Annotated in this window: 52 protein-coding genes and 1 riboswitch (2 of these 53 only partly in view); of the genes, 18 read left to right on the forward strand and 34 right to left on the reverse strand. The window is 71.1% G+C overall.

What is annotated here, in order from left to right; genetic code table 11:
- The 5 genes from ACIBN2_RS36165 to ACIBN2_RS36185 all read right to left on the reverse strand — a co-directional run.
- On the reverse strand, nt 1-1371 hold the 5' portion of the coding sequence (locus ACIBN2_RS36165) for a Na+/H+ antiporter (protein WP_399140905.1). The gene continues 216 nt to the left of window position 1, outside the view; only the first 1371 of its 1587 coding nucleotides appear in the window; the start codon lies at nt 1369-1371; its stop codon lies off the left edge, out of view.
- Between the two features lie 74 nt (nt 1372-1445).
- Complete coding sequence (locus ACIBN2_RS36170) at nt 1446-1928, reverse strand: GNAT family N-acetyltransferase (RefSeq protein WP_399140907.1); 483 nt, start codon at nt 1926-1928, stop codon at nt 1446-1448.
- Entirely contained in the window at nt 1925-2869 is a 945-nt protein-coding gene (locus tag ACIBN2_RS36175) for an RluA family pseudouridine synthase (protein ID WP_399140909.1), read from the reverse strand. The genes ACIBN2_RS36170 and ACIBN2_RS36175 overlap by 4 nt, the downstream gene beginning before the upstream one ends.
- 78 nt (nt 2870-2947) lie before the next feature.
- Entirely contained in the window at nt 2948-3523 is a 576-nt protein-coding gene (lspA, locus tag ACIBN2_RS36180; RefSeq protein WP_399140910.1) for a signal peptidase II, read from the reverse strand.
- Nucleotides 3524-3584: 61 nt separating this feature from the next.
- Nucleotides 3585-5132 (reverse strand): TraR/DksA family transcriptional regulator, encoded by a 1548-nt coding sequence (locus ACIBN2_RS36185; protein ID WP_399140911.1) that lies wholly within the window; start codon nt 5130-5132, stop codon nt 3585-3587.
- Nucleotides 5133-5736: 604 nt separating this feature from the next.
- On the opposite strand from ACIBN2_RS36185, the gene ileS reads away from it, so the two are divergent.
- The gene (gene ileS, locus ACIBN2_RS36190) at nt 5737-8892 is read left to right on the forward strand and encodes an isoleucine--tRNA ligase (protein ID WP_399140913.1); all 3156 of its coding nucleotides are present in this window, start codon (nt 5737-5739) and stop codon (nt 8890-8892) included.
- 190 nt (nt 8893-9082) lie between these two features.
- On the opposite strand, the gene ACIBN2_RS36195 is transcribed toward ileS, so the two are convergent.
- The 16 genes from ACIBN2_RS36195 to rsmH form a co-directional block, all read right to left on the reverse strand.
- Entirely contained in the window at nt 9083-10303 is a 1221-nt protein-coding gene (locus ACIBN2_RS36195) for a DivIVA domain-containing protein (protein ID WP_399140915.1), read from the reverse strand.
- 53 nt (nt 10304-10356) lie between these two features.
- Entirely contained in the window at nt 10357-10641 is a 285-nt protein-coding gene (locus ACIBN2_RS36200) for a YggT family protein (RefSeq protein ID WP_030596379.1), read from the reverse strand.
- A 73-nt stretch (nt 10642-10714) separates the two neighbouring features.
- Entirely contained in the window at nt 10715-11356 is a 642-nt protein-coding gene (locus ACIBN2_RS36205) for a cell division protein SepF (RefSeq protein WP_399140917.1), read from the reverse strand.
- Between the two features lie 128 nt (nt 11357-11484).
- Nucleotides 11485-12204, reverse strand: a complete 720-nt coding sequence (locus ACIBN2_RS36210) for a YggS family pyridoxal phosphate-dependent enzyme (RefSeq protein ID WP_399140919.1) — start codon at nt 12202-12204, stop codon at nt 11485-11487.
- Nucleotides 12205-12209: 5 nt separating this feature from the next.
- Entirely contained in the window at nt 12210-12917 is a 708-nt protein-coding gene (gene pgeF, locus ACIBN2_RS36215) for a peptidoglycan editing factor PgeF (RefSeq protein ID WP_399140921.1), read from the reverse strand.
- 26 nt (nt 12918-12943) lie between these two features.
- Nucleotides 12944-14140 carry a cell division protein FtsZ gene (gene ftsZ, locus ACIBN2_RS36220; RefSeq protein WP_399140923.1) on the reverse strand — a complete coding sequence of 399 codons (1197 nt, stop codon included), beginning with the start codon at nt 14138-14140 and terminating at the stop codon, nt 12944-12946.
- 280 nt (nt 14141-14420) lie between these two features.
- Nucleotides 14421-15215, reverse strand: a complete 795-nt coding sequence (locus ACIBN2_RS36225) for a cell division protein FtsQ/DivIB (RefSeq protein ID WP_399140924.1) — start codon at nt 15213-15215, stop codon at nt 14421-14423.
- A gap of 35 nt (nt 15216-15250) precedes the next feature.
- The gene (gene murG, locus ACIBN2_RS36230; RefSeq protein WP_399140925.1) at nt 15251-16348 is read right to left on the reverse strand and encodes an undecaprenyldiphospho-muramoylpentapeptide beta-N-acetylglucosaminyltransferase; all 1098 of its coding nucleotides are present in this window, start codon (nt 16346-16348) and stop codon (nt 15251-15253) included.
- Nucleotides 16349-16381: 33 nt separating this feature from the next.
- Nucleotides 16382-17716 carry a putative lipid II flippase FtsW gene (gene ftsW, locus ACIBN2_RS36235; RefSeq protein WP_399140926.1) on the reverse strand — a complete coding sequence of 445 codons (1335 nt, stop codon included), beginning with the start codon at nt 17714-17716 and terminating at the stop codon, nt 16382-16384.
- A 20-nt stretch (nt 17717-17736) separates the two neighbouring features.
- Nucleotides 17737-19155 (reverse strand): UDP-N-acetylmuramoyl-L-alanine--D-glutamate ligase, encoded by a 1419-nt coding sequence (murD, locus tag ACIBN2_RS36240; RefSeq protein WP_399140928.1) that lies wholly within the window; start codon nt 19153-19155, stop codon nt 17737-17739.
- Nucleotides 19137-20207: a phospho-N-acetylmuramoyl-pentapeptide-transferase gene (mraY, locus tag ACIBN2_RS36245; protein WP_399141042.1), complete on the reverse strand. Its 1071-nt coding sequence runs from the start codon at nt 20205-20207 to the stop codon at nt 19137-19139. Before mraY ends, murD begins: the two co-directional genes overlap by 19 nt.
- Nucleotides 20207-21622, reverse strand: coding sequence for a UDP-N-acetylmuramoyl-tripeptide--D-alanyl-D-alanine ligase (gene murF, locus ACIBN2_RS36250; RefSeq protein WP_399140929.1), 1416 nt, complete (start codon nt 21620-21622; stop codon nt 20207-20209). The genes mraY and murF overlap by 1 nt, the downstream gene beginning before the upstream one ends.
- Nucleotides 21623-21626: 4 nt before the next feature.
- Nucleotides 21627-23147 (reverse strand): UDP-N-acetylmuramoyl-L-alanyl-D-glutamate--2,6-diaminopimelate ligase, encoded by a 1521-nt coding sequence (locus ACIBN2_RS36255; protein ID WP_399140930.1) that lies wholly within the window; start codon nt 23145-23147, stop codon nt 21627-21629.
- Nucleotides 23148-23362: 215 nt separating this feature from the next.
- Complete coding sequence (locus tag ACIBN2_RS36260) at nt 23363-25327, reverse strand: peptidoglycan D,D-transpeptidase FtsI family protein (protein WP_399140932.1); 1965 nt, start codon at nt 25325-25327, stop codon at nt 23363-23365.
- Between the two features lie 5 nt (nt 25328-25332).
- On the reverse strand, nt 25333-25920 hold the full coding sequence (locus ACIBN2_RS36265; RefSeq protein ID WP_399140934.1) for a septum formation initiator family protein: 588 nt from the start codon (nt 25918-25920) through the stop codon (nt 25333-25335).
- Nucleotides 25921-25982: 62 nt separating this feature from the next.
- Nucleotides 25983-26939: a 16S rRNA (cytosine(1402)-N(4))-methyltransferase RsmH gene (gene rsmH, locus ACIBN2_RS36270; RefSeq protein WP_399140935.1), complete on the reverse strand. Its 957-nt coding sequence runs from the start codon at nt 26937-26939 to the stop codon at nt 25983-25985.
- A 410-nt stretch (nt 26940-27349) separates the two neighbouring features.
- Here rsmH and ACIBN2_RS36275 point away from each other — a divergent pair, with 410 nt between their 5' ends.
- The 4 genes from ACIBN2_RS36275 (at nt 27350) to ACIBN2_RS36290 (ending at nt 33048) form a co-directional block, all read left to right on the forward strand.
- The gene (locus ACIBN2_RS36275; protein WP_399140937.1) at nt 27350-27895 is read left to right on the forward strand and encodes a beta-class carbonic anhydrase; all 546 of its coding nucleotides are present in this window, start codon (nt 27350-27352) and stop codon (nt 27893-27895) included.
- Nucleotides 27896-28136: 241 nt separating this feature from the next.
- On the forward strand, nt 28137-29177 hold the full coding sequence (locus ACIBN2_RS36280; protein ID WP_399140939.1) for an AAA family ATPase: 1041 nt from the start codon (nt 28137-28139) through the stop codon (nt 29175-29177).
- Nucleotides 29177-30550, forward strand: coding sequence for a DUF58 domain-containing protein (locus ACIBN2_RS36285; protein ID WP_399140940.1), 1374 nt, complete (start codon nt 29177-29179; stop codon nt 30548-30550). Before ACIBN2_RS36280 ends, ACIBN2_RS36285 begins: the two co-directional genes overlap by 1 nt.
- Nucleotides 30547-33048 (forward strand): DUF3488 and DUF4129 domain-containing transglutaminase family protein, encoded by a 2502-nt coding sequence (locus ACIBN2_RS36290; RefSeq protein ID WP_399140942.1) that lies wholly within the window; start codon nt 30547-30549, stop codon nt 33046-33048. Before ACIBN2_RS36285 ends, ACIBN2_RS36290 begins: the two co-directional genes overlap by 4 nt.
- A gap of 118 nt (nt 33049-33166) precedes the next feature.
- Here ACIBN2_RS36290 and ACIBN2_RS36295 read toward each other — a convergent pair whose 3' ends face one another.
- From ACIBN2_RS36295 to ACIBN2_RS36305, 3 genes are all read right to left on the reverse strand, one after another.
- Nucleotides 33167-33559, reverse strand: a complete 393-nt coding sequence (locus ACIBN2_RS36295) for a DUF3040 domain-containing protein (RefSeq protein ID WP_232648209.1) — start codon at nt 33557-33559, stop codon at nt 33167-33169.
- A gap of 277 nt (nt 33560-33836) precedes the next feature.
- Entirely contained in the window at nt 33837-34607 is a 771-nt protein-coding gene (locus ACIBN2_RS36300) for a methyltransferase (protein WP_399140945.1), read from the reverse strand.
- A 174-nt stretch (nt 34608-34781) separates the two neighbouring features.
- Entirely contained in the window at nt 34782-35348 is a 567-nt protein-coding gene (locus ACIBN2_RS36305; RefSeq protein WP_399140947.1) for an SAV_6107 family HEPN domain-containing protein, read from the reverse strand.
- A gap of 172 nt (nt 35349-35520) precedes the next feature.
- Here ACIBN2_RS36305 and ACIBN2_RS36310 point away from each other — a divergent pair, with 172 nt between their 5' ends.
- The 4 genes from ACIBN2_RS36310 (at nt 35521) to ACIBN2_RS36325 (ending at nt 40963) form a co-directional block, all read left to right on the forward strand.
- Nucleotides 35521-36243, forward strand: coding sequence for an ATP-binding cassette domain-containing protein (locus ACIBN2_RS36310; protein WP_399140948.1), 723 nt, complete (start codon nt 35521-35523; stop codon nt 36241-36243).
- Entirely contained in the window at nt 36215-38299 is a 2085-nt protein-coding gene (locus ACIBN2_RS36315; protein ID WP_399140950.1) for a YhgE/Pip family protein, read from the forward strand. Before ACIBN2_RS36310 ends, ACIBN2_RS36315 begins: the two co-directional genes overlap by 29 nt.
- Nucleotides 38300-38346: 47 nt before the next feature.
- Nucleotides 38347-38982: a TetR/AcrR family transcriptional regulator gene (locus ACIBN2_RS36320; RefSeq protein ID WP_399140952.1), complete on the forward strand. Its 636-nt coding sequence runs from the start codon at nt 38347-38349 to the stop codon at nt 38980-38982.
- A gap of 493 nt (nt 38983-39475) precedes the next feature.
- Entirely contained in the window at nt 39476-40963 is a 1488-nt protein-coding gene (locus ACIBN2_RS36325) for a phytoene desaturase family protein (RefSeq protein WP_399140954.1), read from the forward strand.
- A 35-nt stretch (nt 40964-40998) separates the two neighbouring features.
- Here the strand turns inward: ACIBN2_RS36325 and ACIBN2_RS36330 are convergent, their stop codons facing one another.
- The 6 genes from ACIBN2_RS36330 to ACIBN2_RS36355 form a co-directional block, all read right to left on the reverse strand.
- On the reverse strand, nt 40999-41946 hold the full coding sequence (locus ACIBN2_RS36330) for a hypothetical protein (protein ID WP_399140955.1): 948 nt from the start codon (nt 41944-41946) through the stop codon (nt 40999-41001).
- Nucleotides 41947-42002: 56 nt separating this feature from the next.
- Nucleotides 42003-42926 (reverse strand): methylenetetrahydrofolate reductase [NAD(P)H], encoded by a 924-nt coding sequence (gene metF, locus ACIBN2_RS36335; protein WP_399140956.1) that lies wholly within the window; start codon nt 42924-42926, stop codon nt 42003-42005.
- 98 nt (nt 42927-43024) lie between these two features.
- Nucleotides 43025-43681 carry a thiamine phosphate synthase gene (thiE, locus tag ACIBN2_RS36340; protein WP_399140957.1) on the reverse strand — a complete coding sequence of 219 codons (657 nt, stop codon included), beginning with the start codon at nt 43679-43681 and terminating at the stop codon, nt 43025-43027.
- 143 nt (nt 43682-43824) lie between these two features.
- Nucleotides 43825-44190, reverse strand: coding sequence for an Rv2175c family DNA-binding protein (locus ACIBN2_RS36345; protein ID WP_399140959.1), 366 nt, complete (start codon nt 44188-44190; stop codon nt 43825-43827).
- A gap of 66 nt (nt 44191-44256) precedes the next feature.
- Nucleotides 44257-45498 (reverse strand): NAD(P)/FAD-dependent oxidoreductase, encoded by a 1242-nt coding sequence (locus ACIBN2_RS36350; RefSeq protein ID WP_399140961.1) that lies wholly within the window; start codon nt 45496-45498, stop codon nt 44257-44259.
- A 45-nt stretch (nt 45499-45543) separates the two neighbouring features.
- Nucleotides 45544-45885, reverse strand: a complete 342-nt coding sequence (locus ACIBN2_RS36355; protein ID WP_399140963.1) for a hypothetical protein — start codon at nt 45883-45885, stop codon at nt 45544-45546.
- 53 nt (nt 45886-45938) lie between these two features.
- Nucleotides 45939-46050, forward strand: a riboswitch (TPP riboswitch).
- Between ACIBN2_RS36355 and thiO the strand changes: the two genes are divergently transcribed.
- The 6 genes from thiO (at nt 46048) to ACIBN2_RS36385 (ending at nt 51711) form a co-directional block, all read left to right on the forward strand.
- Nucleotides 46048-47202, forward strand: a complete 1155-nt coding sequence (thiO, locus tag ACIBN2_RS36360) for a glycine oxidase ThiO (RefSeq protein WP_399140964.1) — start codon at nt 46048-46050, stop codon at nt 47200-47202. (Overlaps the previous riboswitch by 3 nt.)
- Complete coding sequence (thiS, locus tag ACIBN2_RS36365; protein WP_399140966.1) at nt 47199-47399, forward strand: sulfur carrier protein ThiS; 201 nt, start codon at nt 47199-47201, stop codon at nt 47397-47399. Before thiO ends, thiS begins: the two co-directional genes overlap by 4 nt.
- 3 nt (nt 47400-47402) lie before the next feature.
- The gene (locus ACIBN2_RS36370; protein ID WP_399140968.1) at nt 47403-48197 is read left to right on the forward strand and encodes a thiazole synthase; all 795 of its coding nucleotides are present in this window, start codon (nt 47403-47405) and stop codon (nt 48195-48197) included.
- Nucleotides 48198-48316: 119 nt separating this feature from the next.
- The gene (pknB, locus tag ACIBN2_RS36375) at nt 48317-50236 is read left to right on the forward strand and encodes a Stk1 family PASTA domain-containing Ser/Thr kinase (RefSeq protein WP_399140970.1); all 1920 of its coding nucleotides are present in this window, start codon (nt 48317-48319) and stop codon (nt 50234-50236) included.
- 34 nt (nt 50237-50270) lie between these two features.
- Nucleotides 50271-51140 carry a deoxyribonuclease IV gene (locus ACIBN2_RS36380; RefSeq protein WP_399140972.1) on the forward strand — a complete coding sequence of 290 codons (870 nt, stop codon included), beginning with the start codon at nt 50271-50273 and terminating at the stop codon, nt 51138-51140.
- Between the two features lie 76 nt (nt 51141-51216).
- Nucleotides 51217-51711: a DUF4396 domain-containing protein gene (locus ACIBN2_RS36385; protein ID WP_399140973.1), complete on the forward strand. Its 495-nt coding sequence runs from the start codon at nt 51217-51219 to the stop codon at nt 51709-51711.
- A 16-nt stretch (nt 51712-51727) separates the two neighbouring features.
- Here ACIBN2_RS36385 and ACIBN2_RS36390 read toward each other — a convergent pair whose 3' ends face one another.
- Entirely contained in the window at nt 51728-52375 is a 648-nt protein-coding gene (locus ACIBN2_RS36390; RefSeq protein ID WP_399140975.1) for a sulfite oxidase-like oxidoreductase, read from the reverse strand.
- A 174-nt stretch (nt 52376-52549) separates the two neighbouring features.
- Here ACIBN2_RS36390 and bfr point away from each other — a divergent pair, with 174 nt between their 5' ends.
- Complete coding sequence (gene bfr / locus ACIBN2_RS36395) at nt 52550-53029, forward strand: bacterioferritin (protein ID WP_046590908.1); 480 nt, start codon at nt 52550-52552, stop codon at nt 53027-53029.
- On the opposite strand, the gene ACIBN2_RS36400 is transcribed toward bfr, so the two are convergent.
- Nucleotides 53026-53259, reverse strand: a complete 234-nt coding sequence (locus tag ACIBN2_RS36400; protein ID WP_399140977.1) for a bacterioferritin-associated ferredoxin — start codon at nt 53257-53259, stop codon at nt 53026-53028. The two genes, bfr and ACIBN2_RS36400, sit on opposite strands and share 4 nt — an antisense overlap.
- Nucleotides 53260-53404: 145 nt before the next feature.
- A complete protein-coding gene (locus ACIBN2_RS36405; RefSeq protein ID WP_399140979.1) occupies nt 53405-54757 on the reverse strand; it encodes a class II 3-deoxy-7-phosphoheptulonate synthase in 1353 nt (450 codons plus the stop codon).
- Nucleotides 54758-54853: 96 nt separating this feature from the next.
- Between ACIBN2_RS36405 and ACIBN2_RS36410 the strand changes: the two genes are divergently transcribed.
- On the forward strand, nt 54854-54910 hold the full coding sequence (locus ACIBN2_RS36410; protein ID WP_071528813.1) for a trp operon leader peptide: 57 nt from the start codon (nt 54854-54856) through the stop codon (nt 54908-54910).
- A 113-nt stretch (nt 54911-55023) separates the two neighbouring features.
- Nucleotides 55024-56904 carry an anthranilate synthase family protein gene (locus tag ACIBN2_RS36415; protein ID WP_399140981.1) on the forward strand — a complete coding sequence of 627 codons (1881 nt, stop codon included), beginning with the start codon at nt 55024-55026 and terminating at the stop codon, nt 56902-56904.
- On the opposite strand, the gene ACIBN2_RS36420 is transcribed toward ACIBN2_RS36415, so the two are convergent.
- Nucleotides 56856-57671, reverse strand: the 3' portion of a protein-coding gene (locus tag ACIBN2_RS36420; protein ID WP_399140983.1) for a 2-hydroxyacid dehydrogenase. 180 nt of this gene lie beyond the right edge of the window; 816 of the gene's 996 nt are visible here — the last part of the coding sequence; its start codon lies off the right edge, out of view — the gene reads right to left on this strand; it ends in the stop codon at nt 56856-56858. The two genes, ACIBN2_RS36415 and ACIBN2_RS36420, sit on opposite strands and share 49 nt — an antisense overlap.

Consider the following 57671-nt stretch of genomic DNA (forward strand, 5'->3'; position numbering starts at 1 on the left):
GAAGGCCCGCCGCAGCATCTGCTCGGACAGCTCCTCCGGCAGGTCCTCGACCTCCTCGATCTCCCGCAGCCTCTTCTTGGCCGCTTTGGCCGCCCGGACCGCGAGTTCCCTCTCGAACTCCTTCTCCCGCTCCGTGTCGGACTGCACCCCCAGCCGCTTCACCAGCCACGGCAGGGTCAGTCCCTGGAGCACCAGCGTCGCCATGATGACGCCGAAGGCGATGAACACGATCTCGTTCCGGTCCGGGAAGGCCGAGCCGTCGTCGGTCTCCAGCGGGATCGCCAGGGCCAGCGCCACCGAGGCCACCCCGCGCATCCCCGACCACCACATGATGACGGTCTCCCGCCAGGTCATCGGGATGTCCTCGTCGTGGTCCCGCTTGGCGTGCAGCCGTTTGGTGAGCCAGGTCGCCGGCAGGAGGTACACCAGCCGTACGACGACCACCACGGCCACGATCACACCGGCCCACCCGAGCATGTCGCCCCAGCGCCCGGACGCCGTACGGATCGCGTTGTGCAGTTCGAGGCCGATCAGTCCGAAGGCGACGCCCGTGACGAGCGTGTCGACGATGTCCCAGAACGTGTGCCCGGCGAGCCGCGTCATCACGTCGTCGGGGTCGGTGCCGTACTCGGAGAGGAACAGCGCGGTGGTGAGAACGGCGAGTACACCGGACCCGTGCAGCTCCTCCGCGAGGACGTAGGACGCGTACGGCACGAGCAGCGTCAGGCCGACCTGCAGGGTCGCGTCGCCCAGCAGGTCGAGGAGCCGGTTGGCGCTCCAGCCCAGGGCCACGCCCACAGCGACGGCGACGACGGCTGACAGCACCAGGTCGAGCGCGGCCCGCCCCGGGTGGAAGGCACCGCTGACGGCGGCGGCGACCGCGACGTGGTACAGCACGATCGCCGTCACGTCGTTGAACAGGCCCTCGCCCTCCAGGATGGACACGAGCCGGCGGGGCAGCCCCAACTGCCCGGCGACCGCGGTCGCGGCGACCGGGTCGGGCGGCGCCACGAGCGCGCCGAGCGCCACCGCGGCGGCGACGGGCAGCCCCGGCACGATGCTGTGCGCCACGGCGGCCACGCACACGGTGGTGACGAAGACCAGCGCCACCGCCAGCAGGAAGATCGGCCGCCGGTTGGCCGCGAACTGCCGCCAGGAGGTGCGCCGGACGGCCGCGTACAGCAGCGGCGGAAGCAGCAGGGGAAGGATCAGGTCGGGCGGCACGTCGACGTTCGGCACGAAGTCCGCCACGGCGAGGACGATTCCCAGCAGCGTCATCAGCACCGGCGCGGGCAGCCCGAACCGGTCTCCCAGCGGGACACTCACCAGGGCCCCGAGCAACAGCACGAACAGCAGGGCCAACTGATCCACGGTCAGCGCTCCGGGCAGATCGACGTACGGCAGCGGACCTCAAGCCTGCCACGCCGCCGCACCGACCAGCGTCTTCAGCCCGTGGGCCGCAGGGCGCGCCGCATCGCGCGGTGCGGGATGCCCGCCTCCGGGTACTCCGGGCCGTACGCCTCGTATCCGAGCCGCTCGTAGAACCCCAGCGCGTGCGTCTGCGCGTGCAGGTCGACGGCCGCCAGCCCACGCGCGTGTGCCGCGTCCTCGATGGCCCGCACCAGCGCCGCGCCGACGCCGAGCCCGCGTGCGTCCCGGGTCACCGCGAGCCGCCCGAGCGAGCCCACCGCCGGATCGCTGTCGGTCTTCGTGGCGGCCGCCTCACCGTGCAGCAGGCGCCCGGTGCCGAGCGGCACGCCGTCCTCGCGCACGGCCAGCACATGCACGGCCACGGCGTCGTACTCGTCGTACTCCAGGTCCTCGGGCACGCCCTGCTCGGCGACGAAGACATCCTTGCGCAGGGCGAAGCACGTCTCCAGGTCGGCGGAATCCTCGGCGACGCGCACCTCGTACGCGTGCGTCATCATCCGTACGTCTCCTCGCGGACCTGGTCCAGGGCCTTCTGCAGGTCGGCCGGGTAGTCACTCTCGAACTCCACCCACTGCCCGTCCCCGGGGTGCTCGAATCCGAGCCGCACCGCGTGCAGCCACTGGCGGGTCAGATGCAGCCGCTTGGCGAGGGTGGGGTCGGCGCCGTAGGTGAGGTCGCCGACGCAGGGGTGGCGGTGGGCGGCCATGTGGACGCGGATCTGGTGGGTGCGGCCGGTCTCCAGCTTCACGTCGAGCAGGGAGGCCGAACGGAACGCCTCGATCAGGTCGTAGTGCGTGACGGAGGGCTTGCCGTCGGCCGTGACCGCCCACTTGTAGTCGTGGTTGGGGTGGCGGCCGATGGGCGCGTCGATGGTGCCGCTGGTCGGGTCGGGGTGGCCCTGGACGAGCGTGTGGTACCGCTTGTCGACCGTGCGCTCCTTGAACTGCCGCTTGAGCGAGGTGTACGCGCGCTCCGACTTGGCGACCACCATCAGGCCCGAGGTGCCCACGTCGAGGCGGTGCACGATGCCCTGGCGCTCGGCGGCGCCCGAGGTGGAGATGCGGTAACCGGCGGCGGCCAGTCCCCCGATGACGGTCGTGCCGGTCCAGCCGGGCGACGGGTGGGCGGCGACGCCGACCGGCTTGACGATCACGACCACGTCATCGTCGTCGTACACGATCTCCATGCCCTCGACGGGCTCGGCGACGATCTGCACGGGCGCGGCCGCCTGCGGCATCTCGACCTCGAGCCAGGCCCCGCCGTGCACCCGCTCCGACTTCCCGGCCACCGATCCGTCGACCGTGACCTTTCCCGCCGCGGCGAGTTCGGCCGCCTTGGTGCGGGAGAAGCCGAACATGCGGGAGATGGCGGCGTCGACGCGCTCGCCCTCCAGGCCGTCGGGCACGGGCAGGGTACGGATCTCGGGAATGGTGCTCACCCGTCGAGTATGCCGGACGGGACCGACGGCCCGGACCGGAGCCTGTGGATCAAGCCCGCGGCGCCCGGCTCCCGGCGCTCAGTCCTTGTGGACGGTGCCGTCCGGGTCGAGCCCCTTGAACGACAGCAGCACGATCAGGATGCCGCCGCACACGATCGCCGAGTCGGCCAGGTTGAAGACCGCGAAGCCCTTGGGCGAGATGAAGTCGACGACCGCGCCCTCGAAGACGCCGGGCGAGCGGAAGATCCGGTCGGTGAGGTTGCCGAGGGCGCCGCCGAGCAGCAGGCCGAGCGCGATCGCCCAGGGCAGGCTGTAGAGCTTGCGGGCGAGCCGGGCGATCACCACGATGACGGCCGCCGCGATCATCGTGAAGATCACGGTGAAGGCCTCGCCGAAGCCGAAGGCCGCGCCCGCGTTGCGGATCGCCTCGAGCTTCAGCCAGTCCCCGATGAGCTGGATCGGCGCGTGGTGCTCCAGCTTGGCGACCACGATCATCTTGCTGATCAGGTCGAGGGCGTACGCGAACGCGGCGACCGCGAACAGCACGACGATGCGGCGCTTGCCCTTGGGGCGTGCGGTACCGCCCTGCTCCGGCTCGGTCCCCGATGTCTCCGGGGTGTCCGGGGTACCGATGATGCGCTCCGCCTCTGCCACGTGAGTCCCTCAACCTAGATACCTGACTGAGGACGAGGGTACGACACGCCTCCCGCCCCCATCAGTACCGGCGTTCCTGCTTCTGCTTGCACTCCACGCACAGGGTGGCCCGCGGGAACGCCTGCATCCGGGCCTTGCCGATGGGGTTGCCGCAGTTCTCGCACAGGCCGTAGGTGCCGGCGTCCAGCCGCTGCAGGGCGCGCCCGGTCTGCTCGAGCATCTCGCGCGCGTTGGCCGCGAGGGCCAGCTCGTGCTCGCGGGTGATGTTCTTGGTGCCGGTGTCCGCCTGGTCGTCGCCCGCGCCGTCGCCGGAGTCCCGCATCAGACCGGCGACGGCGTTCTCGGACGCGGTGATCTCCTCGTTCAGCCGGGTCGCCTCGGCGTGCAGCTCGGTCCGCGCCTCCTCGACCTCCTTCGGGGTCCAGGGTTCCTCACCGGGGCGTACCGCGAGCTCGCCGGGTTCCGCCGCCGCGACTCGCGCCTTGGGGAGGGCTGTCTTCGCCGCTGTGGCCGTGCCTGGAGTCTTCTTCGCAACCACCGTCGTGGCTCCCGTCTCCTCCGCGGCCTCCGCCGCACCCACCGTCTTGGCCGTACGTTTCCTGCCCACACCCGCACCCTTGGCGCGCGTGGCCTTGCCCTCCGCGGCCTCCCCGACCGCCCGCTTGGTGGCTGCCGCCTTCCTGCCCACGGCCTTGCCGGCCGCGGTCGCCTCGTCCACAGACTCCGCCGCCGCGGCCTTCTTGCCCGCACCCCTCGTGACCGCGGCCTTCTTGCCCACGGCCGTTTTGGCTGCGGCCTTCTTGCCCACGGCCGTTTGGGCTGGCGCCTTCCCGCCCGCACTCTTGGCTGCTGCGGCCTTCCCGCCCGCGGTCTTGGTGGCGGCCGCGGCCTTCCCGCTCGCTGCCGTTTCGGCCGCGGTCTCCTCGTCCGTGGCCTTGGTGGTGGTCACGGCCTTCTTGCCCGCACTCTTGGCTGCTGCGGACTTCTTGCCCGCGGCCTTCTTGGCTGTGGTCTCCTCGTCCTCGGTCCTCGAAGCCGCGGCCTTCTTGCCGGCAGGCTTCGCAGCCGTGCTCCTCCTGGCCGCAGTCTTCTTGGCTGCGGCAGCCTTTTTGGCCGCAGTCTTCGTGGCCGCGGTCTTCTTGCGCGTGCTCGCCTTGGCCGCGGCCTTCGCGCCCTCGGTCCTCCCGGCCGTGCTCTTCGCGGCCGCGGACGCCTTCGCCGTGCCGGCCGTGCTCTTCGCACCGGCCGCCGTCCTGGCCGCGCCCTCCTCACCCTCGGTCTTCTTGCCCGCGCCTCCCTCGTCCCCGGCCTTCCTACCCGCGCGGACAGCGCTCTTCCCAGCCGCGGCCGCATCTGTCACGGCTTTCTTACCGGCGCCCCGCTCGTCCGGGCCCCGTCCTCCCCCGCCCTTCCCGGCGGTCCTCTCGCCGCCCGGTCTTCCGCGCCCCTCCCCCGCCCTCTTCGGCGAAGCCGCGCCGGAGGTCGTGGCCTTCTTCGCGGCGGTCTTCCTGGCGTGCTTCGCCGCGCCCGGCCCTCCTCCGCCGGCCACCCCCCGCAGGGCCGCCGTGGACGACGCCGACTGCTGTACGGCGGTCTTTTTCGCCACCATGGCCGCGGCCCCTTCACATTTTGTGATCTTGCACGCGAATCGTGCTGGGACGATAAATCGACTTGAGTCCCGCGGCAACGGGGCGCACCGCCCGATTCGCCCGGCTCGCGCACGCCGCTCCGCAAGCCTGCCTGCGTTGTGCCCAGCTCCCCGCGGGGTAATCCGCCGGACCGTCCGTCCCGGAATCCGAACACGCGTACCGCTCCATTCGGGTCATCTCGGGCGGCCCGGCGCCCGCACCTCCGGGTACCCGAAAACCGGTCGGCCGCTGTCCGCGCGGCGCCGTACACTGGGCGCAGCGAAAAGCATGGATGGGGACGAGTAGCGACGTACGCGGCCCAGAGCGACCCGGGGACGGTGGGAGCCCGGGGGCGAGCGCGACGCGAAGATCACCCCGGAGCCGCCGGAAGAAAGCCGCAGCCGACTGGCAGCGGCCGGTAGAACCGGCATCGCGACCCCAATGAGGGGGCTCACCGTCGCTCATCCGGCGTCGGCGGGCCAAGGAGGGTGGTACCGCGGGAGCCCGCCGAAACCGGCGTAGAGAAAGACACGGCTCTCGTCCCTCCGGACGGAAGGCAGCAAGTCCGCCGGAGGAAGCTCGCTGATGACAACGCCGATGTACCGCCAGGTGCCCGCCCAGGTCGACCTGCCCGCGCTCGAGCACGCCGTGCTCGACTACTGGCGCGACCAGAAGATCTTCGCCAAGACCCTGGAGCAGTCCGAGGGCCGCCCCGAGTGGGTCTTCTACGAGGGCCCGCCCACCGCCAACGGCATGCCGGGCGCCCACCACATCGAGGCCCGCGTCTTCAAGGACGTCTTCCCCCGCTTCCGCACCATGCGCGGCTACCACGTGGCCCGCAAGGCCGGCTGGGACTGCCACGGCCTGCCGGTGGAACTCGCGGTCGAGAAGGAACTCGGCTTCACGGGCAAGCGGGACATCGAGGCGTACGGCATCGCCGAGTTCAACGCCAAGTGCCGCGAGTCGGTGACCCGCCACACCGACGCCTTCGAAGAGCTCACGACCCGCATGGGGTACTGGACCGACCTCACCGACCCCTACCGCACGATGGACCCCGAGTACATCGAGTCGGTCTGGTGGTCGCTCAAGGAGATCTTCGACAAGGGCCTGCTGGTGCAGGACTACCGCGTGGCCCCTTGGTGCCCGCGTGACGAGACGGGCCTGTCCGACCACGAGCTGGCGCAAGGCTACGAGACGATCGTCGACCCGTCCGTGTACGTCCGTTTCCCGCTCACCTCCGGTCCGCTCGCCGGCGAGGCCGCGCTCCTGGTGTGGACGACGACCCCCTGGACGCTGGTCTCCAACACGGCTGTCGCCGCGCACCCCGAGGTCACCTACGTCGTGGCGACCGACGGCGAGGAGAAGGTCGTCGTCGCCGAGCAGCTCGTCGGCAAGGCGCTCGGCGAGGGCTGGGAGACCACCGGCCAGACCTTCACCGGCGCCGAGATGGAGCGCTGGACGTATCAACGACCGTTCGAGCTCGTCGAGTTCCCCGAACCGGCCCATTTCGTCGTCAACGCCGAATACGTCACGACCGAGGACGGCACGGGTCTGGTCCACCAGTCCCCCGCGTTCGGTGAGGACGACCTCAAGGTCTGCCGGGCGTACGGCCTGCCCGTGGTCAACCCGGTCCGCCGGGACGGCACGTTCGAGGAGGACGTCCCGCTGGTCGGCGGCGTCTTCTTCAAGAAGGCGGACGAAAAGCTCACCGAGGACCTCCAGCAGCGCGGTCTGCTCTTCAAGCACATCCCGTACGAGCACAGCTACCCGCACTGCTGGCGCTGCCACACCGCGCTGCTCTACTACGCGCAGCCGTCCTGGTACATCCGCACCACGGCCGTCAAGGACCGCCTGCTGCAGGAGAACGAGAACACCAACTGGTTCCCCGAGACCGTCAAGAGCGGCCGCTACGGCGACTGGCTGAACAACAACATCGACTGGGCGCTGTCCCGCAACCGCTACTGGGGCACCCCGCTGCCCATCTGGCGCTGCGAGGACGACCACCTCACCGTCGTCGGCTCCCGCGCCGAGCTCACCGAGCTCACCGGCACCGACCAGTCCGAACTGGACCCGCACCGCCCGTACATCGACGACGTCACCTTCGCCTGCCCGCAGTGCCGGCAGACGGCCACGCGCGTGCCGGAGGTCATCGACGCCTGGTACGACTCGGGTTCGATGCCGTTCGCGCAGTGGGGCTACCCGTACAAGAACAAGGAGCTGTTCGAGGCGCGTTACCCGGCGCAGTTCATCTGCGAGGCCATCGACCAGACCCGCGGCTGGTTCTACACGCTGATGGCCGTCGGCACCCTGGTCTTCGACAAGTCCTCGTACGAGAACGTCGTCTGCCTCGGCCACATCCTCGCCGAGGACGGCCGCAAGATGTCCAAGCACCTGGGCAACATCCTGCAGCCGATCCCGCTGATGGACCAGCACGGCGCGGACGCGGTGCGCTGGTTCATGGCGGCCGGCGGCTCCCCGTGGGCGGCACGCCGCGTGGGCCACGGCACCATCCAGGAGGTCGTCCGCAAGACGCTGCTGACGTACTGGAACACGGTCGCCTTCCAGGCCCTGTACGCGCGCACGTCCAACTGGGCGCCCAGCGAGGCGGATCCGGCCCCGGCCGACCGCCCGGTGCTGGACCGCTGGCTGCTGAGCGAGCTGCACGCGCTCACCGACCAGGTGACCGAGTCCCTCGAGTCCTACGACACCCAGCGCGCCGGCAAGCTCCTGTCCGCGTTCGTCGACGACCTCTCCAACTGGTACGTGCGCCGCTCCCGCCGCCGCTTCTGGCAGGGCGACAAGGCGGCGCTGCGCACCCTGCACGAGGTCGTGGAGACGGTCACCAAGCTGATGGCCCCGCTGACCCCGTTCATCGCCGAGCGGGTGTGGCAGGACCTGGTGGTGCCGGTGACGCCGGGCGCGCCGGAGTCGGTGCACCTGTCCTCCTGGCCGGAGGCGGACCTGACGGCGATCGACCCCGAGCTGTCGAAGCAGATGGTCCTCGTCCGCCGTCTCGTCGAACTGGGTCGCGCCACCCGCGCGGAGTCGGGTGTCAAGACCCGCCAGCCGCTGTCCCGGGCGCTCATCGCCGCGGCCGGCTTCGACGCGCTCGACCGCGAACTGCACACACAGATCACGGAGGAGCTGAACGTCAGCTCCCTCGACTCGCTCAGCGATTCCTCCGCCGGCCAGGCGGGCGGCGGCAGCCTGGTCGACACCACCGCGAAGGCCAACTTCCGCGCCCTGGGCAAGCGTTTCGGCAAGCGCGTCCAGGACGTGGCGAAGGCCGTCGCGAACGCGGACGCGGCCGCGCTGTCCATGGCCCTGCGCGCGGGCACGGCGACGGTCGAGGTCGACGGTGAGACGATCACCCTCGCCCCCGACGAGGTGATCATCACCGAGACCCCGCGCGAGGGCTGGTCGGTGGCCTCCGACTCGGGCGCCACGGTCGCCCTGGACCTGGAGATCACCGAGGAGCTGCGTCAGGCGGGCCTCGCCCGTGACGCGATCCGCCTGATCCAGGAGGCCCGCAAGAACAGCGGCCTCGACGTCTCGGACCGGATCGCCCTGCGCTGGACGTCCACGGACCCGGCCGTCATCGCCGCCCTGTCCGAGCACTCGGGCCTGATCTCGGACGAGGTCCTGGCCACGGACTTCGCCCAGGGCGAGGCCGACGACTCCTACGGCGCCCCGTTCACCGACGAGGGCCTCTCCCTGACGTTCCGCCTCCGCAAGGCGTAACCGCACGGCACACGAAGGGCCCGGCCTCCCGAGTGGGGAGGCCGGGCCCTTCGCCGTGTGCGACCGACAGGGTCATGTGCGACCGACAACACAGATCAACACGCGTAAAAGGGTGGGGCCCCGGATCGAAATCCGGGGCCCCACCCTTGGTGAACGCTGCCGACGTCTACCGCGTACTACTGGACGGCCGTCAGTTGTCGTCCTCGTCGATCAGGAACCCGCGCATCGGCGAGGGGGCCTGGCCCATCGGGGACGGGCTCTGCGGGCGGACAGGCGCCATCGGCTGGGTCATCGCCGGGGACATCTGCTGCTGGCCGCCGTAGGACGGGCCGGCGGGGCTCGGCGCGCCGCCCATGCCCTGGTTGCCGCCGTACGACGGGGCGCTCGCGCCGGCCGGTGCCATGGAAGGCGCCGGGGACGGCGGCAGAGACGCGGTCGCCGGGGTGCGCGGCGGAGCCAGCGAGTCGTCGGCCTGGGTCTCCAGCTGACGCAGCTGGGACTCGAGGTACGACTTCAGGCGCGTACGGTACTCGCGCTCGAAGCCGCGCAGGTCCTCGACCTTGCGCTCCAGCGTGGCGCGGGCGGACTCCAGGGAGCCCATCGCGACGCGGTGCTTCTCCTGCGCGTCCCGCTCCAGCGCGTCGGCCTTGGCACGGGCGTCACGCTCGAGGCCCTCGGCACGCGAACGCGCCTCGCCCACGATCTTGTTGGCTTCGGAACGGGCCTCGGCGATCGCCTGGTCGGCGGTCTGCTGAGCCAGCGAGAGGACGCGGGCGGCGCTGTCGCCACCGGGGCCCTGACCGGGGCCGCCCATCGGGCCACCCATGGGGCCGCCCATCGGACCGCCCATCTGCTGCTGCATGGGAGGCTGGCCGCCCATCGGGCCCTGGCCCATGGGGCCTTGACCCATCGGACCCTGGCCCATCGGACCCTGACCCATGGGGCCCTGACCCATCGGGCCCTGACCCTGGGGACCACCCTGACCACCGCCGGGACCGGCGGGCAGCTGCGGAGCACCGCTGGGCAGCTGGGGCGGGCCTCCCATGGGGCCGCCCATCTGCTGCTGCGGCGGGCCCGATATGCCGGCGGGCACGGGAGCGCCCGGACCGCGCATGCCCTGCTGCGGGTGCTGCGGGTGCTGCTGGTCCTGCGGACCGGGCCCACCGGGGCCGCCAGGTCCACCAGGACCGCCGGGCCCCTCCGGGGGCTTGCGCATGTTCTGCTGATTCTGGGCGGCGGCACGCGTGGCCGCGGCCAGTTTGGCGCGCAGGTCCTCGTTTTCCCGGAGCAGGCGGGTCAGTTCGGCTTCGACCTCATCGAGGAAGGCATCGACCTCGTCCTCGTCATAGCCTTCTCGGAGGCGGACGGTCGTGAACTGCTTGTTCCGCACGTCCTCGGGGGTCAACGGCATCTCTTCACCTCAACGTAGTCGTCGGCATTCGGCAAGACGGTAGGTCACATCGCTCACAGCCGGCTCACCACAGAGATCAGGATGTAGACGATGATCATCAGTACGAAGAAGGACAGGTCGAGCGCCACGCCCCCGAGACGCAACGGCGGGATGAACCGCCGCAGAAGCTTGAGCGGTGGATCAGTGACAGTGTAGGTGGCCTCCAGAACGACCACCATCGCCTTGCCGGGTTGCCATGAGCGGGCGAACTGGAAGACGTAGTCCATGACCAACCGGAAGATGAGCACGATGAGGAAGCACATCAGCGCGATGTAGATCACATCCAGGACCACGCTCATGATTGGTGCTTCCCTCTCCCCTGTTTCCGTGCTGCTGGGTACTGCTTTGTACCGCTGATTCCGGTCGTGCGTCTCAGCTCTGGTTGAAGAACCCGCCCTCTGCGATGCGGGCCTTGTCCTCCGCCGTGACATCGACGTTAGCAGGCGACAACAGGAACACCTTCTGCGTCACCCGCTCGATGCTGCCGTGAAGACCAAACACCAATCCGGCCGCAAAGTCGACAAGTCGCTTCGCGTCTGTGTCATCCATCTCAGTCAGATTCATGATCACCGGGGTGCCCTCACGGAAGTGTTCCCCGATGGTACGGGCCTCGTTGTAGGTCCGCGGGTGAAGTGTGGTGATCCGGTAAGGCTCTCGTTCCGACACGACCTTGGGCATGATCACCGGTGCGTTCTTCTCCAGGCTTGCGCGTTCTTGTGTGATGGACGCCACGGGCGCGATACGCGCCGGGCGACCGGATTCCGCGGGTAGCGAAGCGGAACGGGCGGCCGGTTCGCGTGCCGCCGGCGGATGCACCATTCGCACCTCTTCGTCCCTTTGGGACTGATGTGCCACGTGCTGCTGGTGGGACGGTTCATGCCGCCGGTGGTCCCGTTCGGGCTCGGGGTCCAGTTCGGGCTCGAAATCGTCATCGGGGTCGAATCCCCGGCCGTCGTACCCATCGTCCTCCACGAGGCCGAGGTAGACCGCCATCTTGCGCATCGCGCCGGCCATGCTCTGAGTCCTCCGCTCTGTGGTGGATCGGCTGACTACCGCCAAGTGCCCGCGATCCACGAGGTCGTTGCGCCCGCCTTCGGTGGCATTGACCATATTTTCTGCTGTGGTCCGACTTCCTGGCGACGTTACCCGAGCCCGGGGCGGACTCCGAGTACCGCCGTACCGACGCGTACATGTGTCGCTCCGGCCGTCACGGCCTGTTCGAGGTCCGCACTCATTCCTGCCGAGACCATGTTCGCAGCCGGATGAGCTCGGCGCAGGTCGGTCGACAAATCCATCAACCGCTCGAACGCGGCCAGTTCGCGTCCCGCGTAAGGCCCGGTGAGCGGCGCGACGGTCATCAGACCGTCCCACCGCAGACCCGGCGCCCGGACGACCAGTTCGCCCAACTCTTCGATTCCGTCGGGCCCGACGCCCCCGCGCTCGCCGCGTCCGCCCTCGTCAGCGTCCAGCGCCACCTGGATCAGGCAGCCGATCTCGCGCTCCTGCCGCACGGCCTCCTTGGAGAGCGCCGTGACGAGCCGGGCCCGGTCGACGGATTGCACGAGGTCGGCATAACCGACCACGGAACGAACCTTGTTGGTCTGCAACTGGCCCACGAAGTGCCATGTCAGCGGCAGATCCGAGCACTCCGCGGCCTTGGGCGCCGCGTCCTGGTCCCGGTTCTCCGCCACGTGCCGTACACCCAGCTCCGACAGGATCCTCACGTCGCTCGCCGGGTACGTCTTGGTGACCACGATCAGGGTCACATCCTCGCGCTTGCGCCCGGCGGCGTCGCAGGCGGCGGCGATACGACGCTCCACCTTCGCCAGGTTCGCGGCGAGTTCGTCCTTACGGTCCGTCATGTCCCTCAGTCCAGCCAGACATATCCCGCGAGTCGCCCCGTGATCCGGTCGCGACGGTACGAGAAATGATCACCCGACTCGATCGTGCACACCGGCGACTGCTCCCGGTCGCGCACCCCGAGCCGCTCGAGCTGGGCGTGCACTCCGGCGGTCACGTCGACCGCGGGCGTACCCCAGCTCGTCTCGGAATGCGCCGCCGGCTCGACGGCGGCCACGTCGGCGCGCATCGCCTCGGGCACCTCGTAGCACCGTCCGCACACGGCGGGCCCGGTGCGGGCGACGATCCGGCCCGGCTCGGCGCCGAGTTCGGTCATGGCCCGTACGGTGGCGGGGACGACCCCGGCGACCATGCCGGGCCGGCCCGCGTGGGCCGCGGCGACCACCCCGGCGACGGGGTCGGCGAGCAGAACGGGCGTGCAGTCCGCGGTGAGGACGGCGAGGGCGAGACCGCGCCGCGTCGTGACGACGGCGTCGGCCTCGGGCACGGGACGGTCGCCCCACGGTCCGTCGACCACCGCCACCTCCGCACCGTGCACCTGGTTCATCCAGACCACCCGGGCCGGGTCGAGGCCAAGGGACTTGGCCGCCAGCTCGCGATTGGTCCGTACCGCGCCGGCGTCGTCGCCGACCGCTCCGCCGAGGTTGAGCTGCGCGTACGGAACGGCGCTCACCCCGCCCCACCGGTCGGTGAAAGCGAAGTGCGCGCCGTTCACGGTGCTCGTCCCGGAGTGCCGTCCTATCACTTCAGGAAGTCCGGTACGTCCAGCTCCTCCGCGGCGCCGTCCGCGTAGGACCGCGACGGCGGGACCGGCGGGGCGGCCGGGAGGTCGTTCGCCGGCTCGGGGGCGGGCTCCGCGTTCTCCTTCGGCGTGACGCTGCCGAGCGAGCCGAAGGACGGGCGGCTGTCGGTCTGCCGCGCGGGGGTGGGCTCTTCGCGGCGGGCGGAGGCGGAGGACGAGCCGAGGACGTTCTCCCGCTTGGCGGGCGGCTGTCCGCCGTCGAAGCCGGCCGCGATGACCGTGACCCGCACCTCGTCGCCGAGGGCGTCGTCGATGACCGCGCCGAAGATGATGTTGGCCTCGGGGTGGGCGGCCTCGCTCACCAGCTGGGCGGCCTCGTTGATCTCGAACAGGCCGAGGTCGGAGCCGCCGGAGATGGACAGCAGCACACCGCGGGCGCCGTCGATCGAGGCCTCGAGCAGCGGCGAGGAGATCGCCATCTCGGCGGCGGCCACCGCGCGGTCGTCGCCGCGGGCCGAGCCGATGCCCATGAGAGCCGAACCGGCTTCCGACATGACCGACTTGACGTCGGCGAAGTCGAGGTTGATCAGACCGGGCGTGGTGATGAGGTCGGTGATGCCCTGGACACCGGAGAGCAGGACCTGGTCGGCCGACTTGAAGGCGTCCAGCACCGAGACCTGGCGGTCCGAGATGGACAGCAGCCGGTCGTTGGGGATGACGATGAGGGTGTCGACCTCTTCGCGGAGTTCGGCGATGCCGTCCTCGGCCTGGTTGGCCCGGCGCCGCCCCTCGAAGGTGAACGGGCGGGTGACCACACCGATGGTGAGGGCGCCCAGGGAGCGGGCGATGTTGGCCACGACGGGTGCGCCGCCGGTGCCCGTGCCGCCGCCTTCACCGGCCGTCACGAAGACCATGTCGGCCCCCTTGAGGACCTCTTCGATCTCCTCGCGGTGGTCCTCGGCGGCCTTGCGGCCGACGGCCGGATTGGCTCCGGCGCCGAGTCCGCGGGTGAGTTCACGGCCGACGTCGAGCTTGACGTCGGCGTCGCTCATCAACAGCGCCTGTGCGTCCGTGTTGATGGCAATGAACTCGACACCCTTGAGACCGACCTCGATCATCCGGTTGATGGCATTGACACCACCGCCGCCGACACCGATGACTTTGATGACTGCGAGGTAGTTCTGCGGTGCTGCCACGTCGAAGGCCTCTCGCCTCGAGTTACGTGTCGTCCTGTCGCGGGCCTTGCCGCGGTCGTACGACTGATGCCGATTGGGACGGTCCGTATCGCCGACCCAAACCCTAACGTTGAAGTTTAGGGTTACCAGTGTGTCTGTTCGCTGGACTCTTCCGAACAGGACACTAAGTCGACAAGTGGCGCACGTTCAACGAACACGCCGAACCTCCCGTTTTTCTTTTCACCCTATGTGATCAGCCGTAGCAGTGCCCAACCAGGGTGCTGGCCTGCGCGGATGTGCGTCAACTCCCCGATGACGCAGGGGCGGTGGGAACCGAGACGTCGAAGTGCCGCGCATCGGGCGCCGCTTTCATCAGAGCGGTCAGCGTACGGGCCTTGGCGAAACCCTTCTCACCACTTCCCCAGGCGACGGTGCGGCCGTCGCCCAACTCCAGTGAGATGTCGTCGAAGGAACGCACCTTGACGGCTTCGGTCTCGCGGGCCACGGCGGCCGGAATGGCGCCGGCGACGCGCACCGCCTCACGCACCAACCGGTCCTCCCCGAAGCGCCGCAGGCTCGCCGCGGAGGAACCCGATGAGGACGGCGCCAATTCCAGTGCGGGAACGCCTTTCGGGGCCCGGGAAACCGTGGCGAAACGGACACCTTCGTCGTCCACTTCGACGAAGTTTCCGCCCTTTTGCACAAGCAGAACCGGAGTGCGCTCAACCACTTTCAGGCCGATTCCATGGGGCCAGGAACGAACCACGTCAACCGAGTCAATTCGGGGCAGTTTCCGGGCCAGACGCGTCTCAATCGCGTCGGTGTCCACGGAAATCAGCGGCGCCCCGACGGGGACTTGGGCGGCCTCGCGGACCTGCTCCGGCGTGAGAACCCGGGTGCCGGAGACCGACACACGCTCCACGCGCGTCCACTGCGAGCCGTACAACAGCCAGACGCCGCCTGCCCCGAGAAGGACGAGCGCGACGGCAAAGATGATGATCGTACGAGGGCGCGGAACCCTCAACCTCCGTGCCGGAGGCGGGCCGGACGACTCCTGCTGGCGTTCACCGCGTTCGGCGGTGGTCGGTCCGGCCACGCTTCCTGCCCTTCGCCTACATCGAAATACGGTCCCTATCGGCGTGCACGGCTGGCGGCGACCGCCTCGTACACCATGCCGACGAGCAGGTCGTCGGCGTCCCGGCGGCCGAACTCCGCGGCGGCGCGGGACATCTCGTACAGCCGGTGCGGGTCGGCGAGCACGGGCAGCACGCTCGCCCGTACCCAGTCGGGCGTCAGTTCCGCGTCGTCGACCAGCAGCCCACCGCCGGCCTTGACCACCGGCTGGGCGTTCAGCCGCTGTTCGCCGTTGCCGATGGGCAGCGGGACGTAGGCGGCCGGGAGTCCGACGGCGGAGAGTTCGGCGACGGTCATCGCGCCCGCGCGGCAGAGCATCATGTCGGCAGCGGCGTACGCGAGGTCCATCCGGTCCAGGTAACTTACCGGGATGTACGGGGGCATTCCCGGCATCTGCTGCACATGAGGCAGTTCGTTCTTCGGGCCGACCGCGTGCAGGATCTGGATGCCGGCCTGCTGGAGCCACGGCGCGACCTGCTGGGTCACCTCGTTGAGGCGCCGGGCGCCCTGCGAGCCGCCCGAGACCAGCAGCGTGGGCAGGTTGGGGTCCAGGCCGAACATCGCGCGGGCTTCCGGGCGTACGGCGGCCCGGTCCAGGGTGGCGATGGTGCGGCGCAGCGGGATGCCGATGTAGCGGGCGTCGCGCAGCTTGCTGTCCGGAGTGGAGACGGCGACCCGGGAGGCGTAGCGCGAGCCGATCTTGTTGGCGAGACCGGGGCGGGCGTTGGCCTCGTGGATCACGATCGGCACACCGAGGCGCTTGGCCGCGAGGTAGCCGGGCAGGGCGACATAGCCGCCGAAGCCCACCACGCAGTCCGCCTTGGTGCGCTCCAGGACCTGCTCGGTCGCCTTGATCGTGCCGCGCAGCCGGCCCGGGACGGTGATCAGTTCGGGCGTCGGCCTGCGCGGCAGCGGCACCGCCGGGATCAGCGCGAGCTCGTAGCCCCGCTGCGGGACGAGCGTGGTCTCCAGACCGCGCTCCGTGCCCAGGGCCGTGATCCCCACGGTCGGATCCTGCCTGCGCAGGGCGTCCGCGAGGGCGAGCGCGGGCTCGATGTGGCCGGCGGTCCCCCCACCGGCGAGTACGACATGCACCGAAATTCACCGCTCTCCGGACGAACGCGCCACCTAGGCACGCCGTCGCATCGTGTTCCATCTCCGAGGCCCCCGGTTCCGTACGGCGCCTCCCGCCCGCTTTCTACCAAAGCGAGGTTGCCGCAAGGAAAGCGCCGCCCGCGCAGCGGGCTCGTCACGCGCGAACGCGATCAGCAGCCCGATGGCGAACATGGTCGGCAGCAGGGCGGATCCCCCGTAGGAGAACAGCGGGAGGGGGACGCCGGCGATCGGCAGCAGGCCGAGCACCGCACCGATGTTGATCACCGCCTGCGCGGTGATCCAGGTGGTCACGCCTCCCGCGGCAAACCTGACGAAGGGGTCCTCCGTGCGTCCGGCCACGCGGATACCCGCATAGCCTAGAGCCGCGAACAGGGCGAGCACCGACAGCGTCCCCGCCAGACCCAGTTCCTCACCGGTGACGGCGAAGATGAAGTCCGTGTGCGCCTCGGGGAGTTGGCCCCATTTTTCCACACTCGCACCGAGTCCGGATCCGAAGATTCCGCCCGAAGCGAGCGCGTAGATCCCGTGCACGGCCTGCCAGCAGTCCGCCGGGCCCGACTGCGGGGACGTGGCGCCGATGCAGGACAGCCGGGCCATGCGGTTCGGGCTGGTCCTGATGAGGATCACACCGAGGACGCCGGCGATCGACAGCACGCCGGCGAACAGCCGCGTCGGGGCGCCCGCCAGCCACAGCAGGCCGAACAGGATCGCCGTCAGGATGATCGCCGTGCCCATGTCGCCGCCGAGCATGATCAGCCCCAGCAGCATGAAGGCGACCGGCACGAGCGGCACCAGCATGTGCTTCCACTGGTTCAGCAGCTTCTTGTCCTGCTTGCGGGCCATCAGGTCCGCGCCCCACAGCACCAGCGCGAGCTTGCCGAACTCGCTGGGCTGGATCTGGAAGGAGCCGCCGAGCGAGATCCAGTTCTGGTTGCCGTTGACCGACATCCCTATCCCCGGCACCTGCACCAGCGCCATCAGGAAGACGGCGCCCGCGAGCATCGGGTAGGCGAGCGCCCGGTGCAGCTTCACCGGCATCAGCGAGGCGATCAGCAGCAGCACCCCGCCGATCACGGCGGCGAGGAGCTGCTTGCGGAAGAAGTACGAGCCCGGCAGGGACATCTGCAGCGCGGTGATCTGGGAGGCCGAGTAGACCATCACCAGGCCGAGCACGGTGATCAGCATGCTGCCACCGAAGATCAGGTAGTACGCGGTCAGCGGCCGGTCCCAGGCCCTGCGGGCATTCGTGTACAGCCGCGTCACAGGGTTCTCGCGCGGTGTCCGGGAAGCGGCGGGACGTCTGGCGGCCCGCTTCACGGGCGGCCTTCCGGTACGGCTACTGGGCATCAGCGCCTCCGCTGCGTCGGTCAGGAGCCGAGTTCGCGAACCGCCTCCGCGAACGCGTCACCGCGCTTGTTGTAGTTGGCGAACATGTCCATGGAGGCGCAGGCCGGGGCCAGCAGCACCGTGTCGCCCGCCGCCGCGAGCCGCTTCGCCTCCTGGACGGCCGCGAGCATCGCCCCAGTGTCGGTCCGGTCGAGGTCGACGACGGGTACTTCCGGCGCGTGTCGCGCCAGGGCTTCCCGGATCAGGGCGCGGTCCTGGCCGATGAGCACGGCACCGCGAAGTCGCTTTGCCGACTTGGCGACCAGCTCGTCGAAGGTCGCGCCCTTGGCGAGTCCGCCCGCGATCCACACGATGGACTCGTACGCCGCCAACGAGGCCTCGGCGGCGTGGGTGTTGGTCGCCTTGGAGTCGTCGATGTACGCCACCCCGTCCACGTCCGCCACGTGCGCGATGCGGTGCGCGTCCGGCGTGAAGCTCCGCAGCCCGTCGCGTACGGCCCTGGCGGGCACCCCGAAGGCGCGCGCGAGGGCCGCCGCCGCAAGGGCGTTGGCGATGTTGTGCGGGGCCGGCGGATTGACGTCGGAGACCTCGGCGAGCTCCTGGACGTTCTTGTGCCGGTCCTCGACGAAGGCGCGGTCGACCAGGATGCCCTCCACGACGCCGAGTTGGGACGGGCCGGGGGTGCCGAGGGTGAAGCCGATCGCCCGGCAGCCCTCCTCGACGTCGGCCTCGCGCACCAGGTCCTCGGTGGCCTTGTCGGCGGCGTTGTAGACGCAGGCGACGCGATTGCCCTCGTAGATACGGCCCTTGTCGGCGGCGTACGCCTCCATGGAGCCGTGCCAGTCGAGGTGGTCCGGCGCCAGGTTCAGGACGGCGGCGGAGTGGGCGCGCAGCGAGGGCGCCCAGTGCAGCTGATAGCTCGACAACTCGACGGCCAGCACGTCGTACTGCTCCTCGCCGAGTACGGCGTCGAGCAGGGAGACGCCGATGTTGCCCACGGCGGCGGTGCGCAGTCCGGCGGCCTTGAGGATCGAGGCCAGCATCTGGACGGTGGTGGTCTTGCCGTTGGTGCCGGTGACGGCCAGCCAGGGCGCCGCGTCCGGTCCGCGCAGACGCCAGGCGAGTTCGACGTCGCCCCAGATCTCCAGGCCGGCCTCGCGGGCCGCGGCGAACAGGGGCTTGTCGGGCTTCCAGCCGGGTGCGGTGACGACGAGTCCGGTGCCCTCGGGCAGGGTGGCGCCGTCACCGAGACGCACCGTGATGCCCAGCGCCTCGAGTTCGGCGGCCTGTTCACGCGCGCGTGCGTCGTCGCCGTCGTTGACGACCGTGACGATCGCCCCGCGCGCGTGCAGCGCCTTGGCCGCCGGGATTCCCGAGACGCCGAGCCCGGCGACGGTGACGTGCTTGCCCTGCCAGTCGGTCACTTGTCCGCTGCCCATCCCGCGTAGAAGAGACCCAGTCCGACGATCACACAGATGCCCTGGATGATCCAGAAGCGGACCACCACAAGGACTTCGGACCAGCCTTTGAGTTCGAAGTGGTGCTGGAGTGGCGCCATCCGGAACACCCGCCGGCCGGTGAGGCGGAAGGAGCCGACCTGGATGACGACCGACATGGTGATGAGGACGAACAGGCCGCCCATGATGGCGACCAGGAGCTCCGTGCGGGAGCAGATGGCGAGGCCGGTGAGGACACCGCCGAGCGCGAGCGAACCGGTGTCGCCCATGAAGATCTTGGCGGGCGAGGTGTTCCACCACAGGAAGCCGAGGCAGGCGCCCATCAGCGCCGAGGCGATGACCGCGAGGTCGAGCGGATCGCGCACCTCGTAGCAGGCGTTGGGGTTGGTCAGGGTCTGCGCGTTGGCGCAGGACTCCTGGAACTGCCAGACGCCGATGAAGGTGTAGGCGCCGAAGACGAGCACGGAGGCGCCGGTGGCCAGGCCGTCCAGACCGTCCGTCAGGTTCACGCCGTTCGACATCGCGAGGATCATGAACAGCGCCCAGACCACGAACAGGATCGGGCCGATCTTCCAGCCGAAGTCCGTGATGAACGACAGCTTGGTGGAGGCCGGGGTGTTGCCGCGGGCGTCCTGGAACTGCAGGGCGAGCACCGCGAAGGAGATGCCGACGATCAGCTGGCCGGCCATCTTCGCCTTGGCCCGCAGGCCAAGCGAACGCCGCTTGACGATCTTGATGTAGTCGTCGAGGAAGCCGACCAGACCCATGCCGACCATCAGGCCGAGCACCAGCAGGCCCGAGTAGGTCGGGGCGTAGCCGGTGATCACCTTGGACAGGAAGTAGGCGGCGACCGTCGCCAGGATGAAGGCGATACCGCCCATGGTCGGCGTACCGCGCTTGCTGGCGTGCTCGCGCGGGCCGTCGTCCCGGATGTACTGGCCGTAGCCCTTGCGGGCGAGGAGCTTGATCAGCAGCGGGGTGCCGACCAGCGTCAGGAAGAGGCCGATGACTCCCGAGAACAGGATCTGCTTCATCATCGGGCGGCAACCTCACCCTCGGCACCGGTCGCGAGGAGCGCCTGGGCGACGCCTTCGAGACCGACCGAACGGGACGCCTTCACGAGGACGACGTCTCCCGGGCGCAACTCGCTGCGCAACAGGTCGATCGCCGCCTGTGCGTCGGACACGTGCACCGACTCCTCACCCCACGAACCCTCGTTATATGCGCCCAGTTGCAGCCAGGACGCTTCCCTGCCCCCGACCGCGACGAGCTTGCCGACATTGAGCCGGACGGCGAGCCGTCCGACCGCGTCGTGCTCGGCGAGCGCCTCGTCCCCGAGCTCGGCCATCTTGCCGAGCACCGCCCAGGTCCGCCGCCCCGGGCCCATCGCCACGAGCGCGCGCAGGGCCGCTCGCATGGATTCGGGGTTCGCGTTGTAGGCGTCGTTGACGATGGTCACGCCGTCCGGCCGCTCGGTGACCTCCATGCGCCAGCGGGAGAGGGAGCCCGCCTCGGAGAGCGCGGTGGCGATCTCTTCCGCGGACATGCCCAGCTCATGGGCGACGGCGGCCGCGGCGAGCGCGTTCGACACGTGGTGCTCACCGTACAGGCGCATGGTCACGTCGCTTGCACCGGAGGGTGTGTGGAGCCTGAAGGCGGGCTGTCCGCTGTCCGTGAGTCGCACGTTCTCGGCGCGTACGTCCGCTTCGTCGGCCTCGCCGAACAGCACGACCTTCGCCTTCGTACGGGACGCCATGGCCCGCACGAGGGGGTCGTCCGCGTTGAGGACCGCGACGCCGCCGTCCTGGGCCTGCGGAAGGCTCTCGACCAGCTCGCCCTTCGCCTGCGCGATCTGCTCGCGGCCGCCGAACTCGCCGATGTGGGCGGTGCCGACGTTCAGGACGAGGCCGATCCTCGGGGGCGTCAGCTCGGCGAGGTAGCGGATGTGGCCGATGCCGCGGGCGCCCATCTCCAGGACGAGGAACCTCGTCTCCTCGGTGGCGGACAGGGCGGTCAGCGGCAGCCCGATCTCGTTGTTGAGCGAGCCCGGCGTGAACACCGTCGGCGCCTTGCGCCGCAGTACCTGGGCGATCAGGTCCTTGGTGCTGGTCTTGCCCGCGGAGCCGGTGAGGGCCACGAGGGTCGCGCCGAGCCGGCGTACGACATGACGCGCGAGGGCGCCGAGCGCCCGCTGGACGTCGTCGACGACGATCGCGGGTACGCCGACGGGGCGCGACGCCAGTACGGCGACCGCGCCCGCCTCGACGACCTGCCGTGCGAAGTCGTGGCCGTCCACCCGCTCGCCGACGAAGGCGACGAACAGGCTGCCGGGCTCCACCTCGCGGGAGTCCCGGACGACCGGAGCGGTGACCTCGACGGACGGATCCGGTATGTCGTGCGTCTGCCCGCCGACGACTTCTGCGATCTCGGCGAGAGAGAGGGCGATCACAAGTTCATCCCTGGGTCTTCTGGATAGCTTCGCGAAGCACCTGGCGGTCGTCGAAGGGACGGACCACCCCGGCGATGTCCTGGCCCTGCTCGTGGCCCTTGCCCGCGACCAGCACGGTGTCCCCGGGCTGCGCGCGGGCGACGGCGGCGGCGATCGCGGCGGCCCGGTCCTCGAAGACCTGGACCTCACCGCGTTCGTGTGCTGGTACGGACGCCGCGCCCACGAGCATGGTTGCAAGGATCGCGAGGGGGTCCTCGGAGCGGGGGTTGTCGGAGGTCAGTACAGCGGTGTCGGCGAGGCGCGCCGCCGCGGCGCCCATCGGTTCCCGCTTGGTCTTGTCGCGGTCCCCGCCGCAGCCGAGCACGATGTGCAGGCTGCCCTCGGTGACCTTGCGCAGGGCCCGCAGCACCGACTCGACCGCGTCGGTCTTGTGGGCGTAGTCGACGACCGCGAGATACGGCTGCCCGGCGTCCACGCGCTCCAGGCGCCCCGGCACGCCCGGTACGGCGGCGATGCCGTCGGCGGCGGACTGCGGGTCGAGGCCCGCGACCGCGAGCGCCACGATCGCGGCGAGGGTGTTGGCCACGTTGAAGGTGCCCGGCAGCGGCGACTTGGCGTCGATCCGCTCGCCCTCGGGACCGATCGCGGTGAACGTCGAGTGCAGCCGGCCGATCTCGACGTCCTCGGCGCGCCAGTCGGCGTCGGGGTGGCCCTCGGCGGAGTAGGTGACGACCGGGACGGTCGCCTCCCTGGCCAGCCGGCGGCCGTACTCGTCATCGACGTTGACGACGCCGAGCCTGCTGCGTTTCGGCGTGAACAGCTGCGCCTTCGCCTGGAAGTAGTCCTCCATGCCGGAGTGGAACTCCATGTGCTCCGGGCTCAGGTTGGTGAAGACGCCGATGTCGAAGACGCAGGCGTCGACCCGGCCGAGGACCAGGGCGTGGCTGGAGACCTCCATGGCGACCGCCTCGACCCCGCGCTCGCGCATGACGGCGAACAGGGCCTGCAGATCGGTGGCTTCGGGGGTGGTGCGCTCGGACTTGATGCGCTCGTCGCCGATGCGCATCTCGACCGTGCCGATCAGGCCGGTGTTGCTCTTGGTCTTGAGACCGCCCTCCACGAGGTAGGCGGTGGTGGTCTTGCCGGAGGTGCCGGTGATGCCGATCTGGAGCAGGTCCCGGCCCGGGTGGCCGTAGATCGTGGCGGCCAGTTCGCCCATCTGTGCCCGTGGATCGTCGACGACGAGGACCGGCAGGCCGGTGGCCGCGGCGCGCTCGGCGCCGGTCGGGTCGGTCAGCACGGCGACCGCGCCGAGGCCGGCGGCCTGGGTGACGAAGTCCGCGCCGTGCAGACGGGCGCCGGGCAGGGCGGCGTACAGGTCTCCGGGGCGGACGGCACGCGAGTCATGGGTGATGCCCGTGACGTCGGCTGTGTCTTCCGGCCTCGCGGCACCCAGCTGATCGGCGAGTTCCGCCAGGGGTGTGGCGGAGACCTGAACCGGCCTGGGCGGCCCGGGATATGTCACGGATACGCCCTTCTGGGTGGTTTGGGAGTGATCAGCGTGTGGCACGGCGGTGAGCGTACCGGGCGCACCCGCCTGCGGGCTAAATAGGGGCCCGTGCGCAGCTCGGTCCAGCAAGGGTGGTGGTGGGAGACGGGCGGGCGAGGTTGCGGGCGGGGTCTGGTTCGCGGGATCAGGAGTGATCATGGTCACGGAGCGTTCCTGGCTGGTTGCGCTGATCAGGGCTTGAAGCTGACGGGAAGGTTCGCGGCCCTGGCCCCGGTGGGCGGGACCTGGAGGGTCTTCAGGGCGAACTCCATGACCTGCTTGAAGATGGGTCCGCAGATCTGGCCGCCGAAGTAACTCCCACTCGTGGCGTTCTGAATGGCGCAGTAGACGGTGACACGGGGGTTGTCCGCGGGCGCGAAGCCGGCGAACGACGAGGTGTAGCCGCGGTACTTGCCGGTGGCCGGATCCACGCGGTTGGCCGTACCCGTCTTGCCCGCGACCCGGTAGCCGGGAATGCGCGCCTTGGCGCCCGTGCCCTCCTGGTCGTCCACGACGGACTCCAGCATCTGGGCGAGCGTCTTCGCCGTCCTGGCGCTGACGACCCTTGTCTTCCCGGGCTTCGCGGCCGGTGTGAAGCGTCCGTCGGGTCCCTTCGTGCCGCGTACGAGCGAGGGTTCCACGCGTACGCCGCCGTTCGCGATGGTCGAGTAGACGGAGGCCGCCTGCATCGCGTTGATGGACACGCCCTGGCCGAAAGGAATCGTGTACTGCTGCGAGGTCGACCACTTGCCGGGCGGGGCGAGGATGCCCTTCGTCTCGCCGGGGACGCCGAGTCCGCTGTAGCTGCCGATGCCGAACTTGCGCAGATACGAGTAGAGGACCTTGTTGGCCTGCGCCTGCGTGCTGCTCAGCTGGCCGGTGGCCAGGATGGTGCCGATGTTGCTGGACTTGGCGAGCACGCCGTTGAGCGTCAGGTTCCAGGTCTCGTGGTCGATGTCGTCCTTGAAGAGCCGGTCGCCGCGGTGCAGCCGGTTCGGCACGACGACATGGGTCAGCGGGGTGGCGACGTTCTGCTGGAGCACGGCCGCCATCGACATGATCTTGGCGGTGGAGCCGGGCTCGAAGGCGTCCTCGACGGCCCAGTTGTGCAGGGCGCTCGAGCTCGCCTTGGACAGGTCGTTGGGGTCGAAGCCGGGCGAGTTGGCCATGGCGAGGATCTCGCCGGTCCGGGTGTCCTGCACTATCACGTAGCCGCGGTCGGCCTTGGACTTCGCGACCTGCTGGGTGATCGCGTTCTGCGCGGCCCACTGGATGTCGCGGTCGATGGTGAGCTCCACGTCGCTGCCGGGCACCGCGGGCGTCTCGGCGGAGCCCGCGGTGGGCACCAGGCGGCCGCCGGACTGGGCGTAGCGGATCTTGCCGTCCTTGCCGGCCAGGTCCCCGTTGAACTGCTGCTCGACGCCGCCGCCGCCCTTGCCGTCGAGGTTGACCCAGCCCAGCAGCCCGGCGGCGAGGTCGCCGTTGGGGTAGATGCGCTTGCTGCTGGGGTCGGCGAAGACGCCGGCCAGGACGTTGACCGTGGACTTGTCCGTCTCCCCCTTGGCGGTGAGGGCCGTCTTCAGGTCCTTGATCTGCGTCCAGACCTGCGGGGTCTGGCGGCGGGCGAGCAGGACGTAGCGCAGGTCCTTGTTCCTGGGGCGCAGCTTCCTGACGATCGACTCCTGGTCGACGCCGAGGATCGGCGCGAGCAGCGCGGCCGCCTGTTCGGGCCCGTCGTCGACCTTCAGCTGCTTGCGGTTGAACATCGTGGGGTCGGCCGTGATGTCGTAGGCGTCCACGCTGGTCGCGAGGGCCACGCCGTTGCGGTCGGCGATGCCGCCGCGCTCGGCGGCCAGGACGTGGCCGACGTAGCGGTTCTGCTCGGCCTTGGCGGCGTACGAGCTCGCGTCCACGGCCTGCACCTGGAGCAGCCGTACGACGAAGGCGATCAGCACCAGGGTGAGGGCCAGGCTGACCATGCGCAGCCGGGGGCGGGGGCTGCCCAGCCGGAGGATCTTGGGGGCCGTGGGGCGGCCGGGCGCCGGGCGGCGGGCCGGGCGGGCGCCGGGAGCCGGGCGCCGCTGCCCGGAGGCGGGACGCGCGGGGCCGGGCACACGGCGGCGCGGCGGCTGCCTGTCTCCAGACGTGTCGGGCACTTCCGTCACCTGCCGGGAGTCGAGGTCGTCGGAGTGGGGAGGGCTGCCGGGGTGGTCGCCTGCTCGGGCAGGGCCGCCGGGGTGGTCGCCTGCTCGGGCAGGGCCGCCGGCGTCGTCACCTGGGCGGGCAGGTCCGCCGGCGTCGCCGACGCGCCGGAGTCCGGCGCGGACGCGAGGGCCTCGGGCGGGAGCAGGACGAGCGGCCGGTCGGCGGCGGACTGCTCGGCGGCGGCCGAGGGCACACCCTTGACGGTGCCGTTCGGGTTCAGGAAGGCGGGATCACCGCCGGGGACCATGCCGAGCTCGTGGGCGCGGCGCTGAAGGGCCTCCGGGGCGGAGTACGAGTCGATGTCGCGCTGGAGCGCCTGCTCCTCGTCGGTGAGGCTCTTGGTGTCCTTCTGCAGGTCGTCCTGCTTGAACGAGCCTTCGCTGACCGCGGAGTTCAGCACCAGCAGTCCGATCAGGCCGCCGCCCAGGAGGAGCACGACGAGCAGGACGAAGGGGGTGCGGGCCGCCTGTCCGCGGCCAGCGGGCCCCGGGAAGAGCCGTGCGAGACGAGCGGCCCGCCCCCTCAGTTCGGGTTTCCTACTCACACCGCCTCCAGTGAGTCCGGTTTCCCAACTCGCTCACTCCCCGGCCCGTTCGACAACCCGACTCACTCGGCGTCCTCCCTGATGCGCTGAGCTCCGCGCAGCCTGGCGGGTGCCGCCCGCCGGTTCTCGGCGACCTCTTCCTCGGTGGGAAGTTCGGCACCACGGGTGAGCAGCTTGAGCCGGGGCTGGTAGCGCTCGGGCACAACGGGCAGCCCCGGCGGCGCGGTGTTCGCGGCGCCGGCCGCGAACACCTGCTTGACCAGACGGTCTTCGAGCGAGTGGTACGACAGCACGGCGATCCGCCCGCCCACGTCGAGCGCCTTCACCGCGGACGGGATAGCCCGCTCCAGGACGGAGAGTTCGCCGTTCACCTCGATGCGCAGGGCCTGGAAGGTGCGCTTGGCCGGGTTGCCGCCGGTGCGCTTGGCGGCCTGCGGGAGCGCGTCCCGGATGAGCTCGACGAGCCGCGCGCTGTTGCTGAACGGCTCCTTCTCGCGCTCGCGCACGATGGCGGAGACGATCCGCTTGGCCTGCTTCTCCTCGCCGTACGCCCGCAGGATCCGGACGAGTTCGCCCGCCGGGTAGGTGTTGAGGACCTCGGCGGCGCTCATGCCCGCCGTCTGGTCCATGCGCATGTCGAGCGGGGCGTCCTGGGCGTACGCGAAGCCGCGGTCGGCCTCGTCGAGCTGCATGGAGGAGACGCCGAGGTCGAACAGGACGCCCTGCACGCGCGCGATGCCGAGCCGTTCGAGGACTTCGGGGAGCTCGTCGTAGACGGCGTGCACCAGGGTGGCCCGCTCCCCGAAGGGGGCCAGCCGCTCACCCGACAGGCGCAGCGCCTCCTTGTCGCGGTCGAGGGCGACGAGCCGGGCCTCGGGGAACTGCTCCAGCAGTGCCTCGCTGTGCCCGCCGAGGCCCAGGGTGCAGTCGACGACCACCGCTCCCGGCCGCTGCAGGGCGGGTGCCAACAGGTCCAGGCACCGCTGGAGCATCACCGGGACGTGTCGACTCTGGCTCAAGGGGCCCTCTCAATCCGGCGCGGCCGTACGCACCGCCGGGTCCCCGCCCGCTCGAGAAGGGGAGGCCTGCCGGCGCCGGAAGCGTCAGCCGACCGGGAGCGGGAGGAGGCCGAGCCGTACGTACGCGCCGCGCACGTGGGGAAGCCGTCCGCGCGTCTGGCCTCCGGGAATGTCAGCAGGGAGAGCCTCGCCTCCCGCTTCGCGTCACTTTAGTCCACGCTGTCCCGCGGTCAATCAACCGGCCTGCGCGTCGCGCGCCGGGATGAGTGGGATGCGGCGAATCAGGGAAAATCACCCGCACGGACCGGACTCCGCACCCATGTGGGGTACCTCACAACAGGAGTGTGATGACAGCCTTTCCCCGCACCCACACCGCGACCGGATCGCATTTGACCAGTAACGTCATAGGTATGACGACTTCCGCATCTGTTCCCACCGAGTCCGATGGCGCCATACGCGGCGGCTCCGTCACCGACCGCCTCGTCGAGGCGAACGAACGGTACGCATCCGCCTTCACCGACCCCGGCATGGACGCCCGCCCCGTCCTGCACGTCGCGGTCGTGGCCTGCATGGACGCCCGTATCGACCTGCACAAGGCCCTCGGCCTTCAGCTCGGCGACTGCCACACCATCCGCAATGCGGGCGGCGTGGTCACCGACGACGTGATCCGCTCGCTCACGATCAGCCAGCGCAAGCTCGGCACCCGCAGCGTGGTGCTCATCCACCACACCGGCTGCGGCATGGAGTCGATCACCGAGGACTTCCGCACCGAGCTGGAGGAGGAGGTCGGCCAGCGCCCCGCGTGGGCGGCCGAGGCCTTCGCGGACGTCGACCAGGACGTACGGCAGTCCATGCAGCGCGTGCGGACGTCGCCGTTCCTCCAGCACACCGAGGACGTCCGGGGCTTCGTCTTCGACGTGAAGACGGGCCTGCTGCGCGAGATCGATCCCGCCTGACCGCCGCCCGGCCCTTCTCGTTTTTCGTAAATCCCGCGCATGCTGGAGCCCAAGCGCCGTAAAACCCGACATATCGCAGCCAGTTGTCCACAGTCGAGTGACACGAATCGGTAACGGCAGCAAGAATGCGGGTGTGACGTCACGCGGAACTATTCACGCGTGGTGTCCGTGTTTCGGGGTGGGCCGGTCCGCATCGCAGAGAGCGACGGCCCGGAGAAAGAAACGGGCCGAGGAGGGCCGGGTGACGACCTATGACGATCGAGCGAGCCTCACTGATCTGACTGCCACTGTGGAGAGGGTCCGCAGTTCGGTGGAAGGAGTGATCGAGGGCAAGCCCGAGGTCGTACGGCTTTCGCTGACCGTACTGCTCGCCGAGGGACATCTTCTGATCGAGGATGTCCCCGGCGTGGGCAAGACCATGCTCGCCAAAGCGCTGGCCCGCTCCATCGACTGTTCGGTGCGGCGCATCCAGTTCACGCCGGACCTGCTGCCCTCGGACATCACCGGTGTCTCGATCTGGGACCAGCAGCGCCGGGACTTCGAGTTCAAGCCGGGGGCGATCTTCGCGCAGATCGTGATCGGCGACGAGATCAACCGCGCCTCGCCCAAGACCCAGTCGGCACTGCTGGAGTCGATGGAGGAGCGCCAGGTCACCATCGACGGGCAGACCTACGAGCTGCCCAGCCCCTTCATGGTGGTGGCCACCCAGAACCCGGTCGAGATGGAGGGCACCTACCCGCTGCCCGAGGCCCAGCGCGACCGCTTCATGGCCCGGGTCTCGGTGGGCTACCCCAGCGTGGAGGCCGAGCTGCAGATGCTCGACGTGCACGGTGGCGTCTCCCCGCTGGAGGACCTCCAGCCGGTGGCGCACGCGCACGACATCGTGAAGCTGATCGAGGCGGTGCGCGGCGTCCACGTGGCGGAAACGGTCCGCCGGTACGCGGTGGACCTGGTGTCCGCCACGCGCACCCATCCCGACCTCAGACTCGGCGCCTCGCCGCGCGCGACACTGCATCTGCTGCGCGCGGCGAAGGCAGCCGCCGCCCTGAGCGGCCGGGAGTACGCGCTGCCGGACGACGTGCAGACGCTCGCCGTCGCCGTCCTGGCCCACCGCCTGCTGCCCACCGCCCAGGCCCAGCTCAACCGCCGCACGTCGGAGCAGGTCGTGCAGGAGATCCTGCAGCGCACCCCGGTCCCGGCGGCGCCCCAGCAGCAGAGCGGCTTCGGCGGCCTGGGCCGCGGCGCTCCGTCGTACCCCCAGCAACCGCCGCGGAGGCTGTGATGACCTTCGGGGGGACGGGGCAGCCGGAGGCCGACCGGGGCGAGAAGGGCGGTCTGCGCACCGCCCTGGCCGGTCTGACCACCCGCGGACGCTCCTTCCTGGCGGCCGGCATCGCGGCCGCCGTCTGCGCCTACGTCCTCGGGCAGAGCGATCTGCTGCGGGTGGGCCTGCTGCTGGCCGTACTGCCCCTGGTCTGTGCGCTGTTCCTGTACCGCACGCGCTACCGGGTGGCCGGCAGCCGCCGCCTCTCCCCCGGCCGTGTGCCCGCCGGCAGCGAGGCCCGCGTCCATCTGCGGATGGACAACGTCTCGCGGCTGCCCACGGGCCTGCTGATGCTCCAGGACCGGGTGCCGTACGTGCTCGGCCCGCGCCCCCGGTTCGTGCTGGACCGGGTGGAGCCGGGCGGCCGCCGCGAGGTGTCCTACCGGGTCCGCTCCGACCTGCGCGGCCGCTATCCGCTCGGCCCGCTGCAGCTGCGGCTGACCGACCCGTTCGGGATGTGCGAGCTGACCCGGTCCTTCTCGACGTACGACACCCTGACGGTGATCCCGCGCGTGGAGGCACTGCCTCCGGTGCGGCTGGCCGGCGAGGCGAAGGGGTACGGCGACGGGCGCCAGCGCTCGCTCGCCCTGGCCGGCGAGGACGACGTGATCCCGCGCGGCTACCGCTACGGCGACGATCTGCGCCGTGTCCACTGGCGGCTGACCGCCCGCTACGGCGAGCTGATGGTGCGCCGCGAGGAGCAGCCCCAGCGCTCCCGCTGCACGGTGCTGCTCGACACCCGTGGCATCGCCTTCGACGGCGCGGGCCCGGACTCGGCCTTCGAGTGGGCCGTCTCGGGAGCGGCGTCCGTGCTGGTGCACATGCTCGAACGGGGCTTCTCCGTACGGCTGCTGACGGACAGCGGCAACTCGGTGCCCGGCGAGGGCTCCGACGGTTTCGCGGGCGCGAGCCAGGAGACGGCCGACTCGGCCGGGCTGATGATGGACACCCTCGCGGTGGTCGACCACTCGGACGGCACGGGCCTGTCGCGGGCGTACGACGTGCTGCGCGGCGGGAACGAAGGGCTTCTGGTGGCCTTGTTCGGCGACCTGGACGAGGAGCAGGCCGCGGTGGCGGCCAAGATGCGCCAGCGCAGCGGGGGCGCGGTCGCCTTCGTGCTGGACAGCGGCGCCTGGATGCGGGAACCCAGCGATGTGGCCGGGGCGCTGGACCGGCACGAGGAGCGGCTGCGGATGCTGCGGGAGGCGGGCTGGACGGCGCTGAGCGTGCCGCGGGGCGCTTCGCTGAGCGAGCTGTGGCGGCAGGCGGACCGTGAGCGCGCGGGCCTCGCCGCGACGACGGGGACGAGCCGTGAGGGGGCGGGCTCATGAGCGGGCGGGCACGACTGGCGCTGTGCGCCTGGGCGGCCACGCTGATGGCGTCCTGCGCCCTGCTGCCCCTGGTCTCCCCCGCCACCTGGATCCTCCAGGCGGCCGTCCTGCTGGCTGTGCAGACGGGCGTGGGCGCGGCGACCCGCAGGGTGCCGCTGGCGCGGCCGCTGACGGTCGCGGCGCAGGCCCTGGTCACGCTGATGCTGCTGACCCTGGTCTTCGCCCGGCAGCAGGCCCTGGCCGGGATCGTGCCGGGCCCCGAGGCGTTCCGCCACCTCTCCGACCTGCTCCAGCAGGGCGGCGACGACATCGCGCGGTACGCGATCCCTGCGCCCCTGGAGTCCGACGGCATCCGGCTGATGCTCCTCGGCGGGGTCATGCTGATCGGCCTCGCGGTGGACACGCTCGCGGTGACCTTCCGCAGCGCGGCCCCGGCCGGACTGCCGCTGCTCGCGCTGTACTCCGTCGCCGCGGGGCTGTCCCACGGCGGCGCCGACTGGCTGTGGTTCCTGGTCGCGGCGGGCGGCTATCTGATGCTGCTGCTGGCCGAGGGCCGTGAGCGGCTCTCGCAGTGGGGCCGGGTCTTCGCCGGGGCGGCACGCGCGCCGGGCGGGGAGCCGGGCGCGGTGGCGCCGGTCCGCACCGGGCGGCGCATCGGCGTGGTCGCGCTGGGCGTCGCCCTCGTGGTGCCGCTGGCCCTGCCCGCGATGAACGGCGGACTGCTGGACGCCGCCGGAACGGGTGTGGGCAACGGCGACGGAGGCGGCGGCACCATCTCCGCGGTCAACCCGCTGGTCTCGCTGCGCGACAGCCTGAACGTGGACGAGGACCGCCAGGTCATGTCCCTGAAGTCGAACAGCAACGACATCTCGAACCTGTACATCCGGATCGTGTCCCTGGACGACTTCGACGGCAGCACCTGGCGGCCGTCCAAGCGGCATGTCACCGGCGTGCCGGACAAGTTCCCGACCCCGTCCGGCCTCGGCGCTGACGTCAAGCGGGCGGAGATCGAGACCCGCATCTCGGCCGCCGACTGGTACGCCCAGGACTGGCTGCCGATGCCGTATCCGCCGAGCGGCGTGGACGTTCCGGGCAAGTGGCGCTACGAGCCGGTGGGCATGACGCTGGTCGGCGACCACGGCGAGACCACGCGCGGCAAGACCTACCTGGTCAAGAGCCTCGACGTGCAGCCGACGGCGGAGCAGCTCGCGGATGCGCCGGCGCCGCCCGCCGCCATCAAGCGCGACTACACCAAGCTGCCGGACTCGGTGCCCTCGGTGGTCGCGAAAACCGCCCGCCAGGTGACCGAGGGGGCGAACACCCACTACGAGCAGGCGGTCAAGCTCCAGGACTACTTCGCGGTGAACGGCGGCTTCCAGTACAGCACCCAGGTGCAGGTCGGAAGCGGCCCGCAGGCGATCGCCCGCTTCCTGAAGGACAAGGAGGGCTTCTGCGTCCACTTCTCCTTCGCGATGGCGGCGATGGCCCGCAGCCTGGGCATCCCGGCCCGGGTCGCGGTGGGCTTCGCCCCGGGGACGCCGCAGACGGACGGCTCGGTGTCGGTGGGCCTGAAGGACGCCCACGCCTGGCCCGAGCTGTACTTCGAGGGCGTGGGCTGGACCCGCTTCGAGCCGACCCCGAACCGGGGCGTGGCTCCCTCGTACACGCAGACGGACACGCCGGGCAGCAGCCTTCCTGACGTGTCGCGGCCCTCGCAGTCGGCGGGTTCGGCCGCGTCGTCCGCGCCGTCCGCGAGCACGAGCTGCTCGGCCGAGGACAAGAAGCTCGAGGCCTGTGCGGGCGCGCTGCCGGTGGACACCGCCAAGCCGCACGACGCGGGTCTCCCCTGGTACAAGATCGCCGGCTGGGCACTGCTGGGGCTCCTCGTGATCGCCCTGCCGCTGCTGCCCATGCTGTGGCGTGCGCGACGGCGCTCGGTGCGGCTGACCTCGGCCCAGCACGCCGCGTCGGCCCGGCAGGGCCGCAGAGGCCGCCGGCCGGACATGGGGTCCACGGACGACCTGGCCGTGACGGTCCTGCCGGTCGAGGCCGAGGCGGGTTACGCCGCCGAGGTGATCGCGCACCACGTCCTGGCCGTCTGGCGCGAGCTCACCGACACGGCCTGGGACTACGGCATCGTGCCGGACGACGCGCTGACCCCGCGCAAGGCGGCCGCGCGCATCGTGCGGCTCGGGCAGCTGGACGCGACCACGGCCGACTCGGTGCACCGGGTGGCGAGCGCGGTGGAGCAGGTGCTGTTCGCACCGGAGCCGCACGCCGAGCCCGGACTGGCCGACGACGTGCGCAGGATGCGGGTGGCGCTGCGGTCCAAGGTCAGCCGGCCCACCCGGGTACGGGCGGTCGTGGCGCCCCGCTCGGCCGTCCGGGCGGTGTGGGAGGCCATGGACCGCTGGACGGCTGCCAAGGCCCGCTGGGCCGAGCGCTGGTCGGCCCTGGCCGCGCTGGTGCGGCGGCCCTCCGGGCAGCAGAGCGGGTGACGGGCCGGAGCGGGTGACGGGAGCGCGCCGGTCTTCCGGGCGCGCCCCGTCCCGCGGGCACAGGTGAGGGGGTGACCACCCGCCGGGTGGTCACCCCCTCACCTGCATGAACGAGGTGTCAGTGACCCTGTTCGTCGCGCCGGCGCTGCCAGCGCTGTTCGATACGGTCCATCATCGAACGCTTCTGCCGTCCCTGACGACGCGCGTGCGGGGCACCGGCAGCAGGCTGTTCACCCGGCTTCGGAGCTTTGCGCCAGCCGGTCACGGCGAGCACGGCGCACCCCAGCATGACCAGGAAGCCAACCACGCTGAGCCACACCTGCTTGGCGACCATTCCAGCCATGAGGAGCGCGATACCCACGAGGAAGCCCGCGACCGCCTGGTAGACCCGTCGCCGGGTGTACGTACGCAGCCCGCTTCCCTCAAGCGCTGTCGCGAACTTGGGATCTTCGGCATACAGCGCTCGCTCCATCTGCTCGAGCATGCGCTGCTCGTGCTCCGAGAGCGGCACGGAGTCCTCCTCATCGTGCAGTCGCCGGGGCGACCCGGGGGGTCCCTTCAGGATAGGCAGGGAATCGCCCCCGTGAAACCCGCCCCTCTGCGCCAATTGACCAACCGGTGCCCGCCATGCACGCCCCGGCTCGTTGAATCCTGCATTCCCCAACGGCCGACCCGTCATGCCGGGCGGTCTCCCTCGATCATACGGCGCTGAGCGCCCGATCGGGGGGCCTGTGGCGTACTCCATGTGCGGCCAAGTCCCTGATCAGCGGCGCACCGCACGAGGCGGCTCAGGCCCCGGAGGTCCCCTGAGTCTCGCCGAGCACATGGAGCTGGGTCGCGACGGATTGGAACGCGGGGGACTGGGCCGCCGCCTCCTCCAGCTTCAGCAGCGCCTCCAGGGCGCCTGGCTCGGTGTCCACCAGGACGCCCGGGACGAGGTCGGCGAAGACCCGTACGCCGTGCACGGCGCCCACCCTGAGGCCCGCTCCCTCGACCAGCGCGGAGAGCTGCTCGGCGGTGAAGCGGCGCGGCACGGGGTCGCCCTCGCCCCAGCGGCCGTCCGGGTTCTCCAGGGCCTGCCGGGCCTCCTTGAAGTGGCCGGCCAGGGCGCGCGCGAGCACGGCGCCGCCGAGGCCCGCGGCGAGCAGACTGAGGACGCCCTCGGACCGCAGCGCTGCCACGGCGTTGCGCACGCCCTCGGCCGGGTCGTCGACGTACTCCAGGACGCCGTGGCACAGGACCGCGTCGTAGCCACCGCGCTCGACCACGTCGAAGAGGCCGTGGGCGTCGCCCTGGACGCCCTTCACCCGGTCGGCGACGTCGGCCTCGGCGGCGCGGCGCTCAAGCGCGAACAGCGCGTTCGGGCTGGGGTCGACGACGGTGACCCGGTGGCCGAGCCGGGCGACGGGCACCGCGAAGTTGCCGCTGCCGCCCCCGGTGTCGAGGACGTCCAGAGACTCCCGCCCCGTGGACTTGACCCGGCGTTCGAGGGCCTCCTGGAGGACCTCCCAGACCACGGCGGTACGGAGAGAGGCTCGGGGTCGCATCGGGTCCGACACGGCAGTTGACTCCTCGGCGCGGCACCGCCCCTTGCACGGCGGAGCGAACGGGGTGCCTCCCCGGCCCCGTCATGGGAGGGAAGGCTTCAGGCGCCTTCCACCCTATTGCCTCGGGTGCCTCGCCCGGTGACTGCGGTGGTGTGCCCCGCCGAACGTCTCGTACGGCGGACGCAGTCAGCCCGTGTCCGGTAAGCCACGGGCGCTCTCCGCCTCGGTGTGCGGGTGGTCGGCGTCCTGGCGCGGCTGCGGGAGGACGGGTTGCAGGACGAGCATCCGCTCGACGAGCCGCAGGAACATCGCCACGTCCCGGATCAGGTCGTCGGCGTCGCGGCGGCTGGCCGCGCCCTGGATGCCGGCCTCGGCGCGGGCACGGCGCCGGGCTCCGGAGGCGAACAGCACGCTCCACTCGGTCAGTTCGGGAGCGATCTCGGGGAGCACTTCCCAAGCACTCCGGATGCGGGCACGCCGTCGGGACGACGGCTCCGGGCGCCCCCGTGCCGCGAGCACCGCGGCGGCCGTGCGCAGGGCTGCGAGGTGGGCCGTGGCGTAGCGCTCGTTGGGCGTCTCGAGGACGGCCGCCTCGTCCAGCCCGGCGCGGGCCTGGGCGAGCAGGTCGAGGGCGGCGGGCGGGGCCGTGGTCCGGCGGAGCACGGGGTGGACGTCGCTCGCCGGGCCGGTCAGTGAGGGGGCAGGGCCGGTGGCGCGGCGCCGGCGGGCGGCTGCGGCGTGATAGCTGGCCATGACGAACCTCCTGTCGTCTGCGTGACGGCATCGCCCGAGAAGGGGTGCCGTATGTCTCCATCGTGCGGTATGCCACTGACAATCCGTTCTGACCTGGGACTTTGCTTCGATCGAAGGTTCGGGATAGTTTTTGCACTGACCAGTCAGTTCAAATTCAGGGGTGGGGAGAACCGTGTCCGGTGTGGGTGTCACTGCCCGCGGGCTAGGGCTCGAAGGGCCGCGCGGCTGGGCCTTCCGCGACGTCACGTTCGCCGCGGAGCCCGGCTCGCTGATCGCGATCGAGGGGCCGTCCGGGTCAGGCCGTACCTGTCTGCTGCTCTCCCTCACGGGACGGATGAAACCGACCGCGGGTCAGGCCGAGGTGGGCGAGTGCAGGCTGCCCAAGCAGATGGCGGCCGTGCGGCGGGTCGCCGGACTCGCGCACGTGGCCGGAGTGGCCGAGCTCGAGCCGGCCCTGACCGTGGCCGAGCATCTGCACGAACGGGCGCTGCTGCAAAGGCGGTTCGGCGACTCGCTGCGCGCGCTGCTGCGGCCGCGCGGCGAGCGCGCCGCGGAGGCGAAGCTGCGGATCGACACCGCGCTGGCCGCCGCGGGCCTGGACCGGGCGGCCCTGCCCAAGGGCACGCGCACGGCCGTACGCGATCTCGAGCGCCTGGAGGCGCTGCGGCTGTCCATCGCGCTCGCCCTGCTCGGCCGGCCCCGGCTGCTCGGCGTCGACGACACCGACCTGAAGCTCTCGGACGCCGAACGGGACGAAGTCTGGACGTTGTTGAGGTCGGTCGCCGAGTCCGGCACGACGGTCGTGGCGGTGTGCAGCGAGGCCCCCGAGGACGCCGTCGTCGTCACCACGGGAAAGGAGAAGGCCGATGCGCTCGCCGAAACTGGCCGCCCTTGAGCTGAGGCGGTTCGGCAGGGGCAAACTGCCCCGGGCCGCCCTGGTGGCACTCCTGGTGCTGCCGCTGCTGTACGGCGCGCTGTACCTGTGGTCGTTCTGGGACCCGTACGGCCGGCTGGACCGCATCCCCGTGGCGCTCGTCAACGACGACAAGGGGGCGACGGCCGACGGCAAGAAGGTCGCGGCGGGCGACGACCTGACCAAGGGGCTGCGCGACAGCGAGGTCTTCGACTGGCACGAGGTGAGCGCCGACGAGGCACGCGCGGGCGTGGAGGACGGCACGTACTACCTGTCGCTGACCATGCCGGCGGACTTCAGCCGGCGGATCGCGTCCAGCGCGGGCGACTCCCCGGAGGCGGGCGCGCTCCAGGTGCGCACCAACGACGCGAACAACTACATCGTCGGGCAGATCTCGCGGACGGTGTTCAGCGAAGTGCGCCAGGCCGCCTCCACCAAGGCGTCGCGGTCCTTCCTGGACAAGATCTTCATCTCGTTCTCCGACATCCACGGCGCGACGGTGAAGGCCGCCGACGGGGCGGACAAGCTCAACGGCGGGATCGGCAAGGCGGAGAAGGGCTCCAAGGACCTCGCCGACGGGCTGAAGGACGCCAAGAGCGGCAGCGGCAAGCTCTCCAAGGGCCTGAAGAAGCTCAACACGGGCGCGGGCGCCCTGGAGGACGGCTCCCAGCAGGTCGCTGCGGGTACGCAGACGCTCGCCGACAAGGTCAACGCGGTCGACAAGAAGGCCGGCCCGTTCCTGAAGGACAACGAGAAGACCATCGGGGACACCGCCCAGCTGGTCGCCGACTCCTCCAAGGCCATCCGCCACAACCTCGCCACCCTGGTCAGGACGGCCCCGGTCGCCGCCAAGGGCGCGCACGCGGCCTCCGCGACCCTGGACGACGTCTACCGGGAGCGCTGCGAGCAGCCCGTGCTGCCGGACGCGGCCTGCTCCGACCTGAAGAAGGCCAAGGAGGCTGCCGACGACGTGGCGACGATCGCCGACGACCTCAACACGCTGATCGGTGACCAGGACGGCGACCTGAAGAAGCTCGACCGGAACCTGGCCACCCTCCAGGAGCAGGCCCAGGCGCTCGCGAAGCGCGCGCCGCACCTCTCCGAGGACCTCGACGACGCCGTCTCCAAGGTCAACAAGCTGAACGACGGCGCCGGGAAGGTCGCCGCGGGCGCCAAGAAGCTGCACAAGGGGCTCGGCACGGCCTCGGGAGGCGCGGCCGACCTGGACGAGGGCATCGGCAAGCTGAGGACCGGCGCCGAGGACCTCAACGGCGGCATGTTCAAGCTCGTCGACGGCTCGGGCAAGCTCGCGGGCGGGCTGCACGACGGCGCCGGGAAGATCCCGGACTACGACAAGAAGGACCGCGACCGGCGCACCGGGGTCATGGCCGACCCGGTCCACCTCGTCTCCAAGGACCTGCACAAGGCGCCCAACTACGGCACCGGGTTCGCCCCGTACTTCATCCCGCTGTCCCTGTGGGTGGGCGCGATGGTGGCGTACATGCTGATCCCGCCGATGAACCGGCGCGCACTGGCCACGGGCGCCCCGGCCTGGCGGATCGCGCTCGCGGGCTGGCTCCCGGTGGTGGCGATCGGCGTGCTGCAGACGGTGGCCCTGATGGCGGTGCTGCACTGGGCGATCGGCCTGCAGATGGTGCGGGCGGCCGGCACGATCGCGTTCCTGTTCCTGGTGACGGCGTGCTTCGGGGCGATCGTGCAGTGGCTCAACGCACGCTTCGGGGCTGCGGGCCGGATCCTCGTGCTCGCCCTGCTGATGCTCCAGCTGACGTCGGCGGGCGGCACGTACCCCGTGCAGACGAGCCCGGGCTTCTTCAACGCGCTGCATCCCTTCCTGCCGATGAGCTACGTCGTGGAGGCCCTGCGGCGGCTCATCACGGGCGGCGGTCTGGGACCGGTGTGGCACGCGTGCGTGGTGCTCACCGCGTTCACCGTGGGCGCCCTCGCGCTCACCGCGCTGTCGGCCCGCCGCCGGCAGGTGTGGACGCTGGACCGGCTGCACCCGGAACTGACCCTGTGAGCGCCGCGGTGCCGTCCGGGGGCACGGCTCCTGTGACAATCAGGGCCATGGAAAGCAGCAGCACCGCCTCGGGCGGCAGCACGCGCCGCGAGGCCACCCGGCAGAAGCTCTACGAGGCGGCCGTCACGCTCATCGCCGAGCAGGGCTTCTCCGCCACCACGGTGGACGAGATCGCCGAGCGGGCCGGGGTCGCGAAGGGCACGGTCTACTACAACTTCGCGAGCAAGTCCGTCCTCTTCGAGGAGCTGCTGCGGCACGGCGTCGGACTCCTCGCCGCCTCCCTCCGCGAGGCGGCCGAGAAGACGGCCAGGGACGGCGGGAGCAAGGTGGACGCCCTGGACGCGATGATCCGCGCGGGTCTCGTCTTCATCGACCGCTACCCCGCTTTCACACAGCTCTACGTGGCCGAGATGTGGCGCACCAACAGGGCCTGGCAGTCCACGCTCATGGTGGTCAGGCAGCAGGCGGTCTCGGTCGTCGAGGACGTGCTGCGCGAGGGCGTGGCGAACGGCGAGCTCAGCGACGAGATCGACGTGCCGCTGACCGCGTCGGCACTGGTCGGCATGGTGCTGGTGGCCGCGCTGGACTGGCAGTCCTTCCAACCGGAGCGCTCCCTGGACGACGTGCACGCGGCGCTGTCCCGGCTGCTCCAGGGGCGCGTGAGCGGGCCCGGCCGCCGCTGAACGCGCCTCCGAGCCGTTGATCACGTCAGGAAGCCGCTGAACGCACGGACACGAAAACGCCGGTCCGAGCTGGCCGCGTCCCCCGCGGGCCACCTCGAACCGGCGCCTTCTCGTGCTCCCCCGTTCTCACTTCCCCCCGTTGGGCCCCCGTTCTCGGTCGTTCCCCCGGGTTCCCCCGTGTCTCGCTCCCGCCGACACGCGGTCGGCGGAAGGAGCGGATCGCGGGCGGCTCCGTTCCGGCGCCCCGTGTCGCCGGTGCCGGAGCCAAGCCCCTTTCCGTGTCTCCACTGTCTCGTCGGCGCAGGTCGCAGCCCATCCGCGCGGCTACTCATCTCCGTCACTAGGTACGGATACTCAGCACTGCGCATTCACCCCCAGGACGCACCGTTGCCGACTGGTGACCTGCGCGCCCGCGTCCGTACTCTCCCGCCGGTTCCACTGAGGCGGACCGTGCCTTCAGTGACTGTCGGTGGCGGTCGATAAAGTCGCGGGCATGGGACGGATTGCGGTGATCGGCGCCGGGATGGGCGCGATGGCGGCCGCCGCCCGGCTGGCCGTCGCGGGCCACCGGGTGACGGTGTACGAGCGGGCACAGACGTACGGCGGGGCGGTACGCCGCTTCGAGCGGGACGGCTTCGGCTTCGACACCGGTCCCGGAGTGCTGACCCTGCCCGCCGTCTGGCGCGATCTGTTCGTCAAGACCGGCAAGGAGCCGCTGGAGGCGTGCGTCGAGCTGGTCCAGGTCGACCCGTCCGCACGGCACGTGTTCGCGGACGGCACCGAGGCCGCCCTGCCCAACGCCTCGCGCGCGGGCGTCGTCGCCGCGCTGGACGAGGCGCTCGGGTCCGGCGCCGGCGGCCGCTGGGGCGACTTCCTGGTGCGGGCCCGCGAGGCCTGGGACCGCACGCGCCGCCCGCTGCTGGAGGAGCCCCTGTGGCCCGACTGGCAGGTGCTGGCGGAGCGCGAGCCGTACCCGGCGGTCCCCCACAAGCGGCTGCTGCGCACCCGGCAGGCGGCCACGCTCGCCGAGATCGGCGCCTGGGAGCTGCGCGACCCCCGGCTCGCCGCGCTCCTGGAGAGCCACGCCCTCGCGTACGGCCTCGATCCGCGCACCACTCCGGCGAGCGCCGCCGTGCTGCCGTACATGGAGCACGCCTTCGGAACCTGGTATGTCCGCGGCGGCACAAGGGAGTTGGCGCGCGCGGTGTACGAGCGGTGCCTGGCCCGCAGGGTCGAGTTCCGCTTCGGCGCCGAGGTGACGGGCGTGCTGGAGAAGGACGGCCGGGTGGCGGGCGTGGAGCTGGCGGACGGTTCTGTGGCGGAGGCCGATCACGTGGTCGCCGGTGTGCGTCCCGTACACCTGCGGGCCCTCACGCAGCACCGCCTCGACGACGAAGGTGACGTACGGCCCGACACCGGTCCCCGCCCCGGACGGTTCACCGTGCTGCTGGCGCTGCGCGGCCCGCGGGAGGCCGGTGCGGTGCATCGCACGGTCGTCCACGCCCCCGACCGCACGGCCGAGCTGTACTCCCTCGGGTCCCCTTCGCCCGAGCCGGTCCGGCCCACGGTGACCGTGCTGCGGCCGGACGACCCGGCGCTGCGACCGGACGGGGAGCACGAGTCGGTGGTCCTGTCCGCGGTGGTCCCCTCGGACGCCGGCGGGCACCTGCCCGAACGACGCGAAGCCCTCGCCGACGAACTCGTCACCGCGGCGGAGGCCGCGATACCGGGACTGCGGGAGCGGATCCTCTGGCGCGAGGCGGAGGCGGAGACCGGCTCCGGCATCGGCGGGGTGTCCGCGCCCTCGCTGGCCGCCGGAAAGGGGCGCTTCCTGCACCCGGCCAACACCACCCGCCTGCCGGGGCTGTACCGGGTCGGCGACTGGGCTCACCCCGGCGGCGGCCTCCCCCACAGCGGAATGTCGGGCGCGCTGGTGGCCGGACTCATCGTGGAGGGGCCGGAGTTCAGGGGTTCTCAGTGAGCAGCGTCCGCTGAGAGGTGCGGGGGGAGGGTCGTTCAGAAGCGGTACTGCTCGTCGAACCCGTTCCCCTGCCCCTGGCCCTGGCCGTTGCCCTGGTAGGGGTAGGGCTGCTCCGGCGGGAGCTCGCCGCCGTAGGTCTCGTCGGTGCGCTGCTGCGGAACCCACACACCGCCGGACGGGGTCTCGCCGCCGTAGCCGCCGGTGCCGTACTGCTGCTGGTCCTGGCCGTAGCCCTGCTGGCCCTGGCCGTACTGCTGCTGCCCGTAGGTGGCGTCGTAGCCGCCGTACGACTGCGTGCCGATGTACGGGTCGGAGTAGGCGGCGTACTGCTGCTGGCCGCCGGTGTCGTAGCCGTACTGCTGCTGGTCGTAGCCCGAGTAGTCGTAGGCGTACGTCTGGTCGGCGCCCTGGGCTGCCGCCGCGTACTGGTCCTGGGCCTGGGCCTGACCCGCGCCCGCGTAGGCGGCGTTGTCGTATATGCCGTACGAACCGGTGTCGTCGGGCAGGGGCTGCGGCTCGTACACCGCGGTGCTCTCTGCGGCCGTCGCGTGGGCGGGTGTGAAGACGTCGTCGCGGTCGTAGTCGTCGTCGTTGTAGGCGGCGTTCTCGCGGGTGTAGGCGGCCCGCTCGTCGTATCCGACGTCGCCCGGCTCGAGGTCGGAGACCTCCAGGGTCGGGTCCCGGAAGTCCGCCCTGCCGCGGCGCCGCTTGCTGCCGTCGTCGCCCTCCGGGCGCTTGACCGCCCAGCCCGCGGAGAAGCCGCGGCGGAAGGAGAGGGTGACGTAGGTCTGGCCGACCGCGAACGCGGCCGCGCCCAGGCCGATGACGATCACCGAGGGGATCAGCACCCCGATGACGACACCCAGGAAGCCGGCGAAAGCGAGCAGCCGCCAGCGCAGCCGCGCCTTGTACTGCAGCAGCACCTCACCGAGCAACCACAGCGCGACGATGCCGAACGCGATATAGAGGACCGTCCAGCCCATGTACGCCCCTCTCCCAGTCGCCGCTACGCAGTGTGTCGTACACCGGTGCGGCCGGTCTAGGCCTGCGGCGGGTGGTGCAGCCCCAGGTTCTCGTAGATTTCCAGCGTCGCCGTGGAGTTGTTGAGCGTGATGAAGTGCAGTCCGGGCACTCCCTCGGCCAGCAGCCGTGCGCAGAACTCCGTGGCGAATTCAATGCCAATGGAGCGTACAGCGGTCGGATCGTCTTTTGCTGTGAGGATTCGCTCTTTCAGGACGGACGGGATGTGGGCGTTGCTGAGCTGTGGCAACCGTTCCAGCATCTTCACACTGGTGACCGGCATCACTTCGGGGATGACGGGGGTCTCGCAGCCGGCCGCGGTGACCCGGTCGCGCAGTCGCAGATAGGACTCCGGCTGGAAGAACATCTGCGTGATCGCGTAGTCGGCACCGGCCCGGCACTTGTCCACGAAGCGGGTGACGTCCGTGTCCCAGTCGTCGGAGCGCGGATGCATCTCCGGGAAGGCCGCGACGCCCACGCAGAAGTCGCCGGACTCCTTGATGAGCTGGACGAGGTCCGCGGCGTAGGCGAGGCCCTTCGGGTGCGGCACCCAGTCCCCCATGGGGTCGCCGGGCGGGTCGCCGCGCACGGCGAGCATGTTGCGGATCCCGGCGTCGGCGTACTGGCCGATGATGTTGCGCAGCTCGGCGACGGAGTGGTTGACCGCGGTCAGGTGGGCGACCGGGGTCAGCGTGGTGTCGGCGACGATCTGCTCGGTCTCCTTGACCGTGCCCGCACGCGTGGAGCCGCCGGCTCCGTAGGTCACGGAGACGAAGTCGGGAGCCACTGCCTCGACCCTGCGCAGCGCGCTCCACAGGTTCCGCTCACCCTTGGGCGTCTTGGGCGCCGAGAACTCGAAGGAGTACGTCGTCTTGCCCGAGGCGAGCATGTCCCGCACGGTACGTGCGCGATCAGTCCTTGTGGATGCGGTTCCGAGGGCCATACTCGCAGGTTAACCAGGGGGCGACGGTCACCCAACCGAACGCGGGATTTTTACCCGAATTGTCGACTTGCTGTCCACGCCTCGGACAGCCGGCGCGATTATGCCTGCCGCAGCCGCTTGGCGAACTCCGCCGCCGCGGCGCCCGGGTCCTCCGCCTCGGTGATCGCGCGGACGACCACGACCCGGCGGGCGCCTGCGTCGAGCACCTGGTCGAGGTTGGCGAGGTCGATGCCGCCGATGGCGAACCAGGGACGCTCGACGCCGAGGGAGGCGGTGTACCGGACCAGGTCGAGTCCGGGGGCGTGACGGCCCGGCTTGGTCGGGGTCGGCCAGCAGGGCCCGGTGCAGAAGTAGTCGACGCCGACCTGGACTGCGGCCGCGGCGGCCTCGGACTCGGCGTGCGTCGAGCGGCCGACGAGGACGTCGCCGCCGAGGATCGCGCGGGCCGCGGGGACCGGGAGGTCGCCCTGGCCGAGGTGGAGGACGTCGGCGCCGGCGGCATGGGCGACGTCCGCGCGGTCGTTGACCGCGAGCAGCCTGCCGTGGCGGGCGCAGGCGTCGGCGAAGACCTCGAGGTGCTCCAGCTCCTCGCCCGCCTCCATGCCCTTGTCGCGCAGCTGGACGATGTCGACGCCGCCCGCCAGGACGGCGTCCAGGAACTGCGGGAGATCACCCTGGCGCCTGCGGGCGTCCGTGCAGAGGTAGACGCGGGCGTCGGTGAGGCGGGCGCGTGCGGTGGCTGCGGTGCCGGGCATGTGGGTGTCCCCCGTTGTCGGTGGCGTACGGGCCGCGGGCCCGCGGGAACGCTTCGGAGCTGCGGGCCGCAGTGAACCACGGCCCTGGGCCCGCGCGGACCCCGGCCCGTACGCCGGACGGTGTTCGGATCAGCGAGTTCGGCTCAGACGGCGAGCGCCTGGGCGCGGCGCTTCACCTCCGTGCCTCGATTCTCGCTGAGGGCCTGGGCGGGGGTGCCCGGCAGGCTCTCGTCGGGAGTGAAGAGCCACTCGAGCATCTCCTCGTCGGTGAAGCCGTCGTCGCGCAGGAGCGTCAGGGTGCCGGTCAGGCCCTTGACGACCTTGTCCCCGTCGATGAAGGCGGCGGGGACGTGCAGTGCGCGGTTCTCACCACGGCGTACGGCGATGAGCTGGCCCTCCTTGACCAGCTGCCGCACTCGCGTCACCTCGACATCGAGCATCTCTGCGATGTCGGGGAGGGTGAGCCAGGCGGGGACGAGAGCATCAGTCTTTGCGTCAATCTCGGTCACGGAATCAAGCCTGCCATCCCGCACTGACAGTCGGAAGCCAGGCTGGCCCGACCTGGGGGTTCCGCGTTACGCCGTGGCCGCCTTCAGGGGCCTGGCCGGATCCCCGATGCGCTCGGCGTCCATCGGCGTTCCGGCCTCGATCAGCCGCCTCCCCTGCGCCAGATCTCTGGGCCGGCCGACCGCGAGCAGGCCCACCAGACGCCCCTCGCGCAGCCAGCAGACCGACCAGGCCGGCCCGGTCGGGTCGCCGCGCCACAGGGTCGTGTCGGCCAAGGCGTGGTGGCCGGCGTACTGGACGAAACGGCCGAACTGCTCGGACCAGAAGTACGGAACGGGGTCGTAGACCGCCGGGGGCGCACCGGTGGCCTCGCCGACGATGTTCCCGGCCACCGTGCGCGGCCCCTGGAGGGCGTTGTCCCAGTGGTGGACCAGCAGGCGCTCGCCGTACCGCCCCGAGGGGAAGGAGGCACAGTCGCCGACGGCGTAGACGTCCGGTGCCGAGGTGCGCAGATGGGCGTCCGCGACGACTTCCTGGTGCGTTCCGAGCTCGATGCCGGAGCCGGCCAGCCAGGCCGTGGCGGGGCGCGCGCCGATGCCGACCACGACCGCGCCCGCGGGCAGCCGCGAGCCGTCGTCCAGGACGACCGCGCCGGGCTCGACGCGCTCCACGCGCGCGTGCGTGCGCAGTTCGACGCCGGCGTCGGCGTACCAGGCGGCCATCGGCGCGGCCACCTCGGCCGGCAGCGCGCCCGAGAGCGGCCGGTCCGCCGCCTCGACGACCGTCACCGCGCAGCCCGCCTCGCGCGCGGCCGTGGCGAACTCGGCGCCGATCCAGCCCGCGCCGACCACCACGATGTCGTGCTGCCGGGCGAGCACGGGCCGCAGCCGCTCGGCGTCGTCCAGGGTGCGCAGCAGATGCACGCCGGGGACACCCTCGGTGCCCGGCAGCCGGATCGGTTCGGCACCGGTGGCGAGCACGAGGACGTCGTAGGGGACCGGGCCGGCCTCGGTGTCCAGTTCGTGCTCGCCGGGGCGCAGGCCCAGCACCTCGCACCCGAGCCGGAGTTCGATGCCGAGCGCCTCGAAGTCGACGTCGAAGGCGGAGCCCTCGGACTTGCCGAGCAGGACGGCCTTGGACAGCGGGGGCCGGTCGTACGGCTGGTGGGGCTCGGCGCCGATCAGCGTCACGCGGCCGGTGAAGCCCTGTTCGCGCAGCGCCACCGCGGACTGCACACCGGCCATGCCGGCGCCCACCACGACCACGCGCCGCGCGGGCGGCCCGCCCGTCTCCTGCGTCTGCTCACTCACCTGATCACCCTAGCCAACTGACAAATTGTCAGTCAGCAGTCGTGCTCACTCAGTGACCTGCTCCACAACGCTGGTGCCGCTGCCGGCCTGCGACTCCCACGCCCAGGTCTCCTCCAGCCGCACCCGCCCGTCCGGCAGCTCCACCACCGTGGACACGCAGTGCCCCGAGGACGTCGTCCCGTCGCGCTTGAGCTGCACGTACCGGAAGTCCAGCCGGTCACCGGCCCGGGTACCCACCAGATGACCTCTTACGACGTCCCCGCCCTCGTACTCGGCCCAGACCCCGCCGTCCTTCTCGTGGTACGTGAACCGCGTCCGGGTACCCACCTGACCTGGAGCCTGGTCGGCGACGGGGGCGAGGACGAGGCCGTCCAGCGAGCGCGGCATGACGGTGGGCTCCCTTACAGAGGTGCGACGGGTCGGGCTAGGGTGGCCAACGTACAAGCACTCGCGGGAGCCCGGACGCACCGGGCTGAGAGGGAGGCTGGCGGCCTCCGACCGTACGAACCTGATCCGGGTCATGCCGGCGAAGGGAGGGGCTGGAGGCCCATGCCGTCACGTACGTCAGACGTCCTCGTCATCGGGGGCGGAATCATCGGCCTGGTCACGGCCTGGCGCGCCGCGCAGCGCGGGTTCGCGACGGCCCTCGTGGACCCCGAACCGGGGGGCGGGGCCGCGCAGGTGGCCGCCGGGATGCTCGCCGCGGTCACCGAGCTGCACTACGGCGAGCAGACCCTGCTCGGCCTGAACCTGGCCTCGGCCGGCCGCTATCCGGAGTTCGCGGCCGAGCTCACCGATCTCACCGGCCACGACCTCGGCTACCGCCGGTGCGGCACACTCGCCGTCGCGCTGGACGCCGACGACCGCGCCCATCTGCGCGAACTGCACGCCCTGCAAAGGGAGTCGGGCCTGGAGTCGGAGTGGCTGTCGGGCCGCGACTGCCGGCGCCTGGAACCGATGCTCGCGCCGGGCGTGCGCGGCGGGCTCCGGGTCGACGGCGACCACCAGATCGACCCGCGGCGGCTGGCAGGCGCGCTGGTCGCCGCGTGCGAGCGGGCGGGCGTGGTCTTCCACCGCCAGTGGGCCGAGCGCTTCCACGTCGTACGGGACCGGGCCTCCGGTGTGAGCACGGCGGACGGCACCGAGCTGGGCGCGGGCCAGGTGGTACTGGCCGCCGGCAGCCTCAGCGGGCGGCTCCCCGGCGTCCCGGACGAGGTGCTGCCGCCGGTGCGGCCGGTGAAGGGGCAGGTGCTGCGCCTGACCGTGCCACAGCGGTTCGCGCCCTTCCTGAGCCGTACCGTGCGCGCCGTGGTGCGCGGCAGCCAGGTCTATCTGGTGCCGCGCGAGAACGGCGAGCTGGTGATCGGCGCGACCACCGAGGAGCTCGGCTGGGACACGACGGTCACCGCGGGCGGGGTGTACGAGCTGCTGCGCGACGCGCACGAGCTGGTCCCCGGCATCACAGAGCTGCCGCTGACGGAGACGCGCGCGGGACTGCGTCCGGGCTCCCCCGACAACGCCCCCCTGCTCGGCCCGACGGAGCTGCCGGGGCTGCTGCTGGCCACCGGGCACCACCGCAACGGCGTGCTGCTCACGCCGGTCACCGGCGACGCCATGGCGCACGTCCTGGCCACCGGCGAACTGCCGGACGAGGCCCGCCCGTTCACCCCGAGGCGCTTCGCGCGCGTGGAGCAGCCCGCATGAACATCTCCGTCAACGGGGAGCTCCGGCAGTTCGCCTCCGGCACCGCTCTCGACACCGTCGTGCGGACGCTGACCCCGGCCCCCTCCGGAGTGGCCGCCGCCCTCAACGAAACCGTCGTCCCACGCGCGCAGTGGCCGTCGACCTCCCTGCGCGAGGGAGACCGCGTCGAGGTCCTCACCGCCGTCCAAGGAGGCTGACCCATGGCCGACGATCCCTTCGTCATCGGCGGTGCGTCCTTCACGTCCCGCCTGATCATGGGCACCGGCGGTGCCCCCAGCCTCGACGTGCTGGAGCGGGCGCTGGTGGCGTCCGGCACGGAGCTCACCACGGTCGCGATGCGGCGTGTGGACCCCTCGGTGCACGGGTCGGTGCTGTCCGTCCTGGACCGGCTCGGCATCCGGGTGCTGCCGAACACGGCCGGCTGCTTCACCGCCGGGGAGGCGGTGCTGACCGCCCGCCTGGCGCGCGAGGCGCTCGGCACCGAACTGATCAAACTCGAGGTGATCGCCGACGAGCGCACCCTCCTGCCCGACCCGATCGAGCTGCTCGACGCCGCCGAGACCCTGGTCGACGACGGCTTCACGGTGCTGCCGTACACCAACGACGACCCCGTCCTCGCCCGGAAGCTGGAGGACGCCGGCTGCGCGGCGATCATGCCGCTCGGCTCGCCCATCGGCTCCGGTCTCGGCATCCGCAACCCGCACAACTTCCAGCTGATCACCGAGCACGCGCGTGTGCCGGTGATCCTGGACGCGGGCGCCGGTACGGCCTCGGACGCGGCGCTCGCGATGGAGCTGGGGTGCGCGGGTGTGATGCTCGCCTCGGCGGTGACGCGGGCGCAGGAGCCGCGGCTGATGGCCGAGGCCATGAAGCACGCGGTGGAGGCGGGCAGGCTGGCGCACCGGGCGGGGCGCATCCCGCGCCGTCACTTCGCCGAGGCGTCCTCGCCGCACGAGGGGCGCGCGCACCTGGATCCCGAGCGTCCCGCGTTCTGAAACGCGCGTTCGACGGGCCTCGAGAACGGGTGCGAGGTCCGTCACAGGTCGGCTGCAGTCACGCCCCGATCCGGCAGGAAGGGACGGGCTTGTCGGTCACGGCTCGTACACTCACCTGCGTGGATACGACCCTTCAGGACCCATTGGTCGGGCAGGTGCTCGACGGGCGCTATCGCGTGGACGCGCGGATCGCGGTCGGCGGGATGGCCACGGTCTACCGGGCCCTGGACACCCGCCTGGACCGCGTGCTCGCGCTGAAGGTGATGCACCCGACGCTCGCCGCCGACGGCACCTTCGTCGAGCGCTTCATCCGGGAGGCGAAGTCGGTCGCCCGGCTGGCCCACCCGAACGTGGTGCAGGTCTTCGACCAGGGCACCGACGGGTCGTACGTCTATCTCGCCATGGAGTACGTCGCCGGGTGCACCCTGCGCGACGTGCTGCGCGAGCGCGGGGCGCTGCAGCCGCGCGCCGCCCTGGACATCCTGGAGCCGGTCCTCGCCGCGCTCGGCGCCGCGCACCGGGCCGGTTTCGTGCACCGGGACATGAAGCCGGAGAACGTGCTGATAGGGGACGACGGCCGGGTCAAGGTCGCCGACTTCGGGCTGGTCCGCGCGGTGAACACGGTCACCAGCACGACCGGCACCGTCCTCGGCACCGTCTCCTACCTCGCACCGGAGCAGATCGAGCACGGCATCGCCGACCCCCGGGTCGACGTGTACGCGTGCGGTGTCGTCCTGTACGAGATGCTGACCGGCGACCGGCCGCACGGCGGGGACTCGCCGGCCACCGTCCTCTACAAGCACATCCACGAGGACGTCCCACCGCCGTCGGCCGCCGTGCCGGGGCTGGCGTACGCGCTGGACGAGCTGGTCGCGGTGGCCACCGCCCGCACCCCGGACCGCCGCCCGCAGGACGCGGTGGCGCTCCTCGCCCACGTCCGCGACGTCCGCGTGGCACTCGACGCGGACCAGCTCGACGCGATGCCGCCGCAGGCCCTCGCCTCGGCCCACCTGGACATCTCCCACGACCGTACGAGTGTGATCCCTCGCGCGCTGGCGATGCAGCAACCGCTGCCGGTGAACGAGGACGAGGTCCTGCACACCAGCCGGCTGGAGAGTCCGCCGCCCCTGCCACCGCGCCGCCGTGGCGCGGGCGCCCGGCGCGGTCCGGTCGCGATCGTCCTCGCCGTGCTGCTGGTCCTCGGGGTCGGCGCGGGCGTCTGGTACATCAACTCCGGTCAGTTCACCAAGGTCCCGCCGGTGCTGGCGAAGACCCAGACGGAGGCCCGCAAGCAGCTCGGGAACGCCGGGCTGGACCTCGGGAAGATCAGGCACGCCTACAGCGACACGGTGAAGCGGGGCACGGTCATCAGCTCGGATCCGGTACCCGGTAGCCGTATCCGCGACAACGCCTCCGTGACGCTCACCATCTCCGACGGCCCGGAGACGGTGCGGGTGCCGGACCTGGAGGGCCGGCCGCTGGCCCAGGCCAGGGCCCAGCTGAAGAAGGCCGCCCTCGAGCCCGGCATGGTCACCCGTGAGTTCAGCGACAGCGTCGACAAGGGCTCCGTGATCTCCACCGACCCGGAGGCGGGCACGACCCGGCACGCGGGCTCGGCGATCGCGCTGGTCGTGAGCAAGGGCAGCCCGGTGGACGTCCCGGACGTCACCGGGGAGGGCCTGGAGGAGGCGAAGGCCGACCTGGAGGACGCGGGCCTGGCGGTGAAGGTCGCCCCGGGGCGGGTCAACTCCGAGTTCGACAAGGGCCAGGTCGCCACGCAGACGCCCGCGGGCGACGGCCAGGCGGCCGAGGGCGACACGGTCACGCTGACCCTGTCCAAGGGCCCGGTGATGCTCGAGGTCCCGGACGTCACGGGTGACAGCGTCGACGACGCGAAGCAGACGCTCGAGGGCGCCGGCTTCAAGGTCAGCGAGGACCGCGGGCTGCTGGGCCTGTTCGGCGACACCGTCAAGGACCAGTCCGTGAAGGGCGGCGACAAGGCGCCCAAGGGGTCGACGATCACCATCAAGATCCGGTGACTGAGCCCTTCGGCGCGCGTGACACCCTGGGCGGGTGAAGAGTCAGCAGCCCCGCAACCCCGTCGGCGGCCACGTCCCCGTGGCCGGCGGCCTGAGCTCCGTCGGCCTGTCCTACGCCCATGACCTGAAGGCCGAGACGGTGCAGGTCTTCGTCGCCAACCCGCGCGGCTGGGCCACGCCCGCCGGCAGTCCGCGGCAGGACGAGGAGTTCCGCGCGGTGTGCGAGGCCGAGTCGATCCCGGCGTACGTCCATGCCCCGTACCTGATCAACTTCGGCTCGCACACCGAGGCGACCGTCGAGAAGTCCGTGGAGTCGATGCGGCACTCGCTGCGGCGCGGGCGGGAGATCGGGGCGCTCGGCGTGGTCGTGCACACGGGCAGCGCGACCGGCGGCCGGGACCGCTCCGTGGCCCTGAAGCAGGTGCGGGAGCATCTGCTGCCGCTGCTGGACGAGCTCACCCATGACGACGACCCGTTCCTGCTGCTGGAGTCGACGGCCGGGCAGGGCGCCTCGCTGTGCTCGCGGACCTGGGACTTCGGGCCCTACTTCGATGCGCTGGACGCCCACCCCAAGCTGGGCGTCTGCCTGGACACCTGCCACATCTTCGCGGCCGGACACGACCTGACCGGGCCGAGCGGCATGCACCGGACGCTGGACCTGCTGGTGGACACGGTCGGCGCGGGCCGGCTGAAGCTGATCCACGCCAACGACTCCAAGGACGTCGCCGGCGCGCACAAGGACCGGCACGAGAACATCGGCGCCGGCCACATCGGCGAGGACCCGTTCCGGGCGCTGATGACCCACCCCGCGACCGAGGGCGTACCGCTGATCATCGAGACGCCCGGCGGCAAGGAGGGGCACGCGGCGGACGTGGAGCGCCTGAAGAAACTTCGCGATTCATAGCGCACGAAGGAATACCCCTAGGGGGTATATGGTTCCAGCTCGGTACAGGAACCGTGACCTGACATTGGGGGCAGTCATGCAGCACGAGACGCACGCACACGCACCGGCGCAGCCGCACACACACCATCACCCGGCCGGGGCCACCTGGAGCACGGCCGCCCAGGCGACCCTGCACTGCCTCACCGGCTGCGCCATCGGCGAGGTGCTCGGCATGGTGATCGGCACCGCGCTGGGCTGGGGCAACCTCTCCACGACGGTCCTGGCCATCGTCCTCGCGTTCTTCTTCGGCTACTCGCTCACGCTGCGCGGGGTGCTCAGGGCCGGCGTCGGCTTCCGTACGGCCTTCCGGGTGGCGCTGGCCGCGGACACGCTGTCCATCGCCGTGATGGAGCTGATCGACAACGGCGTGATCGTGCTGTGGCCCGACGCCATGGACGCCACCCTCGGCGACCTGCTGTTCTGGGCCTCGCTGGCGATCTCGCTCGCGCTCGCCTTCATCGTGACGACGCCCGTCAACAAGTGGATGATCGGCCGCGGCAAGGGCCACGCGGTGGTGCACGCGTACCACTGACGGCGTGTGCCGCGAGTCAGAGCTCGGGGCCGTCCCCGGGCTCCTCCTGGTAGGAGTAGCGCTGTTCCTTCCAGGGGTCGCCGACGTTGTGATAGCCGCGCTCCTCCCAGAAGCCGCGACGGTCGGCCGTCATGTACTCCACGCCGCGGACCCACTTGGGGCCCTTCCAGGCGTACAGATGGGGCACGACGAGGCGCAGCGGGAAGCCGTGTTCCGCCGTCAGCAGCTCGCCGTCCTTGTGGGTGGCGAAGATGGTCCGCTCGGAGGCGAAGTCGGCGAGGCGCAGGTTGGAGCTGAAGCCGTACTCGGCCCAGACCATCACATGGGTGACCGCGGGCGCGGGCGGCGCGATCCGGAGGATCGTCCGGGCCGGGATGCCGCCCCATTCGGCGCCGAGCATGCTGAACTTCGTCACGCAGTGCAGATCGGCCATGACGGTGGTGTACGGCAGGGCTGCGAACTCCTCGTGGGTCCAGCAGTGCTTCTCGCCGTCAGCGGTGGCGCCGAAGACCCGGAACTCCCAGCGCTCGGGGCGGAACTTGGGAACGGGTCCGTAGTGCGTGACCGGCCAGCCCCGCTGCAGCCGCTGCCCCGGCGGAAGCTCGGGCTGTGCTGCTCTTCCCGAATCGTGTTCTCCCGATTCACGCTCCACCGGCTGACCCATGTCCCCATCCTGACAGACCGGGAACGGTGCACTTGACCGGCCTCTTCAAACAAGGGCAATTGCGACCAAGACTGCACGTACTTACTAAGTGAAGACTTACTGGACGATCTTGGGTGCCGGTGCAATCATGCGGCCCAACCTGCCAGTCCCCCCGGCACGGAAGGAGCCTCTGCGATGCAGGGCGACCCCGAGGTCATCGAATTCCTCAACGAGCAGCTCACCGGCGAGCTGACCGCGATCAACCAGTACTTCCTGCACGCGAAGATGCAGGAGAACTTCGGCTGGACGAAGCTCGCGAAGTACACGCGTCACGAGTCCTTCGACGAGATGAAGCACGCGGAGGTGCTCACCGACCGCATCCTCTTCCTCGAGGGGCTGCCGAACTACCAGCGGCTCTTCCACGTGCGCGTGGGACAGACCGTCAAGGAGATGTTCGAGGCCGACCGGCAGGTCGAGGTCGAGGCCATCGACCGCCTCCGGCGGGGCATCAAGGTGATGCGCGAGAAGGGCGACATCACGTCCGCCAACATCTTCGAGTCGATCCTCGAGGACGAGGAGCATCACATCGACTACCTCGACACCCAGCTGGAGCTGGTCGAGAAACTCGGCGAGGCGCTCTACATCGCGCAGCTCATCGAGCAGCCGGAGAGCTAGGCCGCCTCGTCCAGTCCGGCCAGGGCGGGCGCGTCCTGCTCGACGGACTCGCGGCGGGGAAGCGCGCCGCGGCCGAGCATCGCCTGGATGCGCCGTACACACGAACCGCAGTCGGTGCCCGCCTTGCAGGCGGAGGCGATCTGGCGGGGGCTGCAGGCGCCGTTCTCCGCGTGCTGCTTGACCTGCTGTTCGGTGATCCCGAAGCAACTGCAGACGTACACGCGGCTCACCTCCCGGCGGGGTCGAAGTGCTCTCCCCGATGATCGGTGAGGCTAACCTAACCTTACCCGGCGGACAGGAAGCGCAAAAGTGGGGTGGGGCGCAGATCGTATGTGATCCGCGCCCCACTTCATGCCCTGGTAACGGGTGAACCCGTCACTGGTCCCTGTACATCTCCGCGACGAGGAACGCCAGGTCGAGGGACTGGCTGCGGTTCAGACGCGGGTCGCAGGCCGTCTCGTAGCGCTGGTGCAGGTCGTCGACGAAGATCTCGTCGCCGCCGCCCACGCACTCGGTGACGTCGTCACCGGTGAGCTCGACGTGGATGCCGCCCGGGTGGGTGCCCAGGCCCTTGTGGACCTCGAAGAAGCCCTTGACCTCGTCGAGCACGTCGTCGAAGCGGCGGGTCTTGTGGCCGGAGGCCGCCTCGAAGGTGTTGCCGTGCATCGGGTCGGTCACCCAGGCCACGGTGGCACCGGAGGCGGTGACCTTCTCGATCAGCTCGGGGAGCTTGTCGCGGACCTTGTCGGCGCCCATGCGGACGATGAAGGTCAGCCGGCCCGGCTCGCGCTCGGGGTCCAGGCGCTCGATGTACTGAAGCGCCTCCTCGGCCGTCGTCGTCGGGCCGAGCTTGATGCCGACCGGGTTGCGGATCTTCGAGGCGAACTCGATGTGCGCACCGTCCAGCTGCCGGGTGCGCTCACCGATCCACACCATGTGCCCGGAGACGTCGTAGAGGTGCCCGGTGCGCGAGTCGACACGGGTCAGCGCCGACTCGTAGTCCAGCAGCAGGGCCTCGTGCGAGGAGTAGAACTCGACGGTCTTGAACTCCTCCGGGTCCGTGCCGCAGGCCCGCATGAAGTTCAGCGCGCTGTCGATCTCGCGCGCCAGCTGCTCGTAGCGCTGGCCGGACGGGGACGACTTCACGAAGTCCTGGTTCCAGGCGTGCACCTGGCGCAGGTCGGCGTAACCGCCGGTGGTGAAGGCCCGCACCAGGTTGAGCGTGGAGGCGGACGCGTTGTACATCCGCTTCAGGCGCTCGGGGTCCGGGATGCGGGACTTCTCGTCGAAGGCGAAGCCGTTGACCGAGTCGCCGCGGTACGTCGGCAGCGTCACGCCGTCACGGGTCTCGGTGCCCTTGGAGCGCGGCTTGGAGTACTGGCCGGCGATCCGGCCGACCTTCACGACCGGCACCGAGGCGGCGTACGTCAGCACGGCGCCCATCTGGAGCAGCGTCTTGAGCTTGTTGCGGATGTGGTCGGCGGACACCGCGTCGAATGCCTCGGCGCAGTCGCCGCCCTGGAGGAGGAACGCCTCGCCCTTGGCGACGGCCGCCATCCGGGCGCGCAGCTGGTCGCACTCGCCCGCGAAGACGAGCGGCGGATACGACTCGAGGTCCGCGATCACTGCGCGCAGAGCCTCGGTGTCGGGGTACTCGGGCTGCTGCGCCGCGGGCAGGTTTCGCCAGGTGTTGCCAGCACTCGTGCTGGTCTTAGCGTTCACGGTCACGGCCTCAACATTACGGGGTCGTGTCGGGCGTCCCGCCCCATGCCCAGCAATTGAGACACCGGATTCGGCAGCCGGACATGCGGTAAGGTGCCTCGCATGTTCGCGCATTCGACCCAGAACTGGTGGTGGACCGCTCATCCGGCGGCCCACTGACTGCGCGTACGCAAGACTTCGCGAAGGCCGCCCGAGGGGCGGCCTTCGGCGTTTCTGGGGCCGTTCCTCCCCGTCGACCACGATCGACGGCGATCGAGAAGGAACCCGGACCCATGAACCTGCTGGACCTGCTGCACGACCCGAGGCCCTTCGCCCTGCTGCGGCGCCGGGCGCCGGGCCATGACGGGAACACCGTCGAGCTGCTCCTCGGCCCGGTCGCCACGTACGACCGCCTCGCCGACCTCCCCGGCGAGGGCCTCGCCCTGGTCCCCTTCCGCCAGATCCGCGAGCGCGGCTTCGACGTCCACGACGACGGCACCCCGCTGATGTTCCTCAGCCCCGAGGAGTCGTACGAGCTCCCCCTCGCCGACGTGCTCGCGCAGCTCCCGGCGCGGGACGTGCGCGTGCGGGGCGGCGGCTTCGACGTCGGCGACGAGGAGTACGGCGAGATCGTCGGGCGGGTGCTGCGCGAGGAGATCGGGCGCGGCGAGGGCGCCAACTTCGTGATCCGGCGCACGTACGAGGGGGAGATCCCGGGGTTCTCCCGCGAGGACGCCCTCGCGCTCTTCCGGCGGCTGCTCGAAGGTGAGCGGGGCGCGTACTGGACGTTCGTCGTGCACACCGGGGAGCGCACGCTGGTCGGGGCCAGCCCCGAGGTGCATGTGCGGATGTCGGGCGGCACGGTCGTCATGAACCCGATCAGCGGGACGTACCGCTATCCCGCCGAGGGCCCGACACCGGAGCACCTGCTCGGCTTCCTCGCCGACGGCAAGGAGATCGAGGAGCTGTCGATGGTCGTCGACGAGGAGCTCAAGACGATGTGCACCGTCGGCGACATGGGCGGGGTGGTGGTCGGCCCGCGGCTGAAGGAGATGGCCCATCTCGCGCACACCGAGTACGAGTTGCGCGGCAGGTCGTCGCTGGACGTGCGCGAGGTCCTGAAGGAGACCATGTTCGCGGCGACCGTCACCGGGTCGCCGGTGCAGAACGCCTGCCGGGTGATCGAGCGGCACGAAGTCGGGGGGCGCGGCTACTACGCGGGCGCGCTGGCTCTGCTCGGCCGGGACTCCGGCGGCGCCCAGACGCTCGACTCCCCCATCCTGATCCGCACCGCCGACATCCGCGGCGACGGACGGCTGCGGGTCCCGGTCGGCGCCACCCTCGTGCGCGGCTCGGACCCGGCGAGCGAGGTCGCGGAGACGCACGCAAAGGCTGCGGGCGTGCTGGCGGCCCTCGGCGTGCGCCCCGGGCGGCCGAGCGACGAGCACGCGCGCGTACGGCTCGCGGACGACCCACGCGTGCGTGCCGCGCTCGACGGGCGCCGGGCCTCGCTCGCCCCCTTCTGGCTGCGGATGCAGGAGCGGTCCGCCGAGCTCGGCGGGCACGCCCTGGTCGTCGACGGGGAGGACACCTTCACCGCGATGCTCGCGCACGTCCTGCGGTCGAGCGGCCTGGACGTGAGCGTCCGCCGTTATGACGAACCCGGGCTGCGGGACGCCGTGTCCGCGCACGAGGGGCCGGTCGTCCTCGGCCCCGGCCCCGGCGACCCGCGCGACCTGGACGATCCCAAGATGCGTGTCCTGCGGGAGCTGACAGCGCAGGTGGTGCGCGGCCACCGGCACGGCGTCCTCGGCGTCTGCCTGGGCCATGAGCTGATCGCGGCCGAGCTGGGTCTGGAGATCGTGCGCAAGGAGGTGCCGTACCAGGGCGCGCAGACGGTGATCGACCTGTTCGGGCGGACCGAGACCGTCGGCTTCTACAACAGCTTCGTGGCGCGCTGCGACGACGAGGCCCGTGCGGAGCTGGCCGCGCACGGCGTCGAGGTCAGCCGGAGCACTTCGCACGAGGTGCACGCGCTACGCGGCCCGGGCTTCGCCGGCGTGCAGTTCCACCCGGAGTCGGTCCTGAGCCTCGACGGCGCTTCGGTCGTACGGGAGTTGATCGGTCAGCTGCGCGGCACGAGCACGTTCTCGGAGCGGCGGCCGGCCCGGTAGTCGAGGACGTTCCGCACCGTGGCCTCGACGATCTGGCCGACCGCGTCCTCGGTGTAGTACGCCTGGTGCGAGCTGACCAGGACGTTCGGGAAGGTGACCAGGCGGGCCAGGGTGTCGTCCTCGATCGCCTCCAGCGACCTGTCGACGTAGAACAGCCCGGCCTCCGCCTCGTAGACGTCGAGGCCGACGCCCGTGAAGCGGCCCTCGCGCAGTTCGGCGACGAGGGCCGCGGTGTCGATCAGGCCGCCGCGGCTGGAGTTGACCAGGATCGCGTCGTCCTTCATCGCCTTCAGGGCGGCGGCGTCGATGAGGTGCTGGGTCTGCGGCATCAGCGGGACGTGCAGGGTGACGAGGTCGGACTCGGCGAGGAGCTGCTCCTTGGGGACGTACGTCATGCCGAGTTCCGTGCACGCGGGGTTCTCGGCGACGTCCCAGCCGAGCAGCCGCATGCCGAAGCCGCGGGCGATCCGGGTGAACGCCTCGCCGATCTTGCCGGTGCCGAGGACGCCCGCGGTGCGGCCGTGCATGTCGCGGCCCATCAGGCCGTCGAGCCGGAAGTCGAAGTCACGCGTGCGCGTGGAGGCGCGGACGATACGGCGGTTGACCGCCATGGCGAGGGTCCAGGCGAACTCGGCGACCGAGTACGGCGAGTAGTACGAGACCCGGGCGACGGTCATGCCGAGGCGCCCGGCGACGTCGAGGTCGATGTTGTTGAAGCCGGTCGAGCGCTGGGCGATCATCCGGGTGCCGCCGGCCGCGAGGATCTC

Origin of the sequence: Streptomyces sp. NPDC050534, assembly GCF_044457745.1 — a bacterium.
Classification (GTDB): Bacteria; Actinomycetota; Actinomycetes; order Streptomycetales; family Streptomycetaceae; genus Streptomyces.

Excerpts from the sequence above, each read along its gene's own strand:
- ACIBN2_RS36170 (WP_399140907.1), bottom strand. The coding sequence starts at position 1,928 with ATGATGACGCACGCGTACGAGGTGCGCGTCGCCGAGGATTCCGCCGAC.
- ACIBN2_RS36185 (WP_399140911.1), bottom strand. The coding sequence starts at position 5,132 with ATGGTGGCGAAAAAGACCGCCGTACAGCAGTCGGCGTCGTCCACGGCG.
- ileS (WP_399140913.1), top strand. The coding sequence starts at position 5,737 with ATGACAACGCCGATGTACCGCCAGGTGCCCGCCCAGGTCGACCTGCCC.
- ACIBN2_RS36195 (WP_399140915.1), bottom strand. The coding sequence starts at position 10,303 with ATGCCGTTGACCCCCGAGGACGTGCGGAACAAGCAGTTCACGACCGTC.
- ACIBN2_RS36200 (WP_030596379.1), bottom strand. The coding sequence starts at position 10,641 with ATGAGCGTGGTCCTGGATGTGATCTACATCGCGCTGATGTGCTTCCTC.
- ACIBN2_RS36205 (WP_399140917.1), bottom strand. The coding sequence starts at position 11,356 with ATGGCCGGCGCGATGCGCAAGATGGCGGTCTACCTCGGCCTCGTGGAG.
- ACIBN2_RS36210 (WP_399140919.1), bottom strand. The coding sequence starts at position 12,204 with ATGACGGACCGTAAGGACGAACTCGCCGCGAACCTGGCGAAGGTGGAG.
- ftsW (WP_399140926.1), bottom strand. The coding sequence starts at position 17,716 with ATGCCCAGTAGCCGTACCGGAAGGCCGCCCGTGAAGCGGGCCGCCAGA.
- murD (WP_399140928.1), bottom strand. The coding sequence starts at position 19,155 with ATGGGCAGCGGACAAGTGACCGACTGGCAGGGCAAGCACGTCACCGTC.
- mraY (WP_399141042.1), bottom strand. The coding sequence starts at position 20,207 with ATGAAGCAGATCCTGTTCTCGGGAGTCATCGGCCTCTTCCTGACGCTG.
- ACIBN2_RS36275 (WP_399140937.1), top strand. The coding sequence starts at position 27,350 with ATGACGACTTCCGCATCTGTTCCCACCGAGTCCGATGGCGCCATACGC.
- ACIBN2_RS36285 (WP_399140940.1), top strand. The coding sequence starts at position 29,177 with ATGACCTTCGGGGGGACGGGGCAGCCGGAGGCCGACCGGGGCGAGAAG.
- ACIBN2_RS36290 (WP_399140942.1), top strand. The coding sequence starts at position 30,547 with ATGAGCGGGCGGGCACGACTGGCGCTGTGCGCCTGGGCGGCCACGCTG.
- ACIBN2_RS36305 (WP_399140947.1), bottom strand. The coding sequence starts at position 35,348 with ATGGCCAGCTATCACGCCGCAGCCGCCCGCCGGCGCCGCGCCACCGGC.
- ACIBN2_RS36315 (WP_399140950.1), top strand. The coding sequence starts at position 36,215 with ATGCGCTCGCCGAAACTGGCCGCCCTTGAGCTGAGGCGGTTCGGCAGG.
- ACIBN2_RS36320 (WP_399140952.1), top strand. The coding sequence starts at position 38,347 with ATGGAAAGCAGCAGCACCGCCTCGGGCGGCAGCACGCGCCGCGAGGCC.
- ACIBN2_RS36325 (WP_399140954.1), top strand. The coding sequence starts at position 39,476 with ATGGGACGGATTGCGGTGATCGGCGCCGGGATGGGCGCGATGGCGGCC.
- ACIBN2_RS36330 (WP_399140955.1), bottom strand. The coding sequence starts at position 41,946 with ATGGGCTGGACGGTCCTCTATATCGCGTTCGGCATCGTCGCGCTGTGG.
- metF (WP_399140956.1), bottom strand. The coding sequence starts at position 42,926 with ATGGCCCTCGGAACCGCATCCACAAGGACTGATCGCGCACGTACCGTG.
- thiE (WP_399140957.1), bottom strand. The coding sequence starts at position 43,681 with ATGCCCGGCACCGCAGCCACCGCACGCGCCCGCCTCACCGACGCCCGC.
- ACIBN2_RS36355 (WP_399140963.1), bottom strand. The coding sequence starts at position 45,885 with ATGCCGCGCTCGCTGGACGGCCTCGTCCTCGCCCCCGTCGCCGACCAG.
- thiO (WP_399140964.1), top strand. The coding sequence starts at position 46,048 with ATGCCGTCACGTACGTCAGACGTCCTCGTCATCGGGGGCGGAATCATC.
- thiS (WP_399140966.1), top strand. The coding sequence starts at position 47,199 with ATGAACATCTCCGTCAACGGGGAGCTCCGGCAGTTCGCCTCCGGCACC.
- ACIBN2_RS36370 (WP_399140968.1), top strand. The coding sequence starts at position 47,403 with ATGGCCGACGATCCCTTCGTCATCGGCGGTGCGTCCTTCACGTCCCGC.
- ACIBN2_RS36385 (WP_399140973.1), top strand. The coding sequence starts at position 51,217 with ATGCAGCACGAGACGCACGCACACGCACCGGCGCAGCCGCACACACAC.
- ACIBN2_RS36390 (WP_399140975.1), bottom strand. The coding sequence starts at position 52,375 with ATGGGTCAGCCGGTGGAGCGTGAATCGGGAGAACACGATTCGGGAAGA.
- bfr (WP_046590908.1), top strand. The coding sequence starts at position 52,550 with ATGCAGGGCGACCCCGAGGTCATCGAATTCCTCAACGAGCAGCTCACC.
- ACIBN2_RS36415 (WP_399140981.1), top strand. The coding sequence starts at position 55,024 with ATGAACCTGCTGGACCTGCTGCACGACCCGAGGCCCTTCGCCCTGCTG.